Source organism: uncultured Sphingomonas sp. (assembly GCF_964237155.1).
GTDB lineage: Bacteria > Pseudomonadota > Alphaproteobacteria > Sphingomonadales > Sphingomonadaceae > Sphingomonas.
On sequence record NZ_CAXSHH010000009.1, the window covers coordinates 1 to 55389 of the forward strand.

Sequence of the window (55389 nt, forward strand, 5' to 3'; positions counted from 1 at the left end):
CGAGGCGATCGCCATCGCCGCCACCCGTGGCGGCGCGGAGAGCCAGCAGCGCCGCAGAGTCGATTTCGGCGCGATGGTCGAGCCGCCGGCCGAAGAGGCGCTGAACGCCCAGCCCGAGGTCGCCCCTGCGGCCATAGGCGATGTCGAGGCGTCGCCCGAGCCGGCGATGGCGATGGCGCAGGATAGCGAGCGTCCCGCCGACGCTTGAGCCACTGTCTCGAACACGTCACGCGGGCGGGGCAGGGCGGCAAGCCTCGCCTCGCCCGCGAACACATCCGGAATAGAAGGACGAAGAACATGGCCGACATCACGGCAGCGATGGTCAAGGACCTGCGCGAGAAGAGCGGCGCGGGCATGATGGACTGCAAGAAGGCACTGAGCGAGACCTCGGGCGATATGGACGGCGCGATGGACTGGCTGCGCACTAAGGGCCTCGCCGCCGCGCAGAAGAAGTCCAGCCGCACCGCGGCCGAGGGCCTGGTCGGCGTCGCCGTGTCCGGCACTGTCGGCGCGGCGGTCGAGGTCAACTCCGAGACCGACTTCGTCGCCAAGAACGAGCAGTTCCAGAACTTCGTGCGCGAGGTCACGCATATCGCGCTGGGCGGCGTGGCCGACGTGGACGCGATCAAGGCGGCGGCGATGCCGTCGGGCACCACGGTCGCCGACACGCTGACCAACAACATCGCCACCATCGGCGAGAACCAGTCGCTCCGCCGCGTGAAGCGGCTCGAGGTCGCTAAGGGCGCGGTCGTGCCATACGTCCACAACGCCGCGGCGCCCGGCATCGGCAAGATCGGCGTCCTCGTCGCGCTCGAGTCCGACGCGCCTGACGCCGCGCTCCAGGCGCTCGGCAAGCAGGTCGCGATGCACATCGCCGCCGCCTTCCCGCAGGCGTTGAACGAGGCCGATCTCGATCCCGAGCTGATCGAGCGCGAGCGCGCGATCGCGGCCGAAAAGGCGGCGGAGAGCGGCAAGCCCGCCGACATCGTCGCCAAGATGGTGGAAGGCTCGATTGCCAAGTTCCGCAAGGAGCACGCACTCGTCAGCCAATTGTTCGTCATGGACGGCAAGACGAAGATTTCCGACGTCGTCGCCAAGGCCGGCAAGGACGCCGGAGCCACGATCGTGCTTAAGGATTACGTCCGCTTCCAGCTGGGTGAGGGCATCGCGCGAGAGCAGTCCGACTTTGCCGCCGAAGTCGCCGCCGCCTCGGGCGTACCCCAGAACCGCGAGCCCGAACCAACCGCATAACCCCGCCTCTCCCTCTCCCCCCGGGAGAGGGAGGGAGCCGCGCAGCGGCGGAAGGGTGAGGGCAGTTCCGAACCGCTTTGAAACCGGCTTCCCCACATCCCGTCACCCCGGACTTGATCCGGGGTCCCGCTACCTTCCCACGTCGATACGTAGGAAGCGGGATACCGGATCAGGTCCGGCATGACGGGAAGGTGGTCAGCACCATCGCCCAACATGGTTGCCCCTTACGCACCCCCCGCCTAAGCTGAGTGCCACCCATTTTTTCCGATTACCCGAGTTCCCATGCCGCACCTGCGCTTCAAACGCATCCTTCTAAAATTGTCGGGCGAGGTCCTGATGGGGGAGGCCGGGCTCGCCATCGACCCCGCGACCACCGCGCGCGTCGCGAGCGAGATCGCCGACGTCCGTGCGCAAGGCTTCGAGCTGTGCGTCGTCGTTGGCGGGGGTAACATCTTCCGCGGCCTGTCCGCCGCCGCCAAGGGCATCGAGCGCGCGACCGCCGACTATATGGGCATGCTCGCGACCGTGATGAACGCGCTCGCCGTCCAGAACGCACTGGAGCAGATCGGCGTCGAAACGCGCGTCCAGTCCGCCATCCCGATGGCCAGCGTCTGCGAGCCCTTCATCCGCCGCCGCGCAGAGCGTCATCTGGAGAAGGGTCGCGTGGTCATCTTCGCGGCGGGCGTCGGCAGCCCGTTCTTCACCACCGACAGCGGCGCCGCACTTCGCGCCGCCGAGATGAAGTGCGACGCCCTGTTCAAGGGCACGAGCGTCGACGGCGTGTACGACGCCGACCCCAAGAAGGTCGCGACCGCCAAGCGCTATGAAACAGTCACTTACTCGCGCGTGCTGTCCGACGACCTAAAGGTCATGGACGCCAGCGCGATCGCGTTGTGCCGCGACAACGACATACCCATCGTCGTGTTCAACATCCGCGAGCACGGCAACTTCGCCGCCGTGCTGGCTGGGCACGGCGTCTCCACCATCGTACAAAAGGAACAGGCCGATGCCGGCGTTTGAAAAGGCCGATCTCGAGCGGCGCATGGCCGGAGCGGTGGAGGCGCTGAAGCAGGATCTGGTCGGCCTGCGCACCGGCCGCGCCTCGACCTCGCTCCTCGATCCCGTCAACGTCACCGTCTACGGCTCAATGATGCCGCTCAACCAGGTCGCGACCGTGTCGGTGCCCGAACCTCGAATGCTTTCGGTGCAGGTCTGGGACAAGACCAACGTCGGCCCCGTCGACAAGGCGATCCGCTCGGCGGGCCTGGGGCTCAACCCCATCGTCGACGGCCAGACGCTCCGCCTGCCGATCCCCGACCTGACGGAGGAACGCCGCAAGGAGCTTGCCAAGCTCGCGAACCAATATGCGGAGAAAGCCCGCATCGCCGCGCGCAACGTCCGTCGCGACGGCATGGACAGCCTCAAGACCGACGAGAAGAAGGGCGTCTTCGGCGAAGACGAGCGCAAGCGCTTCGAGACCGAGGTCCAGAAGCTGACCGACGGCACCATCGCCGACATCGACGCCACCGCCGCGTCCAAGGAAAAGGAAATCCTGGGGAAGTGAACGGGGCGGCCGCTCAGGCCACGAGCCCTGCCGCCACGCCCCCCAAGGACGTCGGGGCGGGCGTCATGCCGCGCCATGTCGCGATCATCATGGACGGCAACGGCCGCTGGGCCAAGAAGCGGCACCTCCCGCGCCTCGCCGGACACCGCGCTGGCGTGGAGGCGGTCCGCCGCGTGTCGCGCGCCGCCCGCGCGATGGGGATCGAGGCGCTGACGCTCTACGCCTTCTCCTCCGAGAACTGGCGTCGCCCGGCCGAGGAGATCGGCGACCTCATGGGCCTGCTCCGCCATTTCATCCGCTCCGACCTGGACGAGCTGGCGAGCGAGAACGTACGCCTGCGCGTCATCGGCGACTATCGCCGTTTCGCCCCCGACCTCGTCCGCATGGTCGATGACGCCGTCGCGCGCACCGCCGCCAACACGGGCCCGCTCCTCGTCATCGCGCTCAATTACGGCGCACAGACCGAGCTCGCCGCCGTCGCCCGTCGCCTAGCCGAGCGAGCGCGAGCAGGGGAGCTCGACCCCGCCGAGATCGATCCCGACTTGATCGACCGCGAACTCGACACCCACGACCTGCCCCCGCTCGACCTCCTCATCCGCACCTCGGGCGAGCAGCGCCTGTCGAACTTCCTTCTCTGGCAGGCGGCCTATGCCGAGCTGCTGTTCGTCGACACGCTCTGGCCCGACTTCACCGAGTCCGCGCTCGCCGACGCGGTCGCGGCGTTCGGCCTGCGCCAGCGTCGTTTCGGGGGCCTGTGACCGCTCCCGATCAGAAGCTGCGCACGCCGTCGAACCTGCGCCTCCGCATGATCGCCAGCATCGCGATGATCGCAGTCGCGCTCGTCGGCCTACTCCAGGGCGGCACGTTGTTCTGGCTCCTCGCGGTCGTCGTCTCGCTGCTCATGCTTTCCGAATGGGCCGATCTGACGGGCGCGACCCCGCGCGAGAAGCGCATCGCCCAGTTCGCGCTGTCCGTCCCGCTCGCGCTGATGGCGCCCGCGTCGCTGATCCTGGAGAGCCGTTACTTCTTCACGCTCGGCCTGCTCGTCGGCGCGGCCTTTTTCACCGCGATCGTCACGCATCGCCCGCGCCTGGCGGGCGGGGTCGTCTATTGCGGGCTGCCCGTCCTCGCGCTCGTGATCCTCCGACGCGAGGAAGCCGGACTTGTACTCGCGCTCTGGACGCTGTCGCTCGTCTGGGCGACCGACATAGGTGGCTATTTCGCCGGCCGCTCGATCGGCGGTCCCAAGCTCGCTCCCCGGATCAGCCCGTCCAAGACCTGGGCCGGCCTGGTCGGCGGCGTCCTCCTCGCGACCGCGCTCGCCGCACTGCTCCACGTCCAGGCCGGGCTCCCCTTCCGCCTAGCCGCCGCCACTCCGTTGCTCGCCGTCCTGGCGCAGCTGGGTGATCTCTATGAGAGCACGCTGAAACGCCGCGCGGGCGTCAAGGACAGCGGGCACCTCCTGCCCGGCCACGGCGGCGTCCTCGACCGCCTCGACGGCCTCGTCCCCGTCGCGCCCGTCGCCGCGCTGCTCGCCTTCCTGCCCGCCATCCTCCCATGAGGACGGTCAGCATCCTCGGCGCGACCGGCTCCGTCGGCGCGTCGACGCTCGACCTGATCGAGCGCGAGCCCGACCGGTTCCGCGTCCGCGCGCTCACCGCCAACCGCGACGTGCCGGGCCTCGCCGCCGCCGCGATCCGCACGCGCGCCGAGCTCGCCGTCGTCGCCGACGACAGCTGCCTGCCCGCGCTCCGCGACGCCTTGCGCGGCACGAACATCGGCGCGACCGGCGGCTCAAAGGCGGTCGCCGAGGCGGCCGCGCTCGGCGCCGACTGGACGATGGCGGCGATCGTCGGCTGCGCGGGGCTGGAGCCCGTCATGGCCGCCATCGGCGCGGGCGGCACTATCGTCCTCGCCAACAAGGAGCCGCTGGTGTCGGCGGGCGAGGTCATCCTCGCCGCCGCCCGCGCGAGCGGCGCGACGCTGCTCCCCGCCGACAGCGAGCACAACGCGATCTTTCAATGCTTCGACTTCGCCCGCCCCGAACGCGTCCGCCGGATCGTGCTCACCGCCAGCGGCGGCCCGTTCCGCGACTGGTCCCAGGCCGACATGGCCCACGTCACCCCCGAACGGGCCGTCGCCCACCCGACCTGGGCGATGGGCGCGAAGATCTCCGTCGACAGCGCCACCATGATGAACAAGGGCCTCGAACTCATCGAGGCCGCTCGCCTGTTCCCGGTCGCGCCTGGCCGGATCGAGGTCGTCGTCCACCCGCAATCGATCATCCACGGCATGGTCGATTACGTCGACGGCTCGATGCTCGCCCAGCTCGGGCCCTCCGACATGCGCACCCCCATCGCGCACTGCCTCGCCTGGCCCGACCGCGTGCCGACCCCGATGGAGCCGCTCGACCTCGTCAAGCTCGGCCGCCTGGAGTTCGAGGCGCCCGACCCCGTCCGCTTTCCCGCGCTCCGCCTCGCTCGCGAAGCCCTCGACGCGGGCGGCGCGCGTCCAGCCATCCTCAACGCCGCCAACGAGATCGCGGTCGCCGCCTTTCTGGACCGTCGCGTTCAGTTCCTGGAAATAGCCATGATCGTAGCCGACACGCTGGCGACCTACGACCCATCGCCGCCGACCACCCTCGAAGCGGTGCTGGCGGTGGACGGGGAGGCGAGGGCGCTCGCGGCGGAACGCGTGAAGGATTACACGGCTTGATCGAGACCCCCGGCATCCTCCTGACGATCCTGGCTTTCGTGCTCGTCATCGGCCCGCTCGTCTTCGTCCACGAAATGGGCCATTATCTCGCTGGTCGCCTGTTCGGCATCCATTCGGACGCGTTCGCGATCGGCTTCGGCCGCGAGGTCGCGGGCTTCACCGACAAGCGCGGCACCCGCTGGAAGTTCGGCTGGTTGCCCTTGGGTGGTTACGTCAAGTTCGCCGGCGACATGAACCCCGCCAGCCAGGCCGACGCCGCCTGGCTCGCACTCCCCGCCGAACAGCGCGCGCGCACCTTCCAGGCCAAGCCCGTGTGGCAGCGCGCGATCGTCGTCGCCGCTGGTCCCGCGGTCAACTTCCTCGTCGCCATCCTGATCCTGGGTGGCTTCGCGCTCGCCTATGGCGACCCGCGCACGCCCCCCGCCGTCGGCGTCGTCGAGCCCGGCAGCGCCGCCGCCGTCGCGGGCCTGCGCACCGGCGATCGCGTCGTCCGCCTCGCCGGCCGCGAGGTCGGGACGTTCGAGGACATGGTTGGCATCGTCAAGATCCGCGCGGGCGAGCGCGTCCGCCTCGACTATGTCCGGAACGCGGAGCCGCGTTCGGCCGACCTGGTGATCGGCACCCGGCGCGAGCGCGACCGTTTCGGCAACGAATACCGCTTCGGACGCCTCGGCATCGGCGCCGCCGCGCCGGTGATCGAGCCCGTCTCGCTCCTCGAAGCGCCCGGCGTCGCCGTCCGCCGCACGGGCGACATCGTCACGCTGATGGTCGAGACGCTCGGCCAGGTCATCACCGGCCGCCGCTCGGTCGCCGAACTCGGCGGTCCGCTCCAGATCGCCAAGGTGTCGGGCGAACAGATGTCGCTTGGCGCGGGCGCGTTCGTGTTCCTCCTCGCGCTTGTCTCCATAAACCTCGGGTTCATCAACCTGCTGCCAGTCCCCATGCTCGATGGGGGGCACCTGTTCTTCTATGCGATCGAGGCGATCCGCCGTCGCCCGCTCGAGCCTCAGGTGCAGGAATGGGCGTTCCGCGGCGGGCTGATGGCGCTGTTGGCGCTCATGCTGCTGGTCACGTTCAACGATCTCGGCACGTTCGGCTTATGGCGGAACCTGGCCGGGCTCATGGGCTGACGCCGGTTGATTGGTTAACGAATTAAGGGCAGGGCGCGGAACGGGGGTTCCATATCGGTATGGTCGGGGTGGGTGAGTGACGTTGAACGATAGTAAAAGCGTAGGCGTGGTCGCGGTCCTTCTCGCCGGCACCATCCTGTCGGGCGTCCCCGCGACCGCGCAGACGACCGGAGCGTCTCCCGCCGCCCAGCGTCCCACCGCTCCCGCCGCCCAGGGTCCCGCCGCCCCGTCGCCGCCCGTATCCCAGCCCACCGCGACGCCGCAGGCCGCCGCCGCCGGGCAGCGTCTCATCCGCACGCTGCGCGTCGACGGATCGCAGCGCATCGAACCCGAGACCGCGCTCTCCTACACCAAGCTGCGCGCCGGACAGCCCTACACCAACGAGACCGTCGACCAGGCGATCAGCGACCTGCTCGAATCCGACCTGTTCGCCGACGTCACGGTCGCGGGCGTCGAAAGCGGCGACCTCGTCATCCGCGTCCGCGAGAACCCGATCATCAACCGCGTGATCGTCGAGGGCAACAAGCGCCTGAAATCCGACAAGATCACCAAGGAGATCAAGCTCGCCCCGCGCCAGGTCTTCTCGCGCACCGCCGTCCGCCAGGACGTGGCCCGCATCGTCGAGCTGTACCGCCGCCAAGGCCGCTTCGGCGCGACCGTCGAGCCCAAGATGGTCGCACTCGACCAGAACCGCGTCGATGTCGTCTTCGAGGTCGCGGAGGGGCCGAAGTCCAAGGTCCGCCAAATCAACGTCATCGGCAACACGGTCTTCTCCGACGACGCGCTGCGCGGCGAGATGGCGACCAAGCAATCGCGCTTGTTCCGCTTCTTCTCGTCCAACACCAGCTACGACCAGGACCGGCTTGCCTACGACCAGCAGAAGCTTCGCCAGTTCTACCTGTCGGAGGGCTATGCCGACTTCCGCGTCACCTCCGCGGTCGCCGAGCTGACGCCCGACAAGCAGGATTTCATCATCACCTACGTCGTCGAGGAGGGGCCGCGTTACAAGTTCGGCGACGTGACCGTCGACAGCGACATCCGCGACTTCAACAACGAGGCGCTGGCTCGCTCGCTGCCCATGAAGAAGGGTGATTTCTATAACGCCAAGCTCGTCGAGGATTCGATCGACCAGCTCAGCCAGTCCGCCGGACTGTTCGGCTATGCCTTCACCGAGGTAAATCCCGAGTTCCAGCGCGACCGCGAAACGCTGACCATGACGATGACCTTCAACATCGCCCAGGCTCAGCGCACCTATGTCGAACGGGTCGAGGTCAACGGTAACACGCAGACACAAGACAAGGTCATCCGCCGCGAGATCCGCCTGAATGAGGGCGACGCCTTCAACAGCTTCCAGGTCAAGCGCTCGCAGGACCGGCTCAATTCGCTCGGATATTTCCAGGACAAATTGGAGATCAAGCAGACGCCGGGTTCCAGCCCCGACCGCGTCGTGCTCGAGACCACCGTCGAGGAGAAGTCGACCGGCGAGCTCCAGCTTTCGGCGGGCTTCTCCTCGCTCGAACGCTTCATCATCCAGGCGAACATCACTCAGCGCAATTTTCGTGGCAAAGGTCAGGAATTGCGCGCGGGCGTCAACTATTCCAGCTTTTCCAAGTCGGTCGAACTCGGCTTCACCGAGCCATACTTGTTCGACAAAAACATCGCGGTCGGCGTCGATGTATTCCGTCGCGATTACAATTCGTTTAACCCCAACGACAACGACCGCAGCACAACATACAGCCAGGTCTCGACCGGCTTTCAGGTACGCGCCGGCGTGCCGCTGACGGAATACTGGTCGCTCACGGCGCGTTATGGCCTTTCTTACGACGAGATCAGCCTCGGCTCGCAGTTTTTCCAGAACGGGTTTTGCAGCGCTGGGCGTTATCTCTGCGAGCAGATCGGCAATCGTTATACGTCGTCGGTCGGTTTCTCGTTGAGCTACGACAGCCTGAACAGCCGGCTGCGTCCGACCGCCGGGCAGAGCTTTTCGGTGAGCGGCGATTTCGCGGGCCTGGGTGGAGACGTGAAATACCTCCGCGGCAGCTTTCGAGGCTCCAAGTTCTTCGGCCTGGGTAGCGGGTTTGTCTTTTCCCTGCTCGGGGAGGGCGGCTACATCCACTCGCTCGAGGATAGCCGGGGGCCGGGGATCGACAAGGTCCGCATCACCGACCGGTTTTACCTGGGCGAGCCTCAGTTCCGCGGCTTCGACATTCGCGGCGTCGGCCCGCGCGTTATCCGCTCGCTATACACCACGGACAACACCGGCGCGCAGGCCCTCGTGACCGGACGCGATCAGCGGCAGGATGACGCGCTCGGCGGCCGCGCATACTATCTGGGTCGCGCTGAACTGGAGCTTCCTCTTGGTTCGGGCGCCCGGGAGCTTGGCCTGCGTCCCTCGATCTATGTCCAGGCCGGCAGCCTGTTCAAGCTGACCAAGCCTGTGCTGAACACGGTGTTTCCGCAGGCGCGCGATGCAACAAGTGGCGCTCTCCTGTTCAACAAGGACGGCTCTCCCACCTTGCTCGCGGTGCAGAACAGGGATGCGGCCGGCAATTTGCTGTATCTTTACACGCCGACGGACGGAACCGGCCAGCAGACGACGATCTGCGCCCAGGGGGTGCCGGTTGCGGACGCGTGCCAGGGAACCGCGCCCAATACCCGCTTCACAAATTCCGACTTCTTCTTCGAGGACTTCCTCGGCAATTCGGCCAAGCCACGCCTGTCGGTCGGCATCGGCGTGAACTGGAATTCGCCCTTCGGCCCCTTGCGCATCGACATCGCCCGGGCGTTGCTCAAACAGCGTGGCGATGACGACAAGCTCATCACTTTCAATGTAGGAACACAGTTCTGATGACCAGCACCAAGACCCTCCTGCTCGCGGCCGCCCTGGCGGGCCCGGGCGTCGTCGTCGCGACACAAGCCCAGGCGCAGGTGTCCGGCATCGCCGTCGCCGACCCCGAGGCCGCCGTCGCCGCCTCGCGCGCGTGGCAGGCCGCTCGCGGTCAGATCCAGACGACCTACAAGGTGCAGCTTGACCAGGCCGACGCCCGCCGACGCGCCGTCTCCGCCGAACTCCAGCCGCTCGTGACCGCCTACCAGAACGCCGCGCGCCAGCCCGGCGCCAGCGAGGCGAGCCTGCGTCCCCAGGCCCAGGCCCTCCAGACGCGCGAGAACGCCGCAAACCAGGAACTCGCCCGCCTGACCGAGCAGCCGCAGCGCGCCCAGGCCTATGCGCTCGAACAGATCTCGCGGCGTCTCAATGACGCCGTGCAAGCGGCTGTTCGCGCGCGCAACGTCACCCTGCTGCTCCGTCCGGCCGCCGCGCTCTTCTCCCAGCCGACCGCCGACATCACGCCCGCGATCACGACCGAACTCGACCGGCTCGTGCCCACCGTCGGGATCACGCCGCCCCCGGGCTGGCAGCCCGGCCAGCAGGGAGCGGCACCCGCCGCCGCCGGCGCGCGTCCGGCGGTGCCCGCGGCCACGACACCGGGCCGTCGTCCCCAGGGCCGGTGAGCGACGAAGCCGCAGAGGTCGCCGGCTACCCGCTCGATATCGGGCGGGTCATGGCGGCGATCCCGCATCGTTACCCCATGCTGCTCGTCGACCGCGTCGTGGAACTCGTCCCCGATCGGTCGATCGTCGCGGTCAAGGCGGTGTCGATCAACGAGCCGTTCTTCCAGGGCCACTTTCCCGGCCGCCCGATCATGCCCGGCGTCCTGATCGTCGAGGCGCTGGCTCAGGCGGCGGGGGCCCTCGCGGTCGAGTCGCTCGGCCTCGCGGGCACGGGCAAGCTCGTCTATTTCATGGCGATCGAGGGTGCCAAGTTCCGCAAGCCCGTCGAGCCTGGCGTCCTGCTCCACCTCGAAGCCGAGTTCATCCAGAAACGCGCCAAGGTATGTCGCTTCTCAGGTCGTGCCAAGATCGACGGCCAAGTCGTTGCCGAAGCCAGCTTTACCGCGATGATCGCCGACGCGGCATGACCGCCGCATAAGTCAGGTTCTTCTGTTTTGACTTGGGCGACCCGCTCGCATAGAGCGCGCCGTCCCTCAGGCTGGTCGGATCAGCCGCATCAGGAGCTTACCCGTGAAGAAAGACACCCACCCCGACTACCACACCATCAAGGTCCAGATGACCGATGGCACCGTGTTCGAGACCCGTTCCACCTGGGGCAAGGAGGGTGACACGATGACGCTGGACATCGACCCGCTCGCGCACCCCGCCTGGACCGGCGGTCGCGGCACGATGCTCGACGCCGGCGGCCAGGTCGCCCGCTTCAACAAGCGTTTCGGCGGCCTCACGCTCAAGCGCTGAACGGCCCGGCGGAGCGGGTGGGATTCGAACCCACGGTGGGCGTGAACCCACGGCGGTTTTCAAGACCGCTGCCATAGACCACTCGGCCACCGCTCCGAAGCCGCCCCGCTCCTAGCGCGAGCGACGGCGGGTGCAAGCGCCGCGACGAAGCCGGGTTCACGAGGCCGACGGCCCATGCCATGCTGTCCGCGATGTGGGAACCCGACCAAGTGCGTAGATCATTGCGGCGCCTAGCCTGGGCCGGCCTTCCCCTCGCCTTGAGCGCGGGCCCGGTCCGCGCGCAGGACGAGGGCGGCTTCCAAACCTATCTGCGTCAGGTCGGCGAGCGTGCGGTCGCGCAGGGCGTCCGTCCGGAGACGGTCCGGTCCGCTCTCCCCGGCCTGACGCTCAACACCCGCGTCGTCGAGCTCGACCGCGCCCAGCCCGGCGCGAGCCCCGGCGGCCCGCCTTCGCGCTTCGCCCCCTACCGCGCCACCCATGTCGACGCCGCCCGCATCGGTCGCGGCCGCACCAACTACGCCGCGCAACGCCAACGCCTCGACCGCATCGCCCGCGACACCGGCGTGCCCGGCCCGATCATGATGGCGATCTGGGGCCACGAGACCAACTACGGCGGCTATACCGGCGATTTCGACCTCGTCCGCAGCCTCGCCAGCCTCGGTTACGACGGCCGCCGCCGCGCGCTGTTCGAGGGCGAACTGATCGCCGCGCTCAAGATGATCGATCGCGGCGTCCGGCGCGACCAGCTGCTCGGCAGCTGGGCGGGCGCGACCGGCAACCCGCAATTCCTGCCCTCGGTCTATCTCCGCCTCGCCAAGGACGGCGACGGCGACGGCCGCGCGGACATCTGGTCGAGCCCGGCCGACACGCTCGCCTCCATCGCCAACTATTTCGTCGATGCGGGCTGGCGGCCCGGCCAACCCTGGGGCCTCGCCGTCTCCGTCCCCGCCGCCTTCAGCCGCGAAGGCACCCGGAACCGTCTCCTCTCGCCGCGTTGCCCGCGCGTCTTCGACCGGCATAGCGGCTGGCGATCGGTCGCCGAATGGCGCGCGCTCGGCCTTGCGACGCAGGGCGCGGCCTGGCCCGCCGACGACGTCCAGGCGACCCTGGTCGAGCCGGACGGGCAGGGCGCGACCGCTTATCTCCTGACGGGCAACTACCGCGTGATCCTCGACTATAATTGCTCGAACCATTACGCCCTGTCCGTCGGCCTGCTCGCGGACGCGATCGCGCGCTAGCGGCCCGCCCAGCGCGCGGCTAAGAACACGTCGTAAATTGATCCATCTCATCCCCGGATTGTCCGCCCATGAAGATCCTCGCCCTCGCTCCCGTCCTCGCCGGCGCTCTCGCCTATCCGACCAGCGCCGCCGCGCCGCAGTTCCAGACGCCCGCGCCCGTCGCCTATCTCGAGGACCTGTCCTCGGGTGCGGTGCTCTTCGAACGCGACGCCGACCGCCGCATGCCGCCCGCCTCGATGGCCAAGATGATGACGGTCTACGTCGCCTTCGACCTGATCAAGAAGGGCGAGCTTCGCCTCGACCAGACCTTCACCGTTCGTCCGGAGACCTGGCGGCGTTGGCACGGCCCGGCGGCGGGGTCGACGATGTTCCTGTCGGCGAACGAGAATGTCAGCCTGGCCAACCTCCTATACGGCATCGTCGTGCTGTCGGGGAACGACGCCTGCGTCGTGCTGGCGGAGGGTATTTCCGGCTCCGAACAGGCTTTCACCGAGCGGATGAACCGCGCCGCCAAGCGGCTCGGGCTGGCGGGCAGCAACTTCGGCACGTCGAACGGCTGGCCCGACAACGGCGTCACCTACGTCACGGCGCGCGACCTCGCCAAGCTCGCCGGCGCGACGATCCGCGACCATCCCAGGCTTTATAAGCAGTTCTATTCGCGCCGCGATTTCACCTGGGGCCAGACGATGGGCGGCAGCGCCATCACGCAAGGGAATCGTGATCCGTTGCTCGGCCGCGTCGCGGGCGCGGACGGTTTGAAGACCGGTCATACGGAGGAAGCGGGCTACGGCTTCACCGGCTCGGCCGACCAGGGTGGCCGCCGCCTGGTGATGGTCATGGCCGGCCTGACCAGCTCGGGCGAGCGCGCGGAGGAATCGGTCCGCTTCATGGACTGGGGTTACCGCGCCTGGCAGGCGAAGCCCGTCGTCGCGAAGGGCCGCCGCGTCCAGACCGCCGACGTTCAGCTCGGCGACGCGGGCGAGGTCGGCCTCGTCGCCCCCCGCGACCTGACCGTCACGCTTCCCGCGGGCGCCGCACCGGAGATCAGCGCCAAGGTCGTCTATGCCGGCCCTGTGCGGGCTCCGATCAAGGCCGGGCAGCACATCGCCGATCTCGTGGTCATCTCGCCCGACATGCCCGTCCAGCGCCTCCCGCTCGTCGCGGAGGTCGATGTCGGCGAGGCGGGCTTCCTCGGCCGCGCCTGGGCGGGCCTGACCTCCCTTCTCGGGTGAGAGGCCGCTTCGTCACGCTTGAAGGCGGGGAAGGTGCCGGCAAGTCTACCCAATCCCACCTCCTCGCGACCGCCTTGGAAGCCAGGGGCCTGCGCGTGGTCCTGACCCGCGAGCCGGGCGGCAGCGAGGGTGCGGAGGCGGTGCGCACGCTGCTCATGCATGGCGACCAGGGTCGCTGGAGCGCGCGCGCCGAGACGCTGCTCTTCGCCGCCGCCCGCACCGATCACGTGGAAAAACTGATCGAACCCGCGCTCGCTGCGGGCGCATGGGTCGTTTGCGACCGCTTCGTCGACTCCACCCGCGCCTATCAGGGCGCAAGCGGGATTGACGACGCCGACATCCTCGCGCTGCACGCCTTCGGCTCGCACGGGCTGCTTCCCGATCGCACGATGCTTCTCGCGCTTTCGCCGAAATGTGGCTTGGAACGCGCCACCGAACGCGACGGGGCTGACGCCGACCGTTTCGTCGCTAGAGACGCCGCCTTTCACGATCGCGTCGCGACCGCCTTCGACGCGATCGCCGCCCGCGAACCCGCCAGGGTTCGGCGGATCCCGGCGGGAGGCGGACCAGGGCAGGTCGCGAGCGCGATCTGGACGGAGCTGCGCGACCTGTTGCCATGACGTCGCTCGTCGGCCACGCCGCGGCCACGGCCGCGTTCCTCGGCGCGATGCGGAGCGGTTCGCTGCACCATGCCTGGCTGTTGACGGGGCCGGAGGGCGTCGGCAAGGCCACCTTCGCACACGCCGCCGCTGCTCGCCTGCTCGCGGAGGCGAGTGGAAACCCGCCGCGCGGCGAGGGGCTCGACATCGCGGCCGACCATCCGACTCGCCTTTTGATCGATGCGGGCTCGCATCCTGATCTGCGCTTGCTCGATCGCCTGACCAAGATCGCCGATACGGGCCAGGAGACCAGCGCGCGATCGATCACGATCGATCAGGTGCGCTCGCTTCACCCGCTGTTCGCGACGACCCCCGCGCTTGGCCCCAGACGCGTGGTGATCATCGATGCGGTCGACGATCTCGAGCGCAGCGGCGCGAACGCCCTGCTCAAGAGCCTTGAGGAGCCCCCTGCGGGGACAATTTTCCTGCTGGTCAGCCACGCTCTCGCCCGATTGCTGCCGACCATCCGATCGCGCTGTCGGCAGCTTCGGTTCTCGCCGCTGGGTGAGGACGATGTGCGTCGGATCATTTCGGCCGCGCTCGCCGACGCCGCGCCGCAGGACTTGGCGGCGGCCGCGCAGGCGGGAAAGGGAGCGCCTGGTGCCGCACTTCGCTTCGCCGGTCTGGACATCGCCGCGTTGGATGCGTCGATCGATCGCCTCGTCTCGTCCGGACATTCCGGAGACGCCGAACGGAGCGGGCTCGCCCAGACCTTGTCATTAAAGGCGGCGCAGCCCCGCTACCAATTGTTCCTTGACCGCGCGCCCGCCGCCATCGCGGCGGCGGCGCGCACCCGTACCGGTCCGGACCTGCTCGTCGCGCTCGACGCGCACCGCGACGCGCGCGATCTGGCGGGCGCGGCGACGGGCCTGTCGCTCGACCCGCAGGCGACCGTCTTCGAGATGGCCGGCATCCTAGCGCGGCTGGGTTCACGGGCCTGACCCGATGCTCTAGGGACGGCTGGCATGGGCGAACCCTTCTACATCACCACCGCGATCAGCTATCCGAACGGGCGTCCTCATATCGGCCACGCGTATGAGGCGATCGCCGCCGACGCGATCGCTCGTTTCCAGCGCCAGGCCGGCCGCGACGTCCGCTTCCAGACAGGCACCGACGAGCACGGGCTCAAGATGGTTCAGGCCGCCCGCGCTTCGGATCGCGCCGTGTCCGATCTCGCCGACGAGATGTCGGGCCTGTTCAGGTCGATGTGCGACGACCTGAACATCTCGTATGACCGGTTTATCCGCACGACCGAACCCGCGCACCACGCCGCAAGTCAGGCGCTGTGGGATGCGATGAAGGCCAAGGGCGACCTGTACCAGGATCGCTACGAGGGTTGGTATTCGGTCCGCGATGAAGCTTATTACGATGAGAAGGAACTGGTCGTCGGCGCGGGCGGGACACGGCTCTCGCCGCAGGGAACGCCTGTCGAATGGACAGTCGAGGAAAGCTGGTTCTTCCGGCTCTCGAACTACCAGCAGCCGCTTCTGGACCTGTACGCCGCCGATCCCGATTTCGTCCGACCCGACTCGCGCCGTAACGAGGTGACGCGCTTCGTGGAGGGCGGCTTGTCTGACTTGTCGGTCTCGCGCACCAGCTTCGATTGGGGCGTGAAGGTGCCGGGCTCGCCCGACCACGTCATGTATGTCTGGGTCGACGCGTTGACCAACTACATCTCCGGCTTGGGTTATCCCGAACGGGAGGGCGATTGGCGCTACTGGCCCGCCGATCTGCATCTGATCGGCAAGGATATTGTGCGCTTCCACGCCGTTTATTGGCCCGCCTTCCTGCTCTCTGCGGGCCTGCCGCTTCCCAGATCGGTTTTCGGGCACGGCTTCGTCCTGCACCGGGGCGAGAAGATGTCGAAATCGGTCGGCAACGTCGTCGATCCAGGCGATCTAACCCAAGCGTTCGGGGTCGACTCGCTCCGTTATTTCCTGCTGCGCGACGTCAGTTTCGGCCAGGACGGCAGCTACTCCGCAGAGGCCATCGTCGCGCGCGTCAACGCCGAATTGGCGAACAGCTTCGGCAACCTCGCGCAACGTACTTTGTCGTTCATCGCCAAGAACTTGGAAGGCGAACTTCCGCACACAGGCAGGGCCGACCCGGCCGATGGCGCACTAATAGAGGAGGTCGTGGTCGCGTGCGCGGGCTTGCAAGCCGCATTTGGCGACCTGATGCTCAGCCAGGGGATCGAGGCCTGGATGCGCGGCGTCTTCGCTTGCAACGGCTATATCGATGCGCAGGCGCCCTGGGCGCTCCGCAAGATCGATCCCGACCGGATGCACGCCGTCCTGCGCACGCTCGTCCGCGCGATCCGCATGCTCGGCATCGCGATCCTGCCAGTCGTGCCGGAGGGTGCGGGGAGGGTGCTGGACCAGATCGGGGCCACCGCGCGGACCCATGCCGACATCGAAGACGACGCCTGGTACGACCGCCATGCCGAAAGTGGCTTCCGGATCGCTCCACCGGCGCCGGTCTTCCCGCGGTTGGACCTTCCGGTACAGGCGACCTGATGCTCGCCGACAGCCATTGCCACCTGAATTACGAAGGTCTGGTCGATGATCAGCAGGCCGTGCTCGCCCGCGCCCGCGCGCGCGGGGTCACGGCGATGCTCAACATCTCGACCCGTGAATCGGAGTGGGACGCCGTGATCGCCACCGCCGAGCGCGAGCCGGATGTCTGGGCCACGGTCGGCGTTCATCCGCATGAGGCGGACCAGCATCCAGGGGTCGATACCGCGAAGCTGGTCGAGCGAGCGCGCCATCCGCGCGTCGTCGGGCTGGGCGAGACGGGCCTCGACTTCCACTATGATCGGTCCGATCGCGATCGGCAGCGGACGAGCTTTCGCGCGCATATCGCCGCCGCGCGCCAGACGGGTCTGCCGATCGTCGTCCACACGCGCGATGCGGAGGACGACACGGCGGTGATCTTGCGCGACGAGATGACCCGCGGACGTTTCGACGGGGTGATCCACTGCTTCACCGGGACGGGCGCGTTCGCCGACATCGCCCTGGAACTCGGACTATTCATCTCCATCTCCGGCATAGTGACATTCAAGAACGCCCGCGACCTGCAGGATATCGCGTCCCGCATCCCGCTCGACCGATTGCTGATCGAAACCGACGCGCCGTTCCTCGCGCCCGTGCCGAACCGGGGAAAGCGGGGCGAGCCTGCGTTCGTCGCCGACACGGCCGCGTATTTGGCTAAACTGCGCGGGGAGGGCGAGGAACGACTACGGACTTGGACCGCCCGGAACTTCCACAGGCTGTTCGCCAAGACCGCCGGGTGAGGGCGCGTATCCTGGGTTCGGGCACCTCGTCGGGGGTCCCGCGCATCGGCAACGACTGGGGCGCATGCGATCCGGCCGAGCCGCGAAATCGCCGGACGCGCGCGTCGCTCCTCGTCGAACACGCAGGCATGCGCGTGCTCGTCGACACCAGCCCCGACATGCGCGAGCAGCTTCTCGCCGCCGAGGTCGCCCGCCTCGACGCGGTGTTGTGGACGCATGACCATGCCGATCACTGCCACGGGATCGACGATCTGCGACAGGTCTACCACGCGCTCGGGCGACCGGTGCTCTGCTATGCGCGACCGTCGACGCTCGACTCCCTGCGGACGAGGTTCGCCTACGTCTTCGAGGGCAAGACGGGATATCCGGCGACGGCGGAGATAGCACCGCTGCCCGATCGGATCACCCTGGGTGGAATGGCCGTGTCGGTGGTCGATCAGCCACATGGATGGGCGACATCGACGGGGTTGCGGTTCGAGGCGGACGGATGCGCGATCGGCTACGCCACCGATATCAGCGACATGACCGACGATCTTCGCGCACTTTATGCGGGGCTCGATGTCTGGATCGTCGATGCGTTGCGCAAACAGCCGCACCCGAGCCACGCCGATCTTTCGACGGTGCTCGGCTGGGTTGGGGAATTACGACCGAAACGCACTATCTTGATCCATATGGACCACAGCATGGACTACGCGACCTTGGTCGGCGAGCTGCCGCGAGGTGTCGAGCCTGGTTATGATGGCCTGACGGTCACGGTATGACCGATCGCACCGTCGATCTCGTTATTTACGGTCTGCTGTTGTTGCTGCCTTTGTCAGCGCTGTTCGCGCGTCGGCCGTCGCTGGGCCGGACATTGCGTTCGCTGGTCGGCTGGGTCGCCATCTTCGGCGTAGGATTGGCGGCCGTCCAATATAGGGATCGGTTACCCGACATCGGTCGTCTGCTCGACGATCAAAAGGTCGTCGGTCGCGAGACGCGCATCCGCATGAGCCCAGATGGCCATTTTTGGGCCAGAGTGACGATCAATGGCGTCGGTCGGCGAATGTTGGTCGATAGCGGCGCCACGCTGACCGCGATCTCCGAGGAGACGGCGCGAGATGCGGGCATCGATGCGGGTGAGGGCGGGCTCCCGATCGTGCTGCGGACCGCCAATGGCACCGTCGCGGCGCGACGCGGCACGGCCGACCAGGTCCAGGTCGGATCGGTGCGGACGGAACACCTGCGGGTTGTCGTGTCGTCCGCGTTCGGGGATGTCGACGTGATCGGGATGAACTTCCTGTCGCGCCTGGCGTCCTGGCGCGTCGAGGGTCGAACGTTGATCATGACACCGACAAACGCAGCCTAGTTTTACATAATATATATTATCAATTTGGTGGATGACGCCGATGCTGGACCGACTGACCGCCATCATGGCCCGTCTCCGCGACCCCGAACACGGCTGCGAATGGGACCGCGCCCAGACCTTCGCGACGATCGCCCCCTACACGATCGAGGAAGCCTACGAGGTCGTCGATGCGATCGAGCACGGCAACTTCGCCAACATCCGCGACGAACTCGGCGACCTTCTGCTCCAGGTCGTGTTCCATGCCAGGATCGCCGAGGAAGCCGGCCTGTTCGCCCTTCCCGACGTGATCGCCGCCATTTCGGACAAGATGGAGCGACGTCACCCTCACATTTTCGGCGACGCGACCGTTCCTCCCGGCTGGGAGGCCATCAAGGCGAACGAGCGCGCCGTCGACAGTGATGGCGCGCTAGCAGGCGTCGCGCTTGGACAACCGGCGCTGTCGCGTGCCGGCAAGCTGCAAACGCGCGCGGCCTACGTTGGGTTCGACTGGCCGGACGCGAGCGGACCGCGCGCGAAGATCGATGAGGAACTCGCCGAGATCGACGCGGCTTCGCCTGATCACGTCGAGGAAGAACTAGGCGACCTGCTGTTCTCCGTCGTGAACTGGGCGCGACACCTGAACGTGGATCCCGAGGCCGCGCTCCGCCGGGCGAACGCCAAGTTCGAACGTCGCTTCGCGAGCATGGAAGCGATCGCCGGCAAGCACTTCCCAGATCTGTCTCTTGGTGAGATGGAGGCGCTCTGGTCGCGCGTCAAAGCGCTCTCTGGTTGAACCGTTCGTAGTCCGTCGGAGATAGCCGTACGTCGTAAGTCGTACGTCCCTCCTCGACCCGCTGTTCCAGGACCTCGCCATGCGCGTAGAGCCAGGCCGGACCCGCACCGTCCGCGTCCTCGACCGCGATGCTGTAGCGGCGATGTCCGACGGTGAGCTTGACCGCGACCTGTTGCAGAAGCCGCTCGACGCCGTCGCCGCGAAGAGCGGAGATCGCGACCACGTCGTCCCGTCGCTCCGCCTGTTCCAGCAGGTCGTCGCGACCATGGGCGGCGATCAGGTCGAACTTGTTCCACGCCTCGAAACGCGGGGTAGTCTCCCCTACCCCCAATTCAGTCAGCACCGCTTCCACGTCCGACCGTTGCGCCTCGCTATCGGGATGGGCGATGTCGCGGACATGGATCAGGAGGTCGGCTGAGATCACCTCTTCCAGTGTCGCCTTGAAAGCGGCGACGAGTTGCGTTGGCAGGTCGGAAACGAACCCGACCGTATCGGACAGGATCGCCTTGTCGATGCCGGGCAGCGCGATCTGACGGAGCGTAGGGTCGAGCGTCGCGAAGAGCAGGTTCTCCGCCATGACGTCGGCCCCGGTCAATCGATTGAACAGCGTCGACTTGCCGGCGTTGGTGTAACCGACGAGCGCGATCACCGGCCAGGGCGCGCGCTGTCGCCGCTCGCGGTGAAGCCCGCGCGTACGGGTAACCTGATCGAGCTCGCGGCGAAGGCGCGCCATGCGGTCGCGGATCAAGCGGCGATCCGCTTCGATCTGCGTCTCGCCGGGGCCGCCGAGAAAACCAAATCCGCCGCGTTGGCGCTCAAGGTGCGTCCAGCTGCGGACTAGACGCCCGCCCTGATAGTCGAGATGCGCGAGCTCGACCTGCAGGCGCCCCTCCGCGGTCGCCGCGCGCTCGCCGAAGATCTCGAGGATCAGGCCGGTGCGATCTATCACCTTCGCCTCCAGCGCGGTCTCCAGGTTGCGTTGCTGCACCGGAGTCAGGGCCGCGTCGAAGATGACGAGCTGCGCGTCCTCCATGCGGACACGCGTCGCGAGTTCCTCAGCCTGTCCCGATCCGATAAGCGTCGCCGGTCTGGGCGCACGGACGCGGAGATGGACGAGGTCGGCCACGACCAAGCCGATCGCCGCGGCAAGGCCCGCGGTTTCGGCAAGGCGAGCCTCGGGATCGCGGTTCGATCCGCCCTGATCGGGAAGTACGACGATGACCCGTGCGCCCCGCGCGAAATCGTCCCGATCGCGTTCGAAGCCTTGCGTCAAGCGACCTCGCCCTCGCCGCCTGCGGCTTCACCCTTTAGATCGAGCGGACGCGCGGGCTGGATGGTCGAAACCGCATGCTTGTAGACTAGCTGCATCAGATTCTCACGTTGCAGAAGCATGCAAAACAAGTCGAAGGCGACGATCTGACCTTGAAGCATGACTCCATTGACGAGGAACATGGTCACGCTGTCCTCCGATCGACATACGGCGGAGAGAAATATCTCTTGTAAGGACGGCTGCTTGCGAGAGCTTTCCACAAACGGCTCGATGTCAAGCTGGCCGGCCGGCATGATCGTGGAGATCGCATGCTTATAGATCAGTTGCGCTTGACCGTCCCGGCGCAGCAGTACCGAAAAATTGTCGAACCAGGTAATTATGCCCTGAAGCTTGACGCCCTTCACGAGAAACATCGTGACGGGAGCTTTCGAACGGCGAAGCGCATTGAGGAACAAGTCCTGAAGCGAGCTCTGCTTGTCGGCCATGATCGGTGCCCTTGTCACGGCGAGGTCGGTGCCCCGCGATTGCGCCGTTTCCCGGCGTCGGAGAGCCGAGCGTGCGGCTCGGCGTGGCTATCGTTCATCGATACGTCCCGAGGCACAAGCCCGCAACGCACCAAGTCGTTCCGTCCGTCTCATGGTGAGAGCCGTATTTCAATGAATCATGACTCCGCTACATCCGTCTAATCGTCCCGTGTCTCCGTGATCCCGAGCAGCTTGAGCTTTCGATGGAGTGCGGATCGCTCCATGCCGATGAAGCTGGCTGTGCGGGAAATGTTGCCGGAGAAACGACGGATCTGGACGCGGAGATACTCGCGCTCGAACGTTTCCCGAGCTTCGCGGAGTGGCGCGCCCATGATCGCGCCTGTTCCAGCGCTCGCGATGTCACCCTGATCGCCGAGCACCTCCGCAGGCAGCAGATCGATGTCTATGCGTCCGATCCGATTGCCCGGCGCCATGATCACGGTACGCTCGACGACGTTGCGCAGCTGGCGAACGTTACCCGGCCAGTTGTAGCTTTGCAGCGCGACCATAGCGTCGGCGGCGATCTCGGGCGTCGGTACGCGCCGCTCATTCGCATAATGCACCAGGAAATGCTGGATCAGCGCCGGTATGTCTTCGCGCCGTTCGCTTAGTGACGGGATCGCCACGGGCACGACGTTGAGGCGGTAATACAGGTCCTCGCGGAAGCGCGCCTCGGCTATCTCGACCGTAAGGTCGCGTGATGTCGCGGACACGACGCGAACGTCGACCTTGACGACGCGCGTTCCGCCGACGCGCGAGAAGCTCTGATCGGTCAGGACCCTCAGGATGCGCGCCTGCGTCGCGATAGGCATGTCGGCTATCTCGTCGAGGAACAACGTGCCACCGTGCGCTTGCTCGAGGTGGCCGGGCCGGATGAGATCGCCCCCATCCTCCACGCCGAAAAGCTCCTCTTCGACGCGCTCGGGAGTCATGCGGGCCGCACTGACTATCACGAACGGCGCGTCGGCACGCTGGCTCCATCCATGGAGCAGCCGTGCGGCCACCTCCTTGCCCACCCCCGCAGGACCCATTATCAGGACACGGCTCCCTGTACCCGCAACGCGCTTCAGAGTCGCGCGGACGCCGTTGATCGCGCTGGAGCTTCCCGTCAGGTCGTTCTCGCGGCCGGCCGAGACGCGAAGCGACGCGACTTCCCGGCGCAAGCTTTCCGTTTCGGTGGCGCGCGCGACGAGCAGCAGCAGGCGCTCGGCCTCGAACGGTTTCTCGATGAAATCCGCCGCACCCTTGCGGATGGCCGCGACGGCCGTGTCCAGGCTACCGTGGCCCGAGATGACCAGCACCGGGATCGAGGGGTCGCGACGCTTGATCTCGTCCAGAAGCTCGAGCCCATCGAGCTTGGACCCCTGCAACCAGACATCGAGCAGGACCAGCGACGGGCGGCGGGTGGCGATCGCCTCTAATGCGGACTCGCTGTCGGCGGCGACGCGCGGATGGTACCCTTCGTCCTCCAGCACGCCGGCGACCAGTTCGCGGATGTCGAGCTCGTCGTCGACGACAAGGATGTCGAGCGCCATGGTGATCAGGTCCGATTCATCGCGAGGGATGTAAGCTCATCGTCTTCTGTCCGGCCCACGCCCGCACTCAACGCGGAGAGCACGGCCACATCGAACAGCATCGTCACGACCGTTCCGCCGCCGAGCCGATCGGCGAAATCGATCGTCCCGTGATGGTCCTCGACGATCTTCTTGACGATCGCCAACCCCAGGCCGGTTCCGCGTGCGCGCGTGGTCATGTACGGCTCCACGATCCGTTCGCGGTCCGGTGGCAGACCGACGCCGTCGTCCTCTACGACGATTGCGACCTGATCCTGCCGCCGCCTCACCGACAACGCGATCACGCCCGCGCCTTGCCCTTTAGCCTCGATCGCCTCCACCCCGTTCTTGACGATGTTGGTCAAAGCTTGGCCAATCTGACGGCGATCACAGACCAGCGACGGCTCGGGATCGTCATGGTCCAAATTGAAACCAACGGCGGGGTGCGCGACCTCGTGCAGGAAGATCGCCTGACGCGCGATGTCGACGATTGTTTCCTCCCGGAATACCGGTTTGGGCATGCGGGCGAATGATGAGAACTCGTCGACCATGCGGCGAAGATCGCCCACCTGCCGCACGATCGTCTCCGTCAGGCGAGCAAAGGTCGTATCGCCTTCTTCGACCTTGCCGCCATAACGGCGCTGGAGCCGTTCGGCGGCGAGCTGGATTGGGGTGAGCGGATTCTTGATCTCGTGCGCGATCCGGCGCGCTACGTCGGACCATGCGGCGCGGCGCTGATCGGCGAGCTGCTGCGTGATGTCGTCGAAGGTCAGGATCGGTCCGGCCTGCGCACGCGCGATGCGTACGGCCAGCGTCCGCGCGTCGACGCCATGGCCGATCTGGACCACTCCTTCACGCTGACCGCCGTCCAGCAACGCGTCGAGTTCGGGCGAGACCTGGCCAAGATGACGACCGACCAGTTCTCCTGCCCCCAGCAGCGCACCCGCCGAACGATTGGCGATCTGGATGGTTCGGTGCGGGGCGGTCGCGATCACGCCGGCGGACACGTCCGCCATCACCGCCTCGATCAAGGCGCGGCGGTTCTCGAGTTGCGCGTTGGCGGAGACAAGCGCGGTGTTCTGCTGTTCGAGCTGCCCCGTCATCTGATTGAACACCCGGGCGAGCGTGCCGACCTCGTCCCGGCTGCGCGGGTCAGGTACGCGCGCCGACAAGTCGCCTCGCGCGACACGCCGCGCCGCGCCGACTAGCTCGCCGACGGGGGCGACGAGCTTGTCGGCCACCTGCAATGCGATCCAAACGGCGATCCCGACGATCAGAAGCGAGACCAGCAGAAGCGCCGCGTTGAATTGGAGTTGAAGCTTACGCGCTCGCGCCAGGAGCGCGCGATAGTCGGCGGTGACCGCCTCGGCGCGCGCATTCTGCTCCAGCATCAGTTTGGTGTCGCCGACCCGCGCGGCATACAGCAGCAGCCGGTCGCCGCCCGGGATCGTCGTGATCGTCTGGATCCGGTCGCCGGTCACGGCAACGACGCTGCGTTCGCCGGCCTGCAACCGCGCGAGCGCCCGGGGCGTGAGACGCTTGGCGAGTTCCACTTCATACGGATTGACCAAGGCCAGCGTGCGAATTTCGCCACGCGGCGATACAGTGAAGATCGCGGCCTCCGACAGGCTGCGATAATAAACCTGCTGCACGAAGAAAGTGGGGAAACCCGGACCGTCGATGGGCTCCTGGCGGAGCTGGTAGCTCATGTCGTCCGCCATGGTCAGCGTGGCCTCGCGCCAACGCTCGAGCTGCTGCAGATAGGACGTGCGAGCGAGGCCGGTCGCGTTCTCCAGCATCCCGCTCGCCCGGTCCGAGTACCAGAACTGTACGCCGTATTGGAATAGCAACGATGCGACGATCGTGACCAGCAGCATCGGCACCGCCGCCATCGTGGAGAACAGGGCGACCAGGCGCACATGCAGCCGTCCGGTGCCGCCGACCGGCGATGCGGCCGCGCGCCGCTTGGCGACACGGCGGCCGAACAGCATCATCAGCAGCACGCCCGGAACGAGATTGGCCACGAGAAGCAGGGCGATCAGCAGCGGCGTACGCAAACGTCCAGGAGCGGCGGACGACGCGATGATCGAATAGCTCGCCACCGCCACGACGATCGCCCCGGCCAGCACCGCGAACTCCATAGCGGGCGTGACGTTCAGCCGATCGGCGGTTTCATCCTGATCGAGGTCGGGCACCGCAGCGGCATTCATCCACGCCGTCCTACAAGGTCCCGTGTTGCCGGGAAACCACATAATATGGCTGAGTAGGCGCAGGTGAGCCTATCCGCCGGCCTGATCGACCAAGCCCAGCGAGACCAACCTCTTGCGTAGCGTGTTGCGATTGATCCCAAGCGCGCGGGCCGTACGGAGCTGATTGCGGCCGTAACGCTGCAGCATCGCTTCGATGAGGGGTCTTTCCACCTCGTCGATGACGCGGGCGTAGAGCGTGCCATCGGTCAGCGAGCCTGGGCGCTCGTCGGCGATGTGTTCTATCAGCGCCCGGACCGCGGAGCCGATTCCGGGATCCTCGATCGCCCTCCCCGTCATGGTTCCGATCACCGCGCGCACCGATCGGGCGTCGATCACCTCATCCCGCGCCAGCACCGCCAAGCGGCGCATCAGGTTCTCCAATTCGCGGACGTTGCCGGGCCAGTCATGCGTCTCGAGCAGCCTGACCGCGTCTTCGTCGAGACGCCTGTGGGACAAACCTTGCGCGGCCGCGCTGTCCAGGAAGCGGCGGGCGAGGAGCGCGACGTCGCCGCTGCGGTCGCGAAGCGGCGGTAGCTCGATCGGGACGACGTTGAGACGGTAGAACAGGTCCTCGCGGAATTGTCCGCCCATCACCCGGGTCGCAAGGTCGCGGTTGGTGGCGGCGACGATGCGGGCGTCGGCGCGGATCGGGCGAGCGCCCCCGACGGGCGTGAACTCGCCCGATTGCAGGACGCGCAGGAGGCGGGTCTGAGCGTCGAGCGGCATGTCGCCGATCTCGTCGAGGAACAGGGTGCCTCCCGCCGCCTGCTCGAACCTGCCGATCCCGCGCGTGGCCGCGCCGGTGAATGCGCCCCGTTCGTGACCGAACAGCTCCGCCTCGATCAGGTCGCGGGGGATCGCCGCCATGTTGATGGCGATGAACGGCGCGGCGCGGCGCGGCCCGAGATCGTGGATCGCGCGGGCGACCAGCTCCTTGCCGGTGCCGGACTCACCGGAGATCAGCACGGTAAGGTCGTTCGACACGACGCGCGCGATCACCCGGTACACGGCCTGCATCGCCGGCGACCGCCCAAGCAGCGGAAGCGCGCCCTCCTCCTCCCCGATCGGGTCCGTCGGTACGGTCCCGGCGCTCGCGAGCGCGGCGTCGACGGCCGACACCAACGCATGGAGGTCGAACGGCTTGGGAAGATAGTCGTAGGCACCCGCCTCGGACGCGCGGACGGCGGTCGACAGGGTGTTCTGGGCTGACAGCACGATGACGGGGAGCTTGGCGTCCCGCTCGCCCAACGAGCGGAGATGGTCGAGGCCGTCGCCGTCGGGGAGCTTCACGTCGGTGACGAGGACGTCCGGACGGACGCGGGCGCGGGCCGCATCGGCTTCGGCCAGCGACGCGGCCAACGTCACGTCGTGACCCGCGCGGCGGAGCGCCTGGGCGACCACGGTGCGGATGGCGGCGTCGTCGTCGACGACCAGGACTCGGCTCACGTCGGCGCGCGGGCGAGGAGGACGCGGAAGACCGTACGCCCATGCTCGCGCCCGTAACGGACGAGGCCGCCCATGTCGCGGACGAGCTTGTCGACGAGCGCGAGACCCAGGCCCGTGCCGTCGCGACGGCCCGACACGAACGGGTCGAACAGCTGTTCGGCGATCTCGGGCGGCGGACCCGGTCCGTTGTCGATCACGCAGACCTCGATCGGAAGGGCCGGAAGCTGACGATCCTGACCTATGCGACGGGTGGCGCCGTGACGATAGGCGGTGGTAATTACGATGATCGGATCAGCCGTATCAACAAGTGCTTCCGCCGCGTTCCTAAGAAGGTTTAGCAGAACCTGGACGAACGCATCGCCGTTGATCAGGACGGCCGGAAGCGAAGGATCGAAACGCTCCTCGATCACGATGTCCCGCGCGACGCCGGCCAGCACCACGCCGCGGGCATGCGCGAGGACGGGGTAGATGTTCACGGCCGAGAGCGGCAGCGGACGAATGTCGGTGAAAAGCTGCATCCGGTCGATCAACGCCGCTATGCGGTCGACCTCCGTCACGATCAGCGTCGTCAGTTCGTTCGACCCGAGCAGTTGCGCCGCGCCGCGGATGCCCGAGAGCGGGTTCTTGATCTCGTGGGCGAGCATGGCGGCGGCGCCGACGGCCACCCTGCCCGCCTCCGGCCGGTCCGAGAGGTGACGGAAGCCGGCGGCGTGGAGCGCGACCGCTCGCCAGCCGGGCCAGTCGGCGACGTCGGCGGCGGTAAGGTCGAGCCGCACCGTCCGCTCACCGACAGCGATCCCGACGTCGTAGATCGCTAGATCGTCGCCGCGTGCGACGGCCTCGGTTATCGGCAGTCGCAGGAGTTCGGCGAGGGCCTGGCCCTTCATGGTGCGTTCGGACAGGTTCAGCAGCTGTTCGGCGGTCGCGTTGGCGCGCGCGACCCGGCCTTCCGGGTCGATGAGCAGGATCCCGACCGGCAAGGCCCCGAACAGATCGGGCCAATCCGGCCGCGCCGCGCCGTCCGGCCCGAGGATCGGATCAGGCCGCGGCGAGATGGCGGTGCGGGGCATAGAAGTCCGCCAGCATCGCCTGGACGCGGAGGGGATCCGATTCCTGATTGACGCGGTTGCGGAACTCGGCCGAACCGGGAATGCCGCGCGTGTACCAGCCAATGTGCTTGCGTGCCATATTGACCCCGACTTCCGCGCCATAATGGTCGAGCATCGCGTCGTAATGATGTGAGATCACGCGATATTGCTCATCGAAAGACGGGTCGGGCAGGCGTCGACCCGCGGCCAACCACGCCATCATCTGCCCCAGCAGCCAGGGGCGGCCGTACGCGCCGCGGCCGATCATCACACCGTCCGCGCCCGACCGGTCGAGCGCGGCGTCGGCGTCCTCGATCGTGCGGATGTCGCCGTTGACGATGACCGGGACGGTGACCGCGTCCTTCACCCGGCGCACGAAGGCCCAGTCGGCCGAGCCCTTGTACATCTGGTTGCGGGTACGGCCGTGGACGGTGATCATCCGGACGCCGAGATCCTCGGCGATGCGGGCGAGTTCGGGGGCGTTGAGGCTGTCGTGGCACCAGCCCATCCGCATCTTGAGCGTGACGGGCACGTCGACCGCCTTGACCGTCGCGTCCACGATCGCGGCGGCGAGCTTCAGGTCGCGCATCAGCGCGCTGCCCGCGTCGCCGTTGACGATCTTCTTGACCGGGCAGCCCATGTTGATGTCGATGATCGCCGCACCGCGGTCGGCGTTCAGCTTGGCGGCCTCGGCCATCTCATGGGGGCTGCAGCCGGAAAGCTGCATCGACACGGGTTCCTCGACGGGGTCCCACGCCGCCTTTTGCAGCGATTGGCGCGTCTCGCGGATCATCGCCTGGCTGGCGATCATCTCCGTCACGTTAAGCCCCGACCCGTAGCGACGGACGAGTGTGCGGAACGGCCGGTCGGTGACGCCGGTCATGGGCGCCAGGATCACGGGCGATTGGATTCTGATGGGACCGATCCGGAGGGGCGGGAGCGTACGCATCGTGATTGCCTGAAAAATGGGCAGGTACGCGGTAGCGGTGCCGCTGGCAAGGTCGGTGGGCGTCGGCTAGGCGGCGCGGATGGACATGGCGGAACGAACGATCGCGATCATCGTGGCTGCGGGTGGCGGGTCACGCGCGGGCGGGGACGTGCCCAAGCAGTTCCGGCGCGTCGGTGGGCGGACGATGGTCGCGCATGCCTATCGGGCGTTCGCCGATCACCCGCTAGTCGACGAGGTCGTGCTCGTCGTCGCGCCGGGCATGGCGGACGCCGCGCGCCTGGCGGTCGGGCCGGAAGTGACGACCGTCGCGGGCGGCGCGACGCGGCGAGAGTCGGTCGCGCATGGGCTCGGGGCGGCTACGGCGCGGCAGGCGACGCGCGTGCTGATCCACGACGCCGCGCGGCCGTTCGTGCCCGGACGGGTGATCGGGGCGGTGATCGATGCCCTAAGGGAGCACCAAGGGGCCCTTCCCGCCCTGCCGGTCGCCGATACGCTCGCGCGCGGCGACGACGTGCTCGGCGATATGGTGCCCCGCGCCGGCTTGTGGCGGGTGCAGACGCCGCAGGCGTTCCGGCTCGACGCGATTCTCGGCGCGCATGCCGCCTGGCCCGTGGACGAGGAGGCGACCGATGACGCGCAGATGGTCAGGTGGGTTGGCGGCTCGGTCGCGCTGGTGCAGGGTGACCCCGTGCTCGACAAGGTGACCTACCCGTCCGATTTCGCGCTGGCCGACGCGCGCGCGGACGCCGCGTGGCGGACGCGGACGGCGACGGGCTTCGACGTCCACCGGCTGGAGGATGGCGAGGAGCTGTGGCTCGGCGGAGTATTGATCCCGCATACGCAAGGACTGTCGGGTCATAGCGACGCGGACGTCGCGCTCCACGCGCTGACCGATGCTTTGCTGGGTACGGTCGCGGCGGGCGATATCGGGACGCATTTCCCGCCAAGCGATCCACGATGGCGCGGGGCGGAGTCCGGGCAGTTCCTGCGCCACGCCGCCGGGCTGGTCCGAACGCGGGGTGGCGAGATCGAGTTCGTCGATCTGACGATCATCTGCGAAGCGCCCAAGATCGGCCCGCATCGCGCGGCCATGACGGCGCGGATAGCGGAGTTGCTGGGGTTGCTGCCCGAGCAGGTGAGCGTGAAGGCGACGACGACCGAGCGGCTGGGCTTCGCGGGCCGGGGCGAGGGCATCGCGGCGCAGGCGGCGGCGACTGTACGCGTGCCCGCGTGAGAACGGCGGCGGCGCTCGCGGCCTTAGCCCTGCTCGCCTCCCCCGCCCGGGCGCAGCGGGCTTGCGTGACCGCGGCGGAGGCGGAAGCGTTCGCGCTGGTGGCGATGCCGCAGATCATCCGGGAGACGGGGCGGGTCTGCGCGGAGCGGTTGCCGGCGGGGAGCCTGGTGCGGCGTTCGTCGGGGCCTTTCCTGGCCAAGTACGACGCGGCGGCGGACGAAGCTTGGCCGCGCGCGCGGGCGGTGTTGGGTAAATTGTCGCTTGGGATGGCGGACATGCTGCTCGGGTCGGACTTCGCGCGGCCGGTGATCGTGTCGTTGATCGTTCCGCAGCTGGTCGGGCGCATCGTCGTCGAGGATTGCGGAACGATCGACCGTTTGGTGGCGCAGCTAGAGCCGTTGCCGCCGCGCAACGTGGCGGGGATGGTCGTGACGTCGCTGTCCTATCTCAAGGCGCAGCGGGCCAAGGGACAGCGGGTCGACGTTCCCGACTTGCCGCTGTGCCCGGACGCAGCCCAAGCGGGAGGGGGGCGGTGAACGCCGACACCATCCTGCCCGATGAGCTGGTCGAGGCGGCGCGGCGCGTGGTGGAGTTGAACCGAGCGGCCGGTCGGCGGGTGGCGGTGGCGGAAAGCTGCACGGGCGGCCTAGTGGCGGCGGCGCTGACGGAGATCGCGGGCTGTTCCGACGTGATCGAGGCGGGGTACGTCACCTATTCGAACGAGGCGAAAACGGCGGCGCTGGGCGTGCGCGGCGACCTGATCGAAACATTTGGCGCGGTGTCGATCGCGGTCGCCTGGGCGATGGCGCAGGGCGCGTTGGCCAGGAGCGGCGCGGACGTGGCGGTGGCGGTGACGGGCGTCGCCGGGCCGGGCGGCGGGTCGGCGAGGAAGCCGGTCGGGACCGTCGTGTTCGCGCGCGCGGAGAAGGGCGGCGATCCGGTCGACGTGCATGCGATCCGCCGTGACTTCGGCGACCGGGGACGCGGCGGGATCAGGCTTCAGGCGGCGCTCTGCGCGCTGGAGCTGCTATTGCCGATCTCCGGGGAGACGCCGTAGCGTTCGGCGGCGCGCGCTTCGAACGCGCCGATCATGCGGCTGAGCGCGGTTTCGAACACCTTGCCCGCCAGCTTCTCGAAAATGCGGTTCTTGAAGGCGAAGTCGACGGAGAAGTCGACCGCGCAGCCGACCGGATCGGGACGGAAGCTCCATTCGTTGCGCAGATGCTTCAAGGGGCCGTCGACATAATCGACGTGGATATGGTCGGGGCGCTGCTTGGCCACGCGCGAGGTGAACGTCTCGCGCAGGCCCTTGAAGCCGACGATCATGTCGGCGAGCGTGTCGGTGGCGTCGTCTCGGCGGATGCGGAGCGCGATCACCCAGGGAAGGAAGTTCGGATAGTCGCGGACGTCGGCGACGAGGTCGAACATCTGTTCGGGAGTGTAGGGGAGAACCCGCGTCTCCTGGTGGCTAGGCACCTAAGGTCAAGAGCTTGGCCAGTACCGCCGCAGTCAATGCGAGATCAAACCCGACCATCCATTTGAGGACCGCCAGCTCGCCCTCCACCTTGGCGAAGCGATTCTCAAACCCAGCAACCTCCTCGGCAGCCTTGCGCGCGCTCTCGTCACCGGCCCCAGCAGTACGTAGCGCGTCATAAAGGCTGGACATCATCATTGCCATGCGATCACCTCACCATTCCGAGCTTCACTTCCCGAGCCGACTTCAGCTTAGCGAAGTCCGCGCCCGCGTGATAGCTCGACCGGGTTAACGGTGAAGCCGCGACCAGCAGGAACCCCTTCGCGCGGGCTATCGCCGCATACGCGTCGAACGCCTTGGGATTGGTGAACTCCATGACCTTGGCGTGGCGCGGGGTGGGCTGGAGATACTGGCCCATCGTCAGGAAGTCGATGTCGGCGGAACGCATGTCATCCATGACTTGGTGGACTTCCATCCGCTCCTCGCCGAGGCCGGTCATGACGCCCGATTTGGTGAAGATGGACGGGTCGTGGCGCTTGACGCTCTCCAGCAGGCGGAGCGAGGCGTAGTAACGCGCGCCGGGGCGGATCGTCGGGTAGAGGCGCGGCACGGTCTCGAGATTGTGGTTGTAGACGTCGGGGCCCGCCTCGACGATCGACTCGACGGCGGCCTGCGCCTTGTTGCGGAAGTCGGGGGTGAGAATCTCGATCGTGGTCGTCGGCGTGGTGCGGCGGAGCGCCTCGATCACCTTGACGAACTGCGACGCGCCGCCGTCGGGCAGGTCGTCGCGGTCGACCGAGGTGACGACGATGTGCTCCAGCCCGAGCTCGGCGGCGGCGGTGGCGGTGTGCATCGGCTCGAGCGGGTCGACCGCGCGGGGCATCCCTGTCTTGACATTGCAGAAGGCGCAGGCGCGGGTGCAAGTGTCGCCCAGGATCATCACGGTGGCGTGCTTCTTGGTCCAGCATTCGCCGATGTTCGGGCAGGCCGCCTCCTCGCAGACGGTGGAGAGGCCCAGGCGGCGCATAAGCGCCTTGGTCTCGGCGAAACCGACGCTGGTCGGGGCCTTGACCCTGATCCAGTCGGGCTTGCGCTCACGGGGGGCACGGGCGACGGGAGACATGTCGTTCATGGATCGCGAGATAGCGAGCACGCGGCGGCTCCACAACTCACGCGCGAGGCGCTAGTTGGCGTGGATTAACAACCCGCAGGAGGAACGATGGCCAGCTTCGCGAACATGATCCAGGGGTATCACCGCTTTCACGAGCAGAAATGGGCCACCGAACGGGAGCGCTGGGCCGAACTCGCCAAGTCGCAAAGTCCCAAGGTGATGGTGATCGCCTGCGCGGATAGTAGGGTCTCCCCCGCGCAAATTTTCGATGTGGCGCCCGGGCAGATCTTTTCGGTGCGCAACGTCGCCAACCTGGTGCCGCCGTTCGAGACGACCGCGGGATTGCACGGCGTGTCGGCGGCCTTGGAGTTCGCGGTCACGCAGCTGGAGGTGCCCGAGATCGTGGTGATGGGCCACGCGTCGTGCGGCGGCGTCAAGGCGTCGATCGGCCATCTGTTCGAGGGCGCGAAGCCTGGCGAAGGCGGTTTCGTGGCGGACTGGGTCGGCATCCTCGACGACGCGCGCGACCGGGTGGTCGAGCGGATGGGTGCCGAAGGTCCAGAGGCGCAGCGCGAATTGGAATGGGAAGGCATACGCCAGTCGCTCGCCAACCTTATGACGTTCCCGTTCGTGCGTGAGCGGGTGGAGGCGGGAACGCTGAAGCTGCAAGGCGCGTGGTTCGAGATCGCGAGCGGCGAGCTCCAGGTGATGAACGCGGACGGCGAGTTCAACCCCGCCTGATGCGTAGAAGGGCGCGGCGGCCATCGCCGCCACGCCCTTCACATTCGGAAATCAACCGGCCTATTCGGCGGCGACGGTACCCTTTGCGGGTCGCGGATCGCGACGCTCCGCGATACGCGCCGACTTGCCGGTGCGGCCGCGCAGATAATAGAGCTTGGCGCGCCGCACGGCGCCCTTGCGCATCACCACGATCGAGTCGACGTTGGGCGAATAGAGCGGGAACACGCGCTCGACGCCCTCGCCGAAGCTGATCTTACGGACGGTGAAGCTCGATCCCATGCCGCGGTTGCAGCGGGCGATGCACACGCCCTCGTAATTCTGGACGCGGGTGCGCTCTCCCTCGACGACCTTGACGCCGACGCGGAGCGTGTCGCCCGGGCGGAATTCGGGGTGGGTCTTGTCGGCGGTGAGCTTGGCGATCTGCTCGGCTTCGAGCTGCTGGATGATGTTCATGCGTCGTCCTCGTGTCGCCGCGCGCCAGAGGGCGACCCGACCCGAACGCCGACATGGCGCTCCCAAAGGTCCGGCCGCCTTAGCCGTGTATCGACCTCCGCCCTGTGCTTGCGCCAGGCGGCGATCTTCGCGTGATCCCCCGATCGCAGCACCTGCGGGATCTCGCGCCCTTCCCACATCTGCGGTCGGGTATAGTGAGGATATTCGAGGAGGCCGCTTTCGAAGCTCTCATCCACCCCACTTGAAGCCGCGCCCATTACGCCGGGGAGCAGGCGGACGCAAGCGTCGAGCAGGACCAGCGCGCCCATCTCGCCGCCCGATAGGACGTAATCGCCGATCGACGCCTCCTCGATCGCCCGCGCGTCGAACAGGCGTTCGTCGAAGCCTTCGAAGCGGCCGCACAGGACGATCGCGCCGGGACCCCCCGCGAGGTCGCGGACGCGGGCTTGGGTCAGCGGACGGCCGCGCGGAGTCATGGCGAGGACCGGACGTCTACCCCCGACGCTGTCGAGCGCGGCGGCGACCACGTCGGCGCGCAGCACCATCCCCGCCCCGCCCCCGGCCGGCGTGTCGTCGACCGAGCGGTGCCGATCGGTCGCGAAATCGCGGATATTCACGGCGTCGAGCGACCACCGTCCCTCGCCCAGCGCGCGGCCGGCGAGCGAGACCCCGAGCGGGCCGGGGAACATCGCGGGGTACAGGGTGAGGACGGTGGCGGCGAACGTCACTCGGTCCAGTTCTCGACCGTCAAGCCGGGGATGTCGCGGAAGTCGCGGGTGTTGGCGGTCACGACCGGCAGACCCAATGCGAGCCCGTGCGCCGCGATCAGCCGATCGAAACTGCCGCGCTTGAAGGCCAACCACGCATATCGCTCAGCCGCCGCCTCGTCGAAGGGCAGCAGGGGAAAACGTCGGATCAGCCGCTCGGCCTGCTCGACCCTGTCCGCCCGGACCGCCCCGAGCATGACCTCGGCATAGGCGATCGTGGACACGACGAGCGATCCTTCGTCCGACATCTGAACCCGCTTTAGCAGGACAGCCGGCCGGCCTTCGAGCAGGTGGACGAGAATGCTGGAATCGAGCAGGTGCGACGCCTCACTCACGCCTTTTCATGATCCGCCTCCGCCGCGCTCGGCCGATCTTCGAACTCGCGGCGAGTTGGTAGATGCGAACCAAAGTCCGGCACGGAACCCCAGATGCCGGTCAAGTCGATCTTCCGCTTCGGTGCGGGTACGCGCTTGACCGCGAACTCGTCGGCATTCCCGTCGACCAGCATGTCGCGGCCCGGCTCGACCCCCAACGCCGCCGGCAACCTCAACGCGACCGAATTACCGGACTGGAACGTCTTCGCTTTGTACTGATTGCCCATCGTCACCTCCGTGCATACATCCCGTATATACTCGGCCGGCGGAAGTCGCAAGGAACCCTCCTCCACCCCGCCCATTGGATCGCCCATGGAAGATTGCCTCATCATCGGCGGGGGTCCCGCCGGCATGACCGCCGCCATCTACCTGGCGCGGTTCCACCTGAAGGTGCGCGTCGTCGATGGCGGGGAGAGCCGGGTGACGTGGATCCCGCGCACGCACAACCATGCGGGGTATCCGGGGGGGATCCCGGGGACCGAGCTGCTCGCCAAGATGCGCGAGCAGGCGGCGGAGTTCGGGGTCGCGGTCGAGGAACGGGTGATCGAACGCGTGGCCAAGGTCGAGGACGGGTTCGAGGCGACGGCGATCGACGGCGAGGCGGTCCGCGCGCGCACCGTGCTGCTGGCGACGGGCGTGGTGAACAAGTCGCCGCCGATCGCGCCCGAACTGCACCAGGCGGCGATGGACCGGGGATTGCTGCGCTACTGCCCGATCTGCGACGGGTACGAGGTGACGGACAAGCGCGTCGGCGTGATCGGCAACCGCACGCACGGGTTCAAGGAAGCGGTGTTCCTGCGCATGTACACGCGCGACGTGACGCTGATCGCGCCGGATACCGATCTGGAGCTGTCGGAGGAGGAGCGCGCCAAGCTGGTCGAACTGGGCGTCGAGGCGCTGGGCGGGCCGTGCGCGGCACTTCGGCTCGATGGCGACACGATCACGGTGCCGACGCCGCGCGGGGAGCTGAGTTTCGACAGCGTCTATCCGGCGCTGGGGTCGGTGATTCGGTCGGAACTGGCGGTATCGCTGGGCGCGGACGCGTCGGGCGACGGGTCCCTGGTGGTGGACGACCACCAGCGGACCAGCGTGGCGGGGCTGTACGCGGCCGGGGACGTGGTGAAGGGGCTCGACCAGATCAGCCACGCGATGGGCGAAGGCAGCGTCGCGGCGGTGACGATCAGGAACGACATGGCGGAGCAGCGGGCGTTGGTACGGTGAACGAGAAGTTCTACGCCCGGTCACAACCAGCTGTCTGAGAAGGACATCGCAGCGACGAAAGCCGCAAAAAGAGCATAGGTCAGGCTAAAGACGAATAGCAGGGTACCAGTAAGTCTTGCACCTTTAGCGCGATAGAGAACGTAACTCGACGTTATTAAAGTCAGCAGTAGGAAGATGAGCAGTATGCTGTTGCCAGCACTCCCAGGCAGTCGACCGCGATAAAATCCAGATATTGCTACAAACAGCTCACTTAGCAAAAATGGCGCGATAAACGCCAGCAGTAGCTTTTGTTTTCGAAGTATGCCAAGTGCGGTGCCAATCACCAGACATATCACGCCAATGGCGGGCACGATAGTAAGCGGTCCCGCTGACAGCGGAGCGAGAATAGTGCTGAAATACCATTTTGGTAGTGCCAGCACCAGCCATAAGGCGTTCCCCATCTAAGCTCCAGTACTCGAAATGACGGATCAGCGATTTAGAACGGTCGTACTCCGTAACCTCATTCCGTAAAGGCTTGATGCACCATGACGTGAGCGCCGATCGTCGCAGCGTTGATCGGCACCATGAACCGTTTTCCGTTCGACCTTTCGACTTCAAGTATGTCGCCGGCACCGAAGTTTTCGACTGCGACAATGTGGCCGACCGGATTACCTGCTTCCGTCTCACACGCAAGACCGATCAGATCGACGTGGTAGAACTCGCCCTCCGCAAGCGGCGGCAGCTCGTCGCGGACGACCGTCAATTCAGTTCCGCGCATCCGTTCGGCGGCGGTGCGGTCGGGGATTTCGGCGAAGCGGGCGATCGCGCCGTTCGGGGCGATGCGGAGCGACACCAGCGTCAGCGCGCCGTCGTTGAAGCGCTTGTAGGGGGTCAGGTCGTCGGTGAAGAGCTTGAGGCGAACCTCGCCGGTGATGCCGTGCGCGCCGGCTATCGCGGCTAGGACGACGCGGCGGGGGGTGTTCTGCACTCCCCTCTCCCCGGCCCTCTCCCCTGCGGGGGAGAGGGAGTCTTCATCAACCGGCGGGGCTGCCGGCGTCGGGTGCGTCATCCGCGCCTTCGGCGGGGTCGGGGGCCGAGACGCCTTGGTTGTCGGCGTCGTGGTCGGGGGTCTGGTCATGGTCGGGGTCGGTCGGCATCGGTCGGGTGCTCCTGTGAACAGAAACAACGCACCGACGCCGACCTGGTGCCGTTATTCGGCGGTCGCGGCTTCGGGCTCGGCCGGGGCGTCGCTGGGCGTCTCGACCGGGGCGGCGGCGGCCTCGTCGGCGGCCTGCTGCTTGGCGGCGCGCTCCTCGGCGCGCTCGGTCGCCTTTTCGCCGGGCTTGCCCTTGGTCGGGTTGCTGCGGGACTCGCGCTCGCGGACGCCCGCCTGGTCGAGGAAGCGCGCGACGCGGTCGGTCGGCTGCGCGCCGACCGACAGCCAATGGCGCGCGCGGTCGGCGTCGAGCTGGATGCGCTGGTCCGAATCCTTGGCGAGGAGCGGATTATAGGTGCCGATCTTCTCCAGATACTTGCCGTCACGGGGGCTGCGCACGTCGGCGACGACGATGCGGTAATAGGGACGCTTCTTGGAACCGCCGCGCGACAGGCGAATGCTGATGGCCATGGTAGTCTAATCCTTCTTCTAATCGTCATCCCAGCAAAGGCTGGGACACTGGTTACCGTTTGGTGGTGCCCTCCCCTCAGCGAGATCCAAGCGTTGGCTTACTCCGCCCTTACGGGTCGCTGGGATGACGGTTGAAGGGTGGGGGTTGGAGAGAACGTGATCGCTATTTCTTGCCGAACTTGGGGCCACCAGGCAGGCCGGGCAGCCCGGCGGGCCCACCCAGCTTGCCCATCACGTCGCCCATCCCCTGGCCGCCGAGGGCGTTGCCCAGGCCGCCCAGGCCGCCCCCGGGTCCGCCTTTCCCGAGCATCGCCATCACGCCCTTGATGCCGCCCATCTTGCGGAACTTCTTCATGGCGGTCGACATCTCCTGGTGCATCTTCAAGAGTTTGTTGACCGACTGGACGGTCGTGCCCGAGCCCTTGGCGATGCGGATCTTGCGTTTGGCGTTGATCAGCTCGGGCTTGCCGCGCTCCTTGAGGGTCATCGATCCGATCATCGCATCCATATGGACGAGCATCTTGTCGCCGCCGGCCTGCGCCAGCTGACCCTGGGCCTGCTTCATGCCGGGCATCATGCCCGCCAGCGCGCCCAGGCCGCCCATGCGCTGCATCTGGGCGAGCTGCGCGCGCAGGTCGTTCATGTCGAACTGACCCTTCGCCAGCTTGGCCGCCATGCGGTCGGCGTCCTCCTGCTGGATCGACTCGGCCGCGCGCTCGACGAGCGAGACGACGTCGCCCATGCCCAGGATGCGGCCCGCGACGCGTTCGGGGTGGAACGCCTCCAGCGCGTCGAGCTTCTCGCCCGTGCCCGCGAACTTGATCGGCTTGCCCGTGACGGCGCGCATCGACAGCGCCGCGCCGCCGCGCGCGTCGCCGTCCATGCGGGTCAGCACCACGCCCGTCAGCGGCACGTGGCCTGAGAAGTTGGTCGCGACGTTGACCGCGTCCTGGCCGGTCAGCGCGTCGACAACGAGCAGGATCTCCTGCGGGAGCGCGACGTCGGCGACCGACCGCATCTCGTCCATCAGCGCCTGGTCGATGCTGGTGCGCCCGGCCGTGTCGAGCATCAGCACGTCGAAGCCCTGGAGCTTCGCCGCCTGGAGCGCGCGCCGGGCGATCTCGACGGGCTGCTGGCCCGCGATGATCGGGAGCGTCGCGACCTCGGTCTGAAGCCCAAGCGTCGCCAACTGCTCCTGCGCGTTCGGGCGGTTGACGTCGAGCGACGCCATCAGCACCTTCTTGCCCTCGCGCCCTTTCAGGCGACGCGCGATCTTGGCGGTGGTGGTCGTCTTGCCGGAGCCCTGAAGGCCGACCATCATCACGACCGCCGGGGGTGAAACGTCCAGCGCCAGCGCGGACTCGTCGGCGCCCAGCATCTCGACCAGCGCGTCGTTGACGATCTTGACGACCTGCTGCCCCGGGGTGATCGAGCGGAGCACGTTCTGGCCAATCGCCTTTTCCATGGCGCGCTCGACGAAATCGCGCGCGACGGGGAGCGCCACGTCCGCCTCGAGCAGCGCGACGCGAACCTCGCGCATCGCGGTGCGGACGTCGGCCTCCGTCAGCGCGCCGCGGCCGCGCAGGCGGTCGAAGACGCCGCCTAACCTGTCGCTGAGACTCTCGAACATGGCTTCACTCCGTGTCGCCCGCCCCAAACGCAAAAGCGCCGGCGGGCGAAACCTCGCCGGCCAGCGTGCGCCCGAGGACGAAACTTCGATATGTGTCTACGGCAAGCCGCCGCGCCGCGCAAGCGGGGCGGGATCGTACGGCGGCGTGATCGTGGACTTGCCGGCGCGGCGTCCCTAAGTCGCGCGCCATGCCGACCCTCCTTCCCGACATCGCCGCGACCGGATCGTGAGCAATACTCCCTCATGGCACGATAAGCTGCTCGGCGGCTTCAAGCGCACGTCGGATCGGCTGGTCGGCAACCTGGCGGGCTTGGGCGGCGCGCGGCTGGACGAGGATACGCTGGACGGGATCGAGGAGGCGCTGATCGCGTCGGACCTGGGACCGGAGACCGCGACACGCATCCGCGGGCGGCTGGCGGAGGGGTCGTTCGAGCGGAACATGGAGGAGCTGGGCATCCGGCTCGTGGTGGCGGAGGAGGTCGAGCGCGCGCTGGCGAAGGTCGCGCGGCCACTGGAGATCGAGGCGTTCCCCCGGCCGCAGGTGATCCTGGTGATCGGGGTCAACGGGTCGGGCAAGACAACTACCATCGCCAAGCTCGCGCACCTGTTCATGGAACAGGATTACGGCGTGATGCTGGCGGCGGGCGACACCTTCCGCGCGGCGGCGATCGGTCAGCTGGCGACTTGGGCCGAGCGGGTCGGGGTGCCGATCGTGTCGGGCAAGGAGGGCGGCGACGCGGCCGGGATCGTGTACGAGGCGGTCCGCCAAGCGACCGCGACGGGGATCGACGTGCTGATCGTCGACACGGCCGGGCGGCTTCATAACAAGCGCGAGCTGATGGATGAATTGTCGAAAATCCGGCGCGTGCTGGGACGGCTGAATCCCGCCTCGCCGCACGACGTCGTGCTCGTGCTCGATGCGACCACGGGGCAGAACGCGCTCAACCAGATCGAGGTGTTCCGCGACGTGGCGGGGGTGACGGGGCTGGTGATGACCAAGCTCGACGGCACCGCGCGCGGCGGCGTGCTGGTCGCGGCGGCCGAGCGGTTCGGGCTGCCGATCCACGCGATCGGGGTGGGCGAGACGATCGAGGACCTGCGCCCGTTCGACGCCAACGAGGTCAGCCGGATCATCGCGGGCGTGGAAGGCGTGCGGAAGTGAGCGCCCCCGCCTTGGCCTCTCCCCCCGCAGCTTCGCCCGGCATTCGGATGTTCGTCGATTACGCGCCGCTCATCGTGTTCTTCGCGGTCAACTTTCTCGTGCCCGCGTCGGTGTCGATGCGGCTGGTGGCGGCGACGAGCGGGTTCCTGTCGGACCTCGACCGGATGTCGGCGCTCGTCATCGCGCGGGTGATCGTGGCGACCGTGGCGTTCGTGATCGCGACGGTCGCGGCGATGATCGTCTCCAAGGTGAAGCTCGGGCGCGTCTCGCCGATGCTGTGGCTGTCGGGCGGGCTGGTGGTCGTGTTCGGCGGGCTGACCGTGTATTTCCATGATCCGCGCTTCATCCAGATGAAGCCCACGATCGTGTATCTCGCATTCTCGGCGGTGCTGACGTTCGGGCTGGTTACCGGGCGTCCGCTGCTCGAGGGGCTGCTGGGGACCGCCTATCCGGGCCTGCGCGCGGAGGGGTGGCGCAAGCTGACCCGGAACTGGGCGATGTTCTTCGTCGCGATGGCGGCGTTGAACGAGCTGGTGTGGCGGATGTTCGGGTGGGACGTCTGGGTGTCGTACAAGCTGTGGGGCGCGATCCCGCTGACGCTGGCGTTCGCGCTCGCCAACGTGCCGATGCTGCTGCGGCACGGGTTGCAGGTGGCCGACGACCCGGTCGTCGCCAAGCCGCCGGAGGGGTGATCCCCTCCGGCGCAAGGGATCAGCTTGCGACCGCGTCGTAGCGCGAGCCGACCTTGTCCCAGTCGACCACGTCCCACCACGCCTTGAGGTAGGCGGCGCGGTCGTTGCGGTAGGTCAGGTAATAGGCGTGCTCCCACACGTCGTTGCCCAGCAGCGGCGTGCCGCGGTCGACGACGGCGTCCATCAGGGGATTGTCCTGGTTGGGGGTGCTCGTCACCTTGAGCTTGCCCGACGCGTCGGCGATCAGCCACGCCCAGCCCGAGCCGAACTGGCCGACCCCTTTGTTGTTGAACTCCTCCTTGAACTTGTCGAGGCCGCCCAGATCCCGCCCGATCGCCTCGGCGAGCTTGCCCGAGGGCTGGCCGCCGCCCTTCTTCATGCTCTTCCAGAAAAAATCGTGGTTCCAATAGCCGCCGCCGTTGTTGCGGACGAGCGGGGGCTGCGATGAAATCATGCCGAGGATGTCCTCGATCGACTTGCCTTGGAGAGCGGCGTCTTTCTCGACACCCTCGTTGAGCTTGTCGGTATAGGCCTTGTGATGCTTGTCGTGGTGGAAGCGCATCGTCTCGGCGTCGATGGTCGGTTCGAGCGCGTCATAGTCGTAGGGCAGCGGGGGCAGTTCGAAGGCCATGTCATTCTCCCGGATGTTGCCGAAGGTGTCGTCACTAACGCATGTGAGACGGCTTGGTTCGTTACGCAACCGTCACGGCTTCGTGCGGATGAAGGCGCGGAGGTCGGCGGAGAGTTTGCGGAGGTCGTCGTCGCGGACGTACATCATGTGACCCGCGTCGTAGTAGCGCCATTGGATGCGGCCGTCGTTCGGGATCCCGGTGCGGTTCAGCGAATATTCCGCGCCGAAGAAGGGCGTGGCAAAGTCGTACCAGCCCTGGCCGACGAAGATCCGGAGCGAGCTGTTCTCGCGCAGGGCGCGGCCGAGATAGGGCGCGACGTTCAGGTAGCCCGATCCGCCGCGCGGGCCGCCGCCGATCTTCCAGTCCCAATCGCGCACCCCGCCGATCGAGGAATAGACGAGGTCGGGCGAGTATTTCAGTGTCTGACGCGCATAGGCGTTCATCGCGGCGGTGTACGCCCCGTCAATCGCGTAGAAGCTGGGATCATTGTCGGGCGTCTCGCCGGCGTTGTCGTAGTTGCGGGCGGTATAGCGGGTGTCGAGGCGGCCGATCGTCAGGCCACGGTCGCGCAGCAGTTCCTTGTAGAAGCGGCCGGGCGACAGCCGCAGGTCGGCGCGGTCGAGGAACTGCTCGGACACGCCCGTGTAGCGCGCCAACCTCGGGCGGATGGCGGCGCGCTCGGCCGGGGTCAGCGCGTTGCCCTTGAGCAGCGCGGTCGCATACGGGCCGATGAGCCGGGACCGCCGTTCCACAGGAAGGTGACAGGACGCTTCGGGTCGACCGCGCCCTCCCTCAGGTAGCTATAGGAGGTGATCGCGGCGAGCGGCTTGCCGTCCTTGTCCTTCAGGTAGGTATCGCCCGCGATCGCGCGGTAGAAGAGGCGCTGCCCGCCGAAGCTGCCGTTGTGGCGGGTGGTGGAGACGACCGGGGGCGGGATCGCGGGGTCGGTGCGCTCGACCTTGGCCTCCGTCTTGGTCTCCGCCGGCTGTTGCGCGAGCGCGGAGGTCGCGAGCAGCATCGACGACAGCGCGACCCCGGCGATCGATCTCATTCCCAGCTCCCCCGATAAGTTTCGGGACGCTAGACCGTCGCTCGCCGCCCGTCACCCCGGACCTCGTCCGGCGCGACGGGAAGCAAGCGCCACGCCTAGGCGTTCTTCAGCGCGGTCTCGATGTCCGGGACGGAGTGCCCGGTCAGGTCCTTGGCGAGCTCGCCGACGAGGCGGCTCTGCACCTCCTTGTGATAATGCTTGCGCAGCTCGCCGAGGGTTTTTGCGGGAGCGATGACGATCAGCTTGTCGTATTTGCGGGCGAGCGCGCGCTTGCGGAGCATGTCGGCGCATTCGGCGGCGAAGCGGTTCTCCTCCAATTGGTGATAATCGGCCTCGCCCATCGTGCCACCGCCCTGCGCGAACTGCGCGCCGCCGCCGCCGGAGGAGCCCTGCTGGTTAGCGCCGCCGCTCGCGCCCGCCGGAGCGCCCGATCCGGATCGGGTCGAGGAGGCGCGGCCGGCCTGGTCGGTCTTTTGGTCGATGTCGCGCGGGTTCGGATGCTCCTCCGCCAACTCGACGACCAGGTTGGGGAACTCGCCGTCGCCGTCGTTGCGCAGGAACAGCATCTTGCGGCCGTCGGCCACGAGCACGAAGGCGTTGTTCGGCACTTGCATCGGGTACTCTCCTAGGATGACCGGGGGTGAACGCCCCCGACCGCTCGGCGGTTGCGCGGGCGGGAGGCGCTGGGCATAGCGCGGGTCCATGCACGACATTCGCCTGATCCGGGACGACCCGGCCGCGTTCGACGCCGCGCTCGCTCGGCGGGGAGTGGAGGCAACCTCGCCCGCGCTGCTGGCGCTCGACGAACGCCGTCGCGCGACGGTGGCGGAGGCGCAGGCCGCGCAGACCGAGCGCAACGCGCTGTCCAAGGCGGTGGGTCAGGCCAAGGCGTCACGCGACGAGGCGCGCGCGCAGGACTTGATGACGCAGGTCGCCGCGCTGAAGGAGGCGTTGCCGCGTCTGGCGGCGGAGGAGCGGCGCATCGACGAAGAGTTGGCCGACGTTCTGGCCGCGCTTCCCAACCTTCCCGCCGCCGACGTGCCCGACGGTGCGGATGAGAGCGGCAACGTCGTGGCGCATGAGCGTGGCGAGCATCGTCACTTCGCCTTTACCCCGGCCGAGCACGACGCGATCGGCCCGACGCTCGGTCTCGACTTCGAGACCGGCGTCGCGATCGCCGGTGCGCGCTTCACCCTGTTGCGCGGTTCCGCCGCCCGGCTCGCGCGCGCGCTGGGGCAATTCATGCTCGACCGGCTCACGCGCGAACACGGATACGAGGAGGTCGCGCCGCCGTTGCTGGTCCGCGACGAGGCGGTGTTCGGGACGGGGCAGCTCCCGAAGTTCGCCGACGACCTGTTCCGCACGACCGACGGCCGATGGCTGATCCCGACCGCCGAAGTATCGCTCACCAACATCGTCCGCGAGAAGATTCTTGGCGAGGGCGAACTTCCGCTTCGCTTCGCCGCGCTCACCCCCTGCTTCCGCTCGGAGGCGGGCGCGGCTGGTCGGGATACACGCGGCTACATACGCCAGCACCAATTCGACAAGGTAGAAATGGTGTCGATCGTCACACCTGATGCGTCCGAGGGCGAGCATGAGCGTATGACGGCCTGCGCCGAGGGTGCGCTCGACGCACTCGAGCTTCCCTACCGCCGGATGCTGCTGTGCGCGGGCGACATGGGCTTCACCGCCGCGCGCACCTACGACCTGGAGGTGTGGCTACCCGGGCAGGGCGCGTATCGTGAGATATCGAGCTGCTCGACCTGCACCGATTTCCAAGCGCGGCGGATGAACGCGCGTTATCGGCCCGAGGGCGAGAAGGGCACGCGGTTCGTCCATACCTTGAATGGTTCCGGCTTGGCGGTCGGCCGCACGCTCGTCGCGGTGCTGGAGAATTATCAGCAGGAGAGCGGCGCGGTCGCGGTGCCGGCGATGCTCCAGCCCTACCTGGGCGGGCTGACGCTGTTGGAGTCGGGGAAGTGAAGTGCATCCGCTTTCTCACTTTCCGTCATGCTGAACTCGTTTCAGCATCCATGGTCACGCCCGCGACGGCTGCTTGGGCGCGCGGACCACGATGGACCCTGAAACGAGTTCAGGGTGACGGTAGAGAAGGTAAATAGATGCGCATCCTGCTGACCAACGACGACGGCTATCACGCGCCCGGGCTCGCGGTGCTGGAGCGGATCGCGCGGGCGTTGTCCGATGATATCTGGATCGTCGCGCCCGCCGAGGAGCAGTCGGGAACCGGCCGCTCGCTGACGATCACGCGGCCCGTGCGCGTCCGCCGTTTCGACGAACGGCGCTTCGCGGTGACGGGGACACCGACCGACGCGGTGATGATGGCGCTGGCGTCGATCATGCCCGACCGGCCCGACCTGATCCTGTCGGGGGTGAACCGCGGCGCGAATCTGGCGGAGGACGTGTCCTATTCCGGGACGGTGTCGGCGGCGATGGAGGGAGCGTTCGCGGGCATCCGCTCGGTCGCGATGAGCCAGGTCTACGCCGTGTCGGAGGAGGACGGCGCGCCGGGCGACGCCGTCTCGTTCGCCGCCGCCGAAGCCTGGGGCGAGCGGGTGCTGCGCCCGCTGATCGATGCCGAGTGGGCGCCGCGAACGACCGTCAACGTCAACTTCCCGCCCGTGTCGCCTGACCAGGTGCGGGGCGTCCGCGTCGTCCGCCAGGGCCTGCGCGATCATGGGCGCGTGAAGGTCGACCATCGTACCGACCCGCGCGGGTTCGATTATCACTGGATCGGGCTGCAGCGCGTGCCCCACGATCCGGAGCCGGGCACCGATCTCCATGCGATCGGGCAAGGGTTCGTGTCGGTCACGCCGCTCCATCTCGATCTGACGCACGACGCTTCGCTCGCCGCGTTCGGCCGAGCGCTGGGGTGACGGGGTGAGGACGCGCGTGTAACGCCCGGCGCACCATGAGCGCCTACACATCCGACCTCCTGCGCCTGCTCGACGAGCGCGGCCATCTGCACCAGATCACCAACGCTTCCGCGCTCGACGCGCTCGCGGTCCGCCAGCTCGTGCCCGGTTACGGCGGCTTCGATCCGACCGCGCCGTCGCTCCATGTCGGCAACCTCATGCTGATCATGATGCTGCGGCGGTTGCAGCAGACGGGGCACAAGCCGATCGTGCTGATGGGCGGCGGCACCGCCAAGGTCGGCGACCCGTCCTTCAAGGACGAAGCGCGGTCGCTGCTGGCCGAAGAGACGATCCGCGCCAACATCGCGTCAATCAAGCGCATTTTCGAACGCTTCCTGACGTTCGGCGACGGCCCGACCGACGCGATCCTCGTCGATAACGCCGACTGGCTCAACCGACTGAGCTACGTGCCGTTCCTGCGCGAGGTGGGACAGCATTTCACCATCGGCCGGATGCTCAGTTTCGACTCGGTCAAGCGGCGCCTGGAGCGCGAACAGTCGCTGACGTTCCTCGAATTCAACTACATGATCATGCAGGCCTACGACTTTCGCGAGTTATCGCGGCGGATGGATTGCCGCGTGCAGTTCGGCGGGTCGGATCAGTGGGGCAACATCGTGAACGGCGTCGACCTCGCGCGGCGGATGGACGGCGCGGAGCTGTTCGGCCTGACCTGCCCGCTCATCACCACCGCCGACGGCGTCAAGATGGGCAAGACCGTCACGGGCGCGGTATGGCTGCATGAGGACCAGCTGCCGCATTTCGAGTACTGGCAGTTCTGGCGCAACACGGCGGACGCCGATGTCGGGCGCTTCCTGCGGCTTTTCACCGATCTACCGCTGGACGAGATCGCCCGGCTGGAGGCGCTGCCCGGAGCGGAGATCAACGAGGCCAAGAAGCAGCTCGCGACCGAGGCGACGGCGATGTGTCGCGGGCGCGACGCCGCGGAACTGGCGGCGGAGACCGCACGGCGCACCTTCGAGGAGGGCGCGGCGGCCGAGGCGCTGCCGACGCTGGCGGTGGCGGGCGCGATCGGGATCGTCGACGCGCTGGTCGGGCTGGGCTTCGCCGCCTCCAAGGGCGAGGCGAGACGGCTGGTCGCGGGCGGCGGCGCGCGGGTCGATGGCGATAAGGTCGCGTCGGAGGCGGCGATCGTGGAGGTCGGCACCGACCCCGTGCGCCTCTCGGCGGGGAAGAAGCATCACGGGTTGCTGATACGTCGCTAAGCCTCCGTAAACCAACACCGTTCCACTTGGGTTATCATCCCGGTCCGTAGCGTCGGGTTCGGGCAGGGGAGCCGGGAATGGCGAGTAGAATCCAGGACTTGACCAACGGCCGGAGCGAGTCGCGCGACGAGGTGCACCACCGCGCCCGCGCCATCGCACCCGACGGCCGTCCGGCGAACCTGCTGATCGTCAACATCTCCGCCGGGGGCCTGATGCTCCGGAGCGACGAGGAGTTCGGCATCGGCGAGGTGGTCCGTGTCACCCTGCCCCTGGTCGGCGCGGTCGCGGCGGAAGTCCGTTGGTCGCTCGGCGGGCGGATCGGTTGCCGGTTCGACCGCACGGTCGCGCTCGCCGACTATGACGCGCTGCTCGCCGCGTTGCGGAAGGCCTAGCCCGACCGGAGCAGCTGCACCCCGGCGTCGCGGTCGAACAGGTATAGCGCGATCCGCGCCGCCTGGCCGCGCGCGCCCTCCAGCCCACCGTCGCGATCGACGAGCAGCCGCGTGTCGTCATGCGCGCATTGGAGGAGGTCGGCGAGCATCTCCGGCGCGGCGAGCCGGAACGTCGCCTCCCCCGACTGGCGCTTGCCGAGCATCTCGCCGGGGCCGCGCAGGCGCAGGTCTTCTTCGGCGATGCGGAAGCCGTCGTTCGTCTCGCGCATGAGCGCCAGGCGCGCGCGCGAGGTCTCGCTGAGCGACCCGCCCCGCAGCAGCAGGCAACGCGATAGGCCCCCGCCCCGCCCCACGCGCCCGCGCAGCTGGTGGAGCTGGGCGAGCCCGAACCGGTCGGCCGCCTCGATCACGATCAGCGTCGCGTTGGGCACGTCGACCCCGACCTCGATCACCGTGGTCGCGACGAGCACGCCCAGCCGCCCGCCCGCGAAGGCGGTCATCACCGCGTCCTTCTCGACCGGTTTCATGCGACCATGGACTAGGCCGACGCGCTCGCCGAACCGGGCCTTCAGCAGCTCCGCGCGCGCTTCGGCGGCGGCGAGGTCGCTGCGTTCGCTCTCCTCGACCAGCGGGCAGACCCAATAGGCCTGGCCCCCGTCCGACAGGTGCCGGCCAAGGGCGTTCACGACCTCGTCGAACCGGTCCTCCGACACCACGCGCGTCTCTACGGCCACGCGGCCCGGGGGCATCTCGTCGAGGCGGCTGACGTCCATCTCGCCGTACTGCGCCAACGTCAGCGTGCGCGGGATCGGGGTCGCGGTCATCGCCAGCAGGTGCGGCGGGCGCACGCCCTTGTTGGACAGGAGCAGCCGTTCGGCGACCCCGAACCGGTGCTGCTCGTCGACCACCACCAGCCCCAGGTCGCGGTAGCCGACCGCTTCCTGGAAGATCGCGTGGGTGCCGACGAGGATGTCGATCTCGCCCGATCGCAGGCCCATCAACGTCGCTTCGCGCGCGCGGCCCTTGTCGCGCCCGGTCAGCGCGGCGACGGTGACGGGCAGGCCGGCGAGCATGCGCTGAAGCGTCTCGAAATGCTGCCGCGCCAGGATCTCGGTCGGAGCGAGCATCGCCCCCTGCGCCCCCGCCTCGACCGCGACGAGCAGCGCCATCAGGGCGACCAGCGTCTTGCCCGAGCCGACATCGCCCTGGAGCAACCGGAGCATCGGCGCGGTCTGTTGCAGATCGCCCTCGATCTCGCGCATCGTCCGCGCCTGCGCGCCGGTCGGCTCGTAGGGCAGCCGGAGCATGTCGCGCAGGCGCCCGTCTCCGGCGAGCGCCCTCCCTTTTCGTTTGCGCGTGTCGGCGCGGACCAGGGTCATCGCAAGTTGATTGGCAAATACCTCATCATAGCCCAGCCGTTCGCGCGCTTTCGTGTCGGCCGGGTCGAGATGCACCCGCTCCAACGCCGCGCGCCAGTCGGGCCAGCCGCGCGCGTCCTTCAGCCCCGGCTCGATCCACTCGGGCAGCTCGGGCGCGCGTCCGAGCGCTTGCGCCGCCAGCGACTGGAGCCGCCGCGACGTGATCCCCTCCGACAGCGGATAGATCGCCTCGCGCTCGCGAAAGCGCTCGTCGCCCTCGATCTCGGGATGGAGGATCTGGAGCTCCTGGCCGTATTGCTCCAGCCGCCCCGACACGCGCTTCGGCTCGCCGAGCGGAAGCAGTTTCTTCACGTACCCCGACGCGCCCCCGAAATAGGTCAGGCTGACGTAATTGCCCAACTTGTCGGTCGCATGGACACGCGACGGCCCGCGCCCGCCGCTGAGCTTGTAGTCGACCGGCCGCACGGTGATCGCGATCGTGCGGCCGACATCGGCCTGCATCAGCTCGTCGCGCGCCCAGCGGTCGACATGGCCGGTCGGCAGGTGGAAGGCGACATCGACGACGCGCTCCAGCCCCAGCCGCTCGAGCGGTTTGGCGAGCGCGGGGCCGACGCCCTTGAGCGCGGTCGCCTGCGCGAACAACGGATTGAGGATCGGGGGCCGCATGACTATCTGATCGCCATACACCAGCCGACGTGCGCCGCCAGCGCCCGCCGGCCTATCGCCGTTGGAGCCTGACCCATGGACCCCGAAATCCGCCTCAAGCGCCTGCGCTTCCGCGCCTGGCACCGCGGCACGCGCGAGGCCGACCTGATGATCGGCGGCTTCTTCGACGCGCATTCGGCCGGGTGGGACGTAGCCGAGCTCGACTGGTTCGAGGCGCTGCTGGAGGAGCAGGATGTCGACATCATGGGCTGGGCGATCGGGTCGATCGCGTGCCCGGAGCCGTGGGGCGGGCCGATGATGGAGCGTATGCGTTCGCTGACCTACGTGCCCGTCTCGCGTTAATGCCCGACCTTAAGTTCATCCTGAACGCCCCCGGCCCGCTCACCTTATCGGGCGTTCCCACCGGTTTCCAACCCCAGCTCCTCGCCGACCTCGCTCGCGCCGCGCCGTCGCGCATCGTGTTCGTCGCGCCCGACGACGCGGCGATGCGCGCGCTCGCCCAGTGCGCGCCGTTCTTCGCGCCCGATCTGGAGGTGCTGAGCTTTCCCGCCTGGGACTGCCTTCCTTACGACCGCGCGTCGCCGAACCTGCGCACCATGGCGGAGCGGATCGCGTGCCTTCACCGGCTCCAGGGCCGCCGCGACAAACCGCAGCTCGTCCTCACCACCGCCAACGCGGCGACGCAGCGCGTCCTGACCCCGTTCCGCATCCGCCAGCTCGTCGCGACGCTCATGCCGGGCGAGCGCATCGACCGCGACAAGCTGGCTGGCCTGCTACAGGCGAACGGCTACGTTCGCACCGACACCGTCCACGATCACGGCGAATACGCCGTGCGCGGCGGCATCGTCGACCTGTTTCCGTCGGGCGAGGAACAGGCGCTCCGTCTCGACTTCTTCGGCGACGAGATCGAGTCGGTCCGCACCTTTTCCGCCGAGGACCAGCGGACTACCGGACGATTGGACGGCTTCACGCTCCTCCCGGCTTCCGAGGCGCTGCTCGACGAGGAGTCGATCAAGAGGTTCCGAAGCGCCTACCGCGAGCGTTTCGGCGCGACCGCGACGGCCGATCCGCTCTATCAAGCGGTCTCCGAGGGCCGCCGCCTAGCAGGCATGGAGCACTGGCTTCCGCTGTTCGAGGACAAGCTCGCCACGCTGTTCGATCATCTCGACGACAAGGCGATCGTGATACGCGATTCCGGCGCGGTCGCCGCCGCCGAGAGCCGGTTCGAGGCGGTCGCCGACTATTTCGAGAACCGCCGCCGCGCCGAGGCCGCGCAGCCCGGCAGCTACCGCCCGCTCGCCCCCAAATCGCTCTACCTCGCCGCCGAGGAATGGAACGCGAAGCTGAGCGAGTCGCGCGCACATCTCGCGACGCCGTTCCACAAGCCGGAGAGCGCGACCGTCCTCGACTTCGCGGTCGACGGCCCGCGCGATTTCGGGCCCGAGCGCGGGTCGGGCGTCAATCTGTACGAGGCGGTGGTCGAGCACCTCGACCGCCTCCGCCGCGACAAGCGCAAGCCGATCCTGGCGAGCTATTCGGTCGGCGCGCGCGAGCGGCTGGGCGGCCTGCTCAAGGATCACGGCCTGACCGGGGCGGTATCGGTCGATACGTGGCAAGAGGCGCTCGGCGTTTCCGCTCCCCTCCCGCTTGCGGGAGGGGCTGGGGGAGGGCAAATCAACGAGCGGCGCAGGAACGGAACAGCCCCTCCCCCGACCCCTCCCGCGAGCGGGAGGGGAGCAGTGGCGCTCATCGTCCTCCCCCTCGATCACGGCTTCACCGCGCCCGGTATCGCGGTCCTGACCGAACAGGACATGCTCGGCGACCGGCTGATCCGCCGCACCAAGCGCAAGAAGTCGACCGACGCCTTCCTGGCCGAACTCGCCAACCTCTCGCCCGGCGACCTCGTCGTCCATACCGAACACGGCATCGGCCGCTATCTGGGCCTGACCTCGATCAAGGTCGGCCAGTCCCCGCACGATTGCGTCGCGCTCGAATATGCGGGCGGGAGCAAGTTGTTCGTCCCCGTCGAGAATATCGACGTGCTGTCGCGCTACGGATCGGGCGAGGAGGGCGCGGTGCTCGACCGGCTGGGCGGCGAAGCGTGGCAGCGCCGCAAGTCCAAGATGAAGGAGCGCATCCGCGAGATCGCGGGCGAGCTCATCGCCACCGCCGCCGAACGCGCGCTTCATCCGGGCGACGTGCTCGAGCCCGATTCGTCCGGCTATCCGGGCTTCGTCGACCGTTTCCCGTACGAGGAGACCGAGGACCAGGACCGCGCGATCAGCGACGTCATCGCCGATCTGGGCGCGGGCAAGCCGATGGACCGGCTCGTTGTCGGCGATGTCGGGTTCGGGAAGACCGAGGTCGCGCTCCGCGCCGCCTTCGTCGCGGCGATGGCGGGCAAGCAAGTCGCGGTTGTCTGCCCGACGACGCTCCTCGCGCGCCAGCATTACAACAATTTCGTCGCGCGCTTCGAAGGCTTCCCGATGAAGATCGGCCGCCTCTCGCGCCTCGTCACCGCGGGCGAGGCCAAAGCGACCAAGGAAGGCATCGCCGCCGGCACGATCGACGTCGTCATCGGTACCCACGCGATCCTAGCGAAGAACATCGATTTCAAGCGTTTGGGCCTTGTCGTCGTCGACGAGGAGCAGCGTTTCGGCGTCACGCACAAGGAGCGGCTGAAGGCGCTGAAGGCCGATGTCCACATGCTGACGCTGACCGCCACGCCAATCCCGCGCACGCTCCAGATGGCGATGTCGGGCATCCGCGATCTGTCCGTCATCCAGACCCCGCCCGTCGACCGGCTGGCGGTCCGAACCTACATCATGCCGTGGGACCCCGTCGTCCTGCGCGAGGCGCTGCTGCGCGAGCATTATCGGGGCGGCCAGAGCTTCATGGTGACTCCGCGCATCGCCGACCTGCCCGACATCGAGGAATTCCTGCAACGGCAGGTGCCCGAGATCCGCTATGTCGTCGCCCACGGCCAGATGTCCCCGACCGAGGTCGAGGAGCGCATGTCCTCATTCTACGACAGGAAGTTCGAGGTGCTCGTCTCGACCACCATCGTCGAGAGCGGGCTCGACATCCCGTCCGCGAACACGATGATCGTCCATCGCGCCGACCGTTTCGGCCTGGCCCAGCTATACCAGCTGCGCGGGCGCGTCGGCCGGTCGAAGACGCGCGCATACGCGTACATGGTGACCCCGCCCGAGCGGCAGCTGACCGAGGCGGCGGACAAGCGGCTGAAGGTGCTCTCCGACCTCGACTCGCTCGGCGCGGGGTTCCAGCTCGCCAGCCACGATCTCGACATACGCGGCGCCGGCAATCTGCTTGGCGATGAGCAGTCGGGCCATATCAAGGAGGTCGGATTCGAGCTCTACCAGTCGATGCTGGAGGAGGCGATCATGGACGCCAAGGCGGGCGGCTTCGCGTCGCGCCCACGCGACTTCTCGCCGCAGATCACCGTCGACGCGCCGATCCTGATCCCGGACGATTACGTCCCCGATCTCGACCTGCGGATGGGTCTCTATCGTCGCCTGAACGAGCTCGACGAGACGCGCGAGGTCGAGGCGTTCGCCGCCGAGATGATCGATCGCTTCGGTCCGCTGCCCGACCCGACCGAGAACCTGATCCGCGTCATCGAGATCAAGATGAACGCCAAGCGCGCCGCCGTGTCCAAGATCGATGTCGGGCCCAAGGGCGTGCTGATCAGCTTCCACGACGACAAGCCGCCCAACCCGGCGGGCGTCATGGCCTATGTCGACAAGCTCGGCGACATCGCGCGGCTGCGTCCGGACAGCAAGCTGGTCGTGAGCCGCGCCTGGGCGGACCCGAAGGCGCGGCTCAACGGCGCGCTGCAGATCAGCAGGGGGCTGGCCAAGGCGGCCGCCTGACCTTCCCTCTCCCACCGGGAGAGGGAGGGAGCGCCGCAGGCGCGGAAGGGTGAGGGTGACCGCGTCGAGGTGCGCGTCACCCTCACCCCGCGCTCGCTCGCGCGAGCTTGCCCCTCTCCCGATGGGAGAGGGGGTAATCGGATCACCTGCTTATCAAACGCTCCAGCCCGGCCGCGTCCACCGCGCCCGCGCACAGGAAGCCCTGGAACAGCTCGCACCCCTCGCGCGCCAGCAGGTCGCGTTGCGCGGGCGTCTCCACCCCCTCGGCGACCGTATGCAGCCCCAGCGATCGCGCGAGCGCGAGGACGCCCTGCGCCAGCACCCGTTCGCGCCCGTCGCGCTCGATCCCGCGCACCAACGAGATGTCGAGCTTGAGGTAATCGAGCGGGAGCGCGTTCAGATAGGCGAGGCTGGAATAGCCCGTCCCGAAATCGTCGATCGCCGTCCGGCATCCCGCCGCGCGCAACCGCGCCAGCAGCGCGGCGGCGCGATCGAGGTCACCGATCTCGCCCGTCTCGACGATCTCGACGGTCAACCGGTCGGGCCCGAATCCGGCCTCGGCGACGCGCGCGAGAAAGCGTTCGGCGAAGTCGGACCCGCCGACATCCTCGGCGGTGACGTTCACCGACAGGCGCAGCTCGGCGAGCGCCGCCGGCCACGCCGACGCCGTCCGCAACGCCAGCCGCTGCACATGCTCCGACAGCGCTAGCCCCAGCCCCGCGCGCGCCGCCGCAGCGAACAGCGCCTCCGCGCCGATCGCGCCGATCCGGGGATGCGTCCAGCGGGCCAGCGCCTCGACGCCGACGATCCGCCCCGTCGCGATCTCGACCTGCGGTTGGAACAGCACCGCGATTTGCCCGCTCCCGATCGCATGGTGGACGTCGATCGCCAGCGCCTCGGCCGCCAGTTCCTCATCGACCGGGGTCAGCGCCGCGCCCGCTCGCCGGACAAGCGCGCCCGCGTCCTCGCCCGCGCGCGAGGTCGCGACCCCGACGCGCGCGCCGACCACCGCGCGGCCGAACGGCTCCGACAGGTCGGCCGAAACGCGCGCGGCGAGCGTGTCCGCGTCGGTAGCCTTCGCGTCCCCCGCCAGCAGGAACTCCGGCCCCGCGACCCGCGCCACGATCGCGTCGGAGCCGAACAGCGCCTCCGCGATCCGCCCGAGCCGATCCGCCGCGGCGTGCAGGATCGCATCGCCGACCCCACGGCCGTGCGCGCGGTTGACCAGGTCGAAACTCGCCAGCAGCACCCGCGCCGCGATCACCGGCCGTCCCGCCGCGAGCCGTCCCGCCGTCCAGCGCCGGACCGCGTCGCCGACCTGCGCCATCGTCACCGGCGCGGGATCGCCCCGCCTCCTCGCGGGTTCGACCCCGTCGGTGCGCCCGATACGCTCGGCCAGCCGCTCGGCGAAGCGGATCGCGTGAACGAACTCCTCCTCGCCCGCCGGGCTGAGCAGGAAATGCGTCGCGCCCGCATCATGGACCCGGCCGATCGCCCCCGCGTCGACGCGCGACACCAGCGCGAGCAGCGCGCCGCCAGCCAGCTCGATCGCCGGCGCGAGCGTGGCGATCGCATGCAGCCCCTCGCTCAGCGCCCCACGCGCATCGATCACCGTGACCGCCGCGCCGATTTCGGCCAGGTCCGGCTCGCCCAGCCGCCGCGCGCCGACGACCCGCCACCCGGCCCCGCCCGCGAGCTGGACCAACTCGTCGAGCTGCCGAAAGGACAGCACCGCCAACGGTCGATCGACCACGCCTTCCGCCCCGGTATCCCCGCCTTCGTTCACGCGGCCCCGTGTAGGGGCCGTTCCCCCCGCCCGCAAACGGGCTTGTCGCGCGACGCGTCCCGCCCTAGCTCGTTCGCATGGGTGAACCGTCGAGCAGGCGCGGCGCGCGCGTCCCCGATCGGCTCGGGATGGGCGGGCTGACCGACGCGCACGGCCGCGCCGTCCGCTATCTCCGCATCTCGGTCACCGACCGTTGCGACCTGCGCTGCCGTTATTGCATGTCCGAGGAGATGACGTTCCTTCCGCGCTCGGAACTGCTCGCGTTGGAGGAGATCGCGATCATCGCCGAACGCTTCGTCGCGCGCGGCGTCACCAAGATCCGCCTATCGGGCGGCGAACCGCTGGTGCGGCGCGACGTGGGCGATCTCGTCGACCGGCTCG

59 protein-coding genes, 1 tRNA gene and 1 pseudogene (1 of these 61 only partly in view) are annotated in these 55389 nt (G+C 68.0%); 35 read left to right on the forward strand and 26 right to left on the reverse strand.

Translation table 11 applies throughout. The features are described from left to right. From ACFE71_RS03670 to rpmE, 12 genes and pseudogenes are all read left to right on the forward strand, one after another. A pseudogene (locus ACFE71_RS03670) lies at positions 1-208 on the forward strand (30S ribosomal protein S2); the annotation flags it as partial. Positions 209-297: 89 nt separating this feature from the next. Beyond that, positions 298-1251: a translation elongation factor Ts gene (tsf, locus tag ACFE71_RS03675; RefSeq protein WP_375402875.1), complete on the forward strand. Its 954-nt coding sequence runs from the start codon at positions 298-300 to the stop codon at positions 1249-1251. A 282-nt stretch (positions 1252-1533) separates the two neighbouring features. Continuing rightward, positions 1534-2271 carry a UMP kinase gene (gene pyrH, locus ACFE71_RS03680; RefSeq protein ID WP_375402874.1) on the forward strand — a complete coding sequence of 246 codons (738 nt, stop codon included), beginning with the start codon at positions 1534-1536 and terminating at the stop codon, positions 2269-2271. Next, positions 2258-2815 (forward strand): ribosome recycling factor, encoded by a 558-nt coding sequence (gene frr / locus ACFE71_RS03685; RefSeq protein ID WP_375427463.1) that lies wholly within the window; start codon positions 2258-2260, stop codon positions 2813-2815. Before pyrH ends, frr begins: the two co-directional genes overlap by 14 nt. A gap of 65 nt (positions 2816-2880) precedes the next feature. Then, positions 2881-3573 carry an isoprenyl transferase gene (locus ACFE71_RS03690; protein ID WP_375427528.1) on the forward strand — a complete coding sequence of 231 codons (693 nt, stop codon included), beginning with the start codon at positions 2881-2883 and terminating at the stop codon, positions 3571-3573. A 47-nt stretch (positions 3574-3620) separates the two neighbouring features. Further along, positions 3621-4376 carry a phosphatidate cytidylyltransferase gene (locus tag ACFE71_RS03695; protein WP_375427529.1) on the forward strand — a complete coding sequence of 252 codons (756 nt, stop codon included), beginning with the start codon at positions 3621-3623 and terminating at the stop codon, positions 4374-4376. Beyond that, a complete protein-coding gene (dxr, locus tag ACFE71_RS03700) occupies positions 4373-5530 on the forward strand; it encodes a 1-deoxy-D-xylulose-5-phosphate reductoisomerase (protein WP_375427464.1) in 1158 nt (385 codons plus the stop codon). Before ACFE71_RS03695 ends, dxr begins: the two co-directional genes overlap by 4 nt. Continuing rightward, on the forward strand, positions 5527-6660 hold the full coding sequence (locus ACFE71_RS03705; RefSeq protein WP_375427465.1) for an RIP metalloprotease: 1134 nt from the start codon (positions 5527-5529) through the stop codon (positions 6658-6660). The genes dxr and ACFE71_RS03705 overlap by 4 nt, the downstream gene beginning before the upstream one ends. Positions 6661-6742: 82 nt before the next feature. Next, positions 6743-9508, forward strand: a complete 2766-nt coding sequence (bamA, locus tag ACFE71_RS03710) for an outer membrane protein assembly factor BamA (protein ID WP_375427530.1) — start codon at positions 6743-6745, stop codon at positions 9506-9508. Then, positions 9508-10173: an OmpH family outer membrane protein gene (locus tag ACFE71_RS03715; protein ID WP_375427466.1), complete on the forward strand. Its 666-nt coding sequence runs from the start codon at positions 9508-9510 to the stop codon at positions 10171-10173. Before bamA ends, ACFE71_RS03715 begins: the two co-directional genes overlap by 1 nt. Continuing rightward, positions 10170-10640 carry a 3-hydroxyacyl-ACP dehydratase FabZ gene (gene fabZ, locus ACFE71_RS03720; RefSeq protein WP_375427467.1) on the forward strand — a complete coding sequence of 157 codons (471 nt, stop codon included), beginning with the start codon at positions 10170-10172 and terminating at the stop codon, positions 10638-10640. The genes ACFE71_RS03715 and fabZ overlap by 4 nt, the downstream gene beginning before the upstream one ends. Positions 10641-10743: 103 nt before the next feature. Further along, the gene (gene rpmE, locus ACFE71_RS03725) at positions 10744-10971 is read left to right on the forward strand and encodes a 50S ribosomal protein L31 (RefSeq protein WP_375402866.1); all 228 of its coding nucleotides are present in this window, start codon (positions 10744-10746) and stop codon (positions 10969-10971) included. Between the two features lie 9 nt (positions 10972-10980). Here rpmE and ACFE71_RS03730 read toward each other — a convergent pair. Further along, a tRNA-Ser gene (locus ACFE71_RS03730) sits at positions 10981-11067 on the reverse strand. 95 nt (positions 11068-11162) lie between these two features. Between ACFE71_RS03730 and ACFE71_RS03735 the strand changes: the two genes are divergently transcribed. The 9 genes from ACFE71_RS03735 (at position 11163) to mazG (ending at position 19509) form a co-directional block, all read left to right on the forward strand. Further along, positions 11163-12209 (forward strand): lytic transglycosylase domain-containing protein, encoded by a 1047-nt coding sequence (locus tag ACFE71_RS03735; protein ID WP_375427468.1) that lies wholly within the window; start codon positions 11163-11165, stop codon positions 12207-12209. A 68-nt stretch (positions 12210-12277) separates the two neighbouring features. Further along, positions 12278-13441: a D-alanyl-D-alanine carboxypeptidase family protein gene (locus ACFE71_RS03740; protein WP_375427469.1), complete on the forward strand. Its 1164-nt coding sequence runs from the start codon at positions 12278-12280 to the stop codon at positions 13439-13441. Then, positions 13438-14061, forward strand: a complete 624-nt coding sequence (gene tmk, locus ACFE71_RS03745; protein ID WP_375427470.1) for a dTMP kinase — start codon at positions 13438-13440, stop codon at positions 14059-14061. Before ACFE71_RS03740 ends, tmk begins: the two co-directional genes overlap by 4 nt. Beyond that, positions 14058-15041, forward strand: a complete 984-nt coding sequence (locus ACFE71_RS03750; protein WP_375427471.1) for a DNA polymerase III subunit delta' — start codon at positions 14058-14060, stop codon at positions 15039-15041. The genes tmk and ACFE71_RS03750 overlap by 4 nt, the downstream gene beginning before the upstream one ends. Before the next feature lie 24 nt (positions 15042-15065). Continuing rightward, the gene (gene metG / locus ACFE71_RS03755) at positions 15066-16616 is read left to right on the forward strand and encodes a methionine--tRNA ligase (protein WP_375427472.1); all 1551 of its coding nucleotides are present in this window, start codon (positions 15066-15068) and stop codon (positions 16614-16616) included. After that, a complete protein-coding gene (locus tag ACFE71_RS03760) occupies positions 16616-17392 on the forward strand; it encodes a TatD family hydrolase (RefSeq protein WP_375427473.1) in 777 nt (258 codons plus the stop codon). The genes metG and ACFE71_RS03760 overlap by 1 nt, the downstream gene beginning before the upstream one ends. Continuing rightward, positions 17389-18153: an MBL fold metallo-hydrolase gene (locus ACFE71_RS03765; RefSeq protein WP_375427474.1), complete on the forward strand. Its 765-nt coding sequence runs from the start codon at positions 17389-17391 to the stop codon at positions 18151-18153. The genes ACFE71_RS03760 and ACFE71_RS03765 overlap by 4 nt, the downstream gene beginning before the upstream one ends. Then, positions 18150-18737: a TIGR02281 family clan AA aspartic protease gene (locus tag ACFE71_RS03770; protein ID WP_375427475.1), complete on the forward strand. Its 588-nt coding sequence runs from the start codon at positions 18150-18152 to the stop codon at positions 18735-18737. Before ACFE71_RS03765 ends, ACFE71_RS03770 begins: the two co-directional genes overlap by 4 nt. Before the next feature lie 40 nt (positions 18738-18777). Then, entirely contained in the window at positions 18778-19509 is a 732-nt protein-coding gene (gene mazG, locus ACFE71_RS03775; RefSeq protein ID WP_375427476.1) for a nucleoside triphosphate pyrophosphohydrolase, read from the forward strand. Here mazG and hflX read toward each other — a convergent pair. From hflX to dusB, 7 genes are all read right to left on the reverse strand, one after another. Further along, positions 19490-20782 (reverse strand): GTPase HflX, encoded by a 1293-nt coding sequence (gene hflX, locus ACFE71_RS03780; protein WP_375427477.1) that lies wholly within the window; start codon positions 20780-20782, stop codon positions 19490-19492. The genes mazG and hflX overlap by 20 nt on opposite strands. Continuing rightward, the gene (hfq, locus tag ACFE71_RS03785; RefSeq protein ID WP_375427478.1) at positions 20779-21264 is read right to left on the reverse strand and encodes an RNA chaperone Hfq; all 486 of its coding nucleotides are present in this window, start codon (positions 21262-21264) and stop codon (positions 20779-20781) included. The genes hflX and hfq overlap by 4 nt, the downstream gene beginning before the upstream one ends. Before the next feature lie 197 nt (positions 21265-21461). After that, positions 21462-22838: a sigma-54-dependent transcriptional regulator gene (locus ACFE71_RS03790; RefSeq protein ID WP_375427479.1), complete on the reverse strand. Its 1377-nt coding sequence runs from the start codon at positions 22836-22838 to the stop codon at positions 21462-21464. A gap of 5 nt (positions 22839-22843) precedes the next feature. Beyond that, positions 22844-25066: an ATP-binding protein gene (locus tag ACFE71_RS03795; protein ID WP_375427480.1), complete on the reverse strand. Its 2223-nt coding sequence runs from the start codon at positions 25064-25066 to the stop codon at positions 22844-22846. Between the two features lie 69 nt (positions 25067-25135). Next, a complete protein-coding gene (ntrC, locus tag ACFE71_RS03800; RefSeq protein ID WP_375427481.1) occupies positions 25136-26551 on the reverse strand; it encodes a nitrogen regulation protein NR(I) in 1416 nt (471 codons plus the stop codon). Beyond that, positions 26548-27621 carry a nitrogen regulation protein NR(II) gene (locus ACFE71_RS03805; protein ID WP_375427482.1) on the reverse strand — a complete coding sequence of 358 codons (1074 nt, stop codon included), beginning with the start codon at positions 27619-27621 and terminating at the stop codon, positions 26548-26550. The genes ntrC and ACFE71_RS03805 overlap by 4 nt, the downstream gene beginning before the upstream one ends. After that, entirely contained in the window at positions 27590-28588 is a 999-nt protein-coding gene (gene dusB, locus ACFE71_RS03810) for a tRNA dihydrouridine synthase DusB (protein ID WP_375427483.1), read from the reverse strand. Before dusB ends, ACFE71_RS03805 begins: the two co-directional genes overlap by 32 nt. A 79-nt stretch (positions 28589-28667) precedes the next feature. Between dusB and ACFE71_RS03815 the strand changes: the two genes are divergently transcribed. From ACFE71_RS03815 to ACFE71_RS03825, 3 genes are read left to right on the forward strand one after another with little or no spacing between them, the layout of a single operon-like run. Further along, on the forward strand, positions 28668-29822 hold the full coding sequence (locus ACFE71_RS03815) for a bifunctional 2-C-methyl-D-erythritol 4-phosphate cytidylyltransferase/2-C-methyl-D-erythritol 2,4-cyclodiphosphate synthase (protein WP_375427484.1): 1155 nt from the start codon (positions 28668-28670) through the stop codon (positions 29820-29822). Beyond that, positions 29819-30358: a hypothetical protein gene (locus tag ACFE71_RS03820; RefSeq protein WP_375427485.1), complete on the forward strand. Its 540-nt coding sequence runs from the start codon at positions 29819-29821 to the stop codon at positions 30356-30358. The genes ACFE71_RS03815 and ACFE71_RS03820 overlap by 4 nt, the downstream gene beginning before the upstream one ends. Next, a complete protein-coding gene (locus ACFE71_RS03825; protein ID WP_375427486.1) occupies positions 30355-30879 on the forward strand; it encodes a CinA family protein in 525 nt (174 codons plus the stop codon). Before ACFE71_RS03820 ends, ACFE71_RS03825 begins: the two co-directional genes overlap by 4 nt. Here ACFE71_RS03825 and ACFE71_RS03830 read toward each other — a convergent pair. Genes ACFE71_RS03830 through lipA form a run of 3 tightly spaced genes read right to left on the reverse strand, consistent with a single transcriptional unit; the run spans position 30822 to position 32428 of the window. Then, complete coding sequence (locus ACFE71_RS03830) at positions 30822-31298, reverse strand: type II toxin-antitoxin system RatA family toxin (protein ID WP_375427487.1); 477 nt, start codon at positions 31296-31298, stop codon at positions 30822-30824. The two genes, ACFE71_RS03825 and ACFE71_RS03830, sit on opposite strands and share 58 nt — an antisense overlap. After that, the gene (locus tag ACFE71_RS03835) at positions 31291-31500 is read right to left on the reverse strand and encodes a hypothetical protein (protein ID WP_375427488.1); all 210 of its coding nucleotides are present in this window, start codon (positions 31498-31500) and stop codon (positions 31291-31293) included. Before ACFE71_RS03835 ends, ACFE71_RS03830 begins: the two co-directional genes overlap by 8 nt. Before the next feature lie 4 nt (positions 31501-31504). After that, positions 31505-32428 carry a lipoyl synthase gene (gene lipA, locus ACFE71_RS03840; protein ID WP_375427489.1) on the reverse strand — a complete coding sequence of 308 codons (924 nt, stop codon included), beginning with the start codon at positions 32426-32428 and terminating at the stop codon, positions 31505-31507. 87 nt (positions 32429-32515) lie between these two features. Here lipA and ACFE71_RS03845 point away from each other — a divergent pair, with 87 nt between their 5' ends. Beyond that, the gene (locus tag ACFE71_RS03845; RefSeq protein WP_375427490.1) at positions 32516-33148 is read left to right on the forward strand and encodes a carbonic anhydrase; all 633 of its coding nucleotides are present in this window, start codon (positions 32516-32518) and stop codon (positions 33146-33148) included. A gap of 60 nt (positions 33149-33208) precedes the next feature. Here the strand turns inward: ACFE71_RS03845 and rplS are convergent, their stop codons facing one another. Genes rplS through ACFE71_RS03865 form a run of 4 tightly spaced genes read right to left on the reverse strand, consistent with a single transcriptional unit; the run spans position 33209 to position 35056 of the window. Beyond that, a complete protein-coding gene (gene rplS, locus ACFE71_RS03850; protein ID WP_375427491.1) occupies positions 33209-33601 on the reverse strand; it encodes a 50S ribosomal protein L19 in 393 nt (130 codons plus the stop codon). Next, entirely contained in the window at positions 33598-34329 is a 732-nt protein-coding gene (trmD, locus tag ACFE71_RS03855; RefSeq protein ID WP_375427492.1) for a tRNA (guanosine(37)-N1)-methyltransferase TrmD, read from the reverse strand. Before trmD ends, rplS begins: the two co-directional genes overlap by 4 nt. Further along, entirely contained in the window at positions 34326-34703 is a 378-nt protein-coding gene (locus ACFE71_RS03860; RefSeq protein WP_375427493.1) for a type II toxin-antitoxin system VapC family toxin, read from the reverse strand. Before ACFE71_RS03860 ends, trmD begins: the two co-directional genes overlap by 4 nt. Next, positions 34700-35056 carry an AbrB/MazE/SpoVT family DNA-binding domain-containing protein gene (locus tag ACFE71_RS03865; protein ID WP_375427494.1) on the reverse strand — a complete coding sequence of 119 codons (357 nt, stop codon included), beginning with the start codon at positions 35054-35056 and terminating at the stop codon, positions 34700-34702. The genes ACFE71_RS03860 and ACFE71_RS03865 overlap by 4 nt, the downstream gene beginning before the upstream one ends. Here ACFE71_RS03865 and ACFE71_RS03870 point away from each other — a divergent pair. Beyond that, complete coding sequence (locus tag ACFE71_RS03870) at positions 35055-35963, forward strand: NAD(P)/FAD-dependent oxidoreductase (protein WP_375427495.1); 909 nt, start codon at positions 35055-35057, stop codon at positions 35961-35963. The genes ACFE71_RS03865 and ACFE71_RS03870 overlap by 2 nt on opposite strands. Positions 35964-35983: 20 nt before the next feature. On the opposite strand, the gene ACFE71_RS03875 is transcribed toward ACFE71_RS03870, so the two are convergent. The 5 genes from ACFE71_RS03875 to ffh all read right to left on the reverse strand — a co-directional run bounded on the left by ACFE71_RS03875 (position 35984) and on the right by ffh (position 39199). Next, positions 35984-36403 (reverse strand): hypothetical protein, encoded by a 420-nt coding sequence (locus ACFE71_RS03875; protein WP_375427496.1) that lies wholly within the window; start codon positions 36401-36403, stop codon positions 35984-35986. Positions 36404-36462: 59 nt separating this feature from the next. Beyond that, positions 36463-36930: a ribosome maturation factor RimM gene (gene rimM / locus ACFE71_RS03880; RefSeq protein WP_375427497.1), complete on the reverse strand. Its 468-nt coding sequence runs from the start codon at positions 36928-36930 to the stop codon at positions 36463-36465. A gap of 46 nt (positions 36931-36976) precedes the next feature. Next, the gene (locus ACFE71_RS03885; protein WP_375427498.1) at positions 36977-37099 is read right to left on the reverse strand and encodes a hypothetical protein; all 123 of its coding nucleotides are present in this window, start codon (positions 37097-37099) and stop codon (positions 36977-36979) included. A 53-nt stretch (positions 37100-37152) separates the two neighbouring features. Beyond that, positions 37153-37569 (reverse strand): 30S ribosomal protein S16, encoded by a 417-nt coding sequence (rpsP, locus tag ACFE71_RS03890; protein WP_375427499.1) that lies wholly within the window; start codon positions 37567-37569, stop codon positions 37153-37155. A 163-nt stretch (positions 37570-37732) separates the two neighbouring features. After that, positions 37733-39199 carry a signal recognition particle protein gene (gene ffh / locus ACFE71_RS03895; RefSeq protein ID WP_375427500.1) on the reverse strand — a complete coding sequence of 489 codons (1467 nt, stop codon included), beginning with the start codon at positions 39197-39199 and terminating at the stop codon, positions 37733-37735. Between the two features lie 226 nt (positions 39200-39425). Between ffh and ftsY the strand changes: the two genes are divergently transcribed. Together ftsY and ACFE71_RS03905 are read left to right on the forward strand one after the other, a co-directional pair. Further along, on the forward strand, positions 39426-40361 hold the full coding sequence (gene ftsY / locus ACFE71_RS03900; protein WP_375427501.1) for a signal recognition particle-docking protein FtsY: 936 nt from the start codon (positions 39426-39428) through the stop codon (positions 40359-40361). Between the two features lie 47 nt (positions 40362-40408). Continuing rightward, entirely contained in the window at positions 40409-41053 is a 645-nt protein-coding gene (locus tag ACFE71_RS03905; protein WP_375427531.1) for an inner membrane-spanning protein YciB, read from the forward strand. A gap of 19 nt (positions 41054-41072) precedes the next feature. On the opposite strand, the gene ACFE71_RS03910 is transcribed toward ACFE71_RS03905, so the two are convergent. The 4 genes from ACFE71_RS03910 to ACFE71_RS03925 all read right to left on the reverse strand — a co-directional run bounded on the left by ACFE71_RS03910 (position 41073) and on the right by ACFE71_RS03925 (position 43350). Beyond that, positions 41073-41684, reverse strand: a complete 612-nt coding sequence (locus ACFE71_RS03910; protein WP_375427502.1) for a superoxide dismutase — start codon at positions 41682-41684, stop codon at positions 41073-41075. Between the two features lie 72 nt (positions 41685-41756). Continuing rightward, positions 41757-42437: a hypothetical protein gene (locus ACFE71_RS03915; protein WP_375427503.1), complete on the reverse strand. Its 681-nt coding sequence runs from the start codon at positions 42435-42437 to the stop codon at positions 41757-41759. Then, on the reverse strand, positions 42374-42736 hold the full coding sequence (locus ACFE71_RS03920; protein ID WP_375427504.1) for a hypothetical protein: 363 nt from the start codon (positions 42734-42736) through the stop codon (positions 42374-42376). The genes ACFE71_RS03915 and ACFE71_RS03920 overlap by 64 nt, the downstream gene beginning before the upstream one ends. Before the next feature lie 95 nt (positions 42737-42831). Then, positions 42832-43350: a host attachment family protein gene (locus ACFE71_RS03925; RefSeq protein ID WP_375427505.1), complete on the reverse strand. Its 519-nt coding sequence runs from the start codon at positions 43348-43350 to the stop codon at positions 42832-42834. Positions 43351-43438: 88 nt separating this feature from the next. Here ACFE71_RS03925 and serS point away from each other — a divergent pair, with 88 nt between their 5' ends. From serS to ACFE71_RS03945, 4 genes are all read left to right on the forward strand, one after another. Then, entirely contained in the window at positions 43439-44719 is a 1281-nt protein-coding gene (gene serS, locus ACFE71_RS03930) for a serine--tRNA ligase (protein ID WP_375427506.1), read from the forward strand. A gap of 137 nt (positions 44720-44856) precedes the next feature. Then, on the forward strand, positions 44857-45630 hold the full coding sequence (surE, locus tag ACFE71_RS03935) for a 5'/3'-nucleotidase SurE (RefSeq protein ID WP_375427507.1): 774 nt from the start codon (positions 44857-44859) through the stop codon (positions 45628-45630). A gap of 35 nt (positions 45631-45665) precedes the next feature. Continuing rightward, positions 45666-46892, forward strand: coding sequence for a tyrosine--tRNA ligase (tyrS, locus tag ACFE71_RS03940; protein ID WP_375427508.1), 1227 nt, complete (start codon positions 45666-45668; stop codon positions 46890-46892). 77 nt (positions 46893-46969) lie between these two features. After that, on the forward strand, positions 46970-47284 hold the full coding sequence (locus ACFE71_RS03945) for a PilZ domain-containing protein (RefSeq protein ID WP_375427509.1): 315 nt from the start codon (positions 46970-46972) through the stop codon (positions 47282-47284). Here ACFE71_RS03945 and recG read toward each other — a convergent pair. Beyond that, positions 47281-49329: an ATP-dependent DNA helicase RecG gene (gene recG / locus ACFE71_RS03950; protein ID WP_375427510.1), complete on the reverse strand. Its 2049-nt coding sequence runs from the start codon at positions 49327-49329 to the stop codon at positions 47281-47283. The genes ACFE71_RS03945 and recG overlap by 4 nt on opposite strands. A 75-nt stretch (positions 49330-49404) precedes the next feature. Here recG and ACFE71_RS03955 point away from each other — a divergent pair, with 75 nt between their 5' ends. Next, positions 49405-49671, forward strand: coding sequence for a succinate dehydrogenase assembly factor 2 (locus ACFE71_RS03955; protein WP_375427511.1), 267 nt, complete (start codon positions 49405-49407; stop codon positions 49669-49671). After that, entirely contained in the window at positions 49671-53222 is a 3552-nt protein-coding gene (gene mfd / locus ACFE71_RS03960) for a transcription-repair coupling factor (protein ID WP_375427512.1), read from the forward strand. Before ACFE71_RS03955 ends, mfd begins: the two co-directional genes overlap by 1 nt. 142 nt (positions 53223-53364) lie before the next feature. On the opposite strand, the gene ACFE71_RS03965 is transcribed toward mfd, so the two are convergent. Further along, positions 53365-55008: an EAL domain-containing protein gene (locus ACFE71_RS03965; protein ID WP_375427513.1), complete on the reverse strand. Its 1644-nt coding sequence runs from the start codon at positions 55006-55008 to the stop codon at positions 53365-53367. A 77-nt stretch (positions 55009-55085) separates the two neighbouring features. Between ACFE71_RS03965 and moaA the strand changes: the two genes are divergently transcribed. Further along, on the forward strand, positions 55086-55389 hold the 5' end (the start) of the coding sequence (gene moaA / locus ACFE71_RS03970; protein WP_375427514.1) for a GTP 3',8-cyclase MoaA. It continues 737 nt past the right edge of the window; 304 of the gene's 1041 nt are visible here — the first part of the coding sequence; the start codon lies at positions 55086-55088; its stop codon lies off the right edge, out of view.

Bases quoted from the DNA above. Each gene is read 5' to 3' on its own strand.
- tsf (WP_375402875.1), top strand. From the start codon at position 298: ATGGCCGACATCACGGCAGCGATGGTCAAGGACCTGCGCGAGAAGAGC.
- pyrH (WP_375402874.1), top strand. From the start codon at position 1,534: ATGCCGCACCTGCGCTTCAAACGCATCCTTCTAAAATTGTCGGGCGAG.
- frr (WP_375427463.1), top strand. From the start codon at position 2,258: ATGCCGGCGTTTGAAAAGGCCGATCTCGAGCGGCGCATGGCCGGAGCG.
- ACFE71_RS03690 (WP_375427528.1), top strand. From the start codon at position 2,881: ATGCCGCGCCATGTCGCGATCATCATGGACGGCAACGGCCGCTGGGCC.
- ACFE71_RS03695 (WP_375427529.1), top strand. From the start codon at position 3,621: ATGATCGCCAGCATCGCGATGATCGCAGTCGCGCTCGTCGGCCTACTC.
- dxr (WP_375427464.1), top strand. From the start codon at position 4,373: ATGAGGACGGTCAGCATCCTCGGCGCGACCGGCTCCGTCGGCGCGTCG.
- ACFE71_RS03715 (WP_375427466.1), top strand. From the start codon at position 9,508: ATGACCAGCACCAAGACCCTCCTGCTCGCGGCCGCCCTGGCGGGCCCG.
- ACFE71_RS03735 (WP_375427468.1), top strand. From the start codon at position 11,163: ATGTGGGAACCCGACCAAGTGCGTAGATCATTGCGGCGCCTAGCCTGG.
- ACFE71_RS03740 (WP_375427469.1), top strand. From the start codon at position 12,278: ATGAAGATCCTCGCCCTCGCTCCCGTCCTCGCCGGCGCTCTCGCCTAT.
- ACFE71_RS03750 (WP_375427471.1), top strand. From the start codon at position 14,058: ATGACGTCGCTCGTCGGCCACGCCGCGGCCACGGCCGCGTTCCTCGGC.
- metG (WP_375427472.1), top strand. From the start codon at position 15,066: ATGGGCGAACCCTTCTACATCACCACCGCGATCAGCTATCCGAACGGG.
- ACFE71_RS03760 (WP_375427473.1), top strand. From the start codon at position 16,616: ATGCTCGCCGACAGCCATTGCCACCTGAATTACGAAGGTCTGGTCGAT.
- ACFE71_RS03770 (WP_375427475.1), top strand. From the start codon at position 18,150: ATGACCGATCGCACCGTCGATCTCGTTATTTACGGTCTGCTGTTGTTG.
- mazG (WP_375427476.1), top strand. From the start codon at position 18,778: ATGCTGGACCGACTGACCGCCATCATGGCCCGTCTCCGCGACCCCGAA.
- hfq (WP_375427478.1), bottom strand. From the start codon at position 21,264: ATGGCCGACAAGCAGAGCTCGCTTCAGGACTTGTTCCTCAATGCGCTT.
- ACFE71_RS03790 (WP_375427479.1), bottom strand. From the start codon at position 22,838: ATGGCGCTCGACATCCTTGTCGTCGACGACGAGCTCGACATCCGCGAA.
- ACFE71_RS03795 (WP_375427480.1), bottom strand. From the start codon at position 25,066: ATGAATGCCGCTGCGGTGCCCGACCTCGATCAGGATGAAACCGCCGAT.
- ACFE71_RS03805 (WP_375427482.1), bottom strand. From the start codon at position 27,621: ATGCCCCGCACCGCCATCTCGCCGCGGCCTGATCCGATCCTCGGGCCG.
- dusB (WP_375427483.1), bottom strand. From the start codon at position 28,588: ATGCGTACGCTCCCGCCCCTCCGGATCGGTCCCATCAGAATCCAATCG.
- ACFE71_RS03815 (WP_375427484.1), top strand. From the start codon at position 28,668: ATGGACATGGCGGAACGAACGATCGCGATCATCGTGGCTGCGGGTGGC.
- ACFE71_RS03835 (WP_375427488.1), bottom strand. From the start codon at position 31,500: ATGGCAATGATGATGTCCAGCCTTTATGACGCGCTACGTACTGCTGGG.
- lipA (WP_375427489.1), bottom strand. From the start codon at position 32,428: ATGAACGACATGTCTCCCGTCGCCCGTGCCCCCCGTGAGCGCAAGCCC.
- ACFE71_RS03845 (WP_375427490.1), top strand. From the start codon at position 32,516: ATGGCCAGCTTCGCGAACATGATCCAGGGGTATCACCGCTTTCACGAG.
- rplS (WP_375427491.1), bottom strand. From the start codon at position 33,601: ATGAACATCATCCAGCAGCTCGAAGCCGAGCAGATCGCCAAGCTCACC.
- ACFE71_RS03870 (WP_375427495.1), top strand. From the start codon at position 35,055: ATGGAAGATTGCCTCATCATCGGCGGGGGTCCCGCCGGCATGACCGCC.
- ACFE71_RS03865 (WP_375427494.1), bottom strand. From the start codon at position 35,056: ATGGGCGATCCAATGGGCGGGGTGGAGGAGGGTTCCTTGCGACTTCCG.
- ACFE71_RS03875 (WP_375427496.1), bottom strand. From the start codon at position 36,403: ATGGGGAACGCCTTATGGCTGGTGCTGGCACTACCAAAATGGTATTTC.
- ACFE71_RS03885 (WP_375427498.1), bottom strand. From the start codon at position 37,099: ATGCCGACCGACCCCGACCATGACCAGACCCCCGACCACGACGCCGAC.
- rpsP (WP_375427499.1), bottom strand. From the start codon at position 37,569: ATGGCCATCAGCATTCGCCTGTCGCGCGGCGGTTCCAAGAAGCGTCCC.
- ffh (WP_375427500.1), bottom strand. From the start codon at position 39,199: ATGTTCGAGAGTCTCAGCGACAGGTTAGGCGGCGTCTTCGACCGCCTG.
- ACFE71_RS03905 (WP_375427531.1), top strand. From the start codon at position 40,409: ATGTTCGTCGATTACGCGCCGCTCATCGTGTTCTTCGCGGTCAACTTT.
- ACFE71_RS03910 (WP_375427502.1), bottom strand. From the start codon at position 41,684: ATGGCCTTCGAACTGCCCCCGCTGCCCTACGACTATGACGCGCTCGAA.
- ACFE71_RS03920 (WP_375427504.1), bottom strand. From the start codon at position 42,736: ATGAGATCGATCGCCGGGGTCGCGCTGTCGTCGATGCTGCTCGCGACC.
- ACFE71_RS03925 (WP_375427505.1), bottom strand. From the start codon at position 43,350: ATGCAAGTGCCGAACAACGCCTTCGTGCTCGTGGCCGACGGCCGCAAG.
- serS (WP_375427506.1), top strand. From the start codon at position 43,439: ATGCACGACATTCGCCTGATCCGGGACGACCCGGCCGCGTTCGACGCC.
- surE (WP_375427507.1), top strand. From the start codon at position 44,857: ATGCGCATCCTGCTGACCAACGACGACGGCTATCACGCGCCCGGGCTC.
- tyrS (WP_375427508.1), top strand. From the start codon at position 45,666: ATGAGCGCCTACACATCCGACCTCCTGCGCCTGCTCGACGAGCGCGGC.
- ACFE71_RS03945 (WP_375427509.1), top strand. From the start codon at position 46,970: ATGGCGAGTAGAATCCAGGACTTGACCAACGGCCGGAGCGAGTCGCGC.
- recG (WP_375427510.1), bottom strand. From the start codon at position 49,329: ATGCGGCCCCCGATCCTCAATCCGTTGTTCGCGCAGGCGACCGCGCTC.
- ACFE71_RS03955 (WP_375427511.1), top strand. From the start codon at position 49,405: ATGGACCCCGAAATCCGCCTCAAGCGCCTGCGCTTCCGCGCCTGGCAC.
- mfd (WP_375427512.1), top strand. From the start codon at position 49,671: ATGCCCGACCTTAAGTTCATCCTGAACGCCCCCGGCCCGCTCACCTTA.